Source organism: Arsenicicoccus bolidensis DSM 15745, from assembly GCF_000426385.1.
Classification (GTDB): domain Bacteria; phylum Actinomycetota; class Actinomycetes; order Actinomycetales; family Dermatophilaceae; genus Arsenicicoccus; species Arsenicicoccus bolidensis.
On sequence record NZ_AUFG01000021.1, the window covers coordinates 1 to 56,381 of the forward strand.

A 56,381-nucleotide genomic window follows, 5' to 3' on the forward strand; every position below is an offset into this window, starting at 1 on the left:
GGTGCCGTCACCAAGCCGGTCAAGCTCGTGGTGGTGCTCGACGCGTCCGGTGCGCCCACGTCGGTGACGGCGACCATCCCCACCAAGAAGTCCGACCTCGTGGACCGCACGGAGTACTCCCGCTGGGGCGCGCCGGTGTCGATCGAGGCGCCGGCTGCCGACGACGTGGCTCCGGCGCCGGGTTCCCAGCGCACGGCGGCGACATCCTCGCCCAGCGCCAGCGCCAGCGCCAGCGCCAGCGCCAGCGGCAGCGCCAGCGCCAGCGCCAGCGCCAGCGCCAGCGCCAGCGCCAGCGCAGCGCGCTGACCAGCCGATTTGGTGGTGGGCCGGGCGCCCCGTACGCTTGGCGAGACCAATGACCGCCGGTCTGCCGTGATCACCCCGAGTCCTGCTCGGGTCCGATAGCGGCACGAAGGTCCCGTGACGGGGCGTCCAGCGCAGGCTACGACGATCGTGCTCGCCCCTGGCGAGACCTCGAGCTCCGTGCGCCTGCGCCGGGGCTCTTTTTCATGTGGCCACCGGCTTCACGCTACGGAAGGAGGCCACATGGCAACCGCTGAGAAGCACGCTGCCATCGCCGAGATCGCGGACAAGTTCCGCAACTCGGGTGCGGCCGTGCTGACGGAGTACCGCGGTCTGACCGTGAAGCAGCTCTCGGAGCTGCGCGGCTCGATCCGTGAGCACGCAACCTACGCCGTGGTCAAGAACACGCTGACCCAGCGTGCCGCCGAGGAGGCCGGTATCACGGCCTTCGACGGGCACCTGAGTGGTCCGAGCGCCATCGTCTTCATCACCGGTGACGCGGTGGAGACGGCCAAGGGCCTGCGTGACTTCGCCAAGGCCAACCCGGCCCTTGTGATCAAGGCCGGTGTGCTCGACGGCAAGCCGTTGAGCCCCGAGGACATTACCAAGCTCGCGGACCTCGAGTCCCGCGAGGTGCTCCTCTCCAAGCTGGCGGGCGCCATGAACGCCTCGCTCAGCAAGGCTGTTTACCTCTTCGCCGCTCCTCTGTCGCAGACGGCCCGCGTGGTCGACGCCCTGCGCGCAAAGGTCGAGGCGGAGGGCCCCGTCGAGGCTGCTCCGGCTGCCGACGACACCGCCGAGGCCACGGCCGAGGCTACCGACGACGTCGCCGCGGGTGGCGACGAGAGCTGATCCGTTCGGATCCGCTCGTACCCAGCACGCGCCACTCACGGCACAGACAGGAAGGAAGCCACCATGGCTAAGCTCAGCAACGACGAGCTCCTTGAGGCCTTCAAGGAGATGACCCTGATCGAGCTCTCCGAGTTCGTCAAGCAGTTCGAGGACACCTTCGGTGTCACCGCTGCCGCCCCGGTTGCCGTCGCGGCCGCCGGCGCCCCCGCCGGCGGTGCCGGCGACGCCGCCGCTGCGGAGGAGAAGGACGAGTTCGACGTCATCCTCACCGCCGCCGGTGACAAGAAGATCCAGGTCATCAAGGAGGTGCGCGCGCTCACGTCCCTCGGTCTCAAGGAGGCCAAGGACCTGGTCGACGGCGCCCCGAAGCCGGTCGTCGAGGGTGTCAACAAGGAGACCGCGGAGAAGGCCAAGGCTGCCCTCGAGGGCGCCGGCGCTTCCGTCGAGCTCAAGTGATCTCGGGCCGGATGACGTCCGGCCACTGATCCACCTCACGAGGCGGGTCGCATCCCCCGGGATGCGACCCGCCTCGTCGTGGTGCGCGCGCGGTGGCGGTGCTGCCGCTGCTCACGGCGGCCACGCACGCGGGCGGTCCGCCATCCCCACGGGGTGTGCCAGCCTGCGGCGATCGGGGTAACGATCGGCGCGTCGCGGGGCGTTGCCCTTGACGCCGTCCCAGGCCACGCCCATAGTGATGGGGCATCCGCCTCCCCGGCGGTGAGGCCCGTGTCCCCGGCGGTGAGGTCCGTGGTCCTGGGCCCGGGGGAGTCGGGCTGGACGCAGGGTGGCGTCTTGTACTATGCTGTCGCTTTGCGCTGCCTCATAGCCCCGCGTCCTGGTGGACGTGCGGCACGTGCTCGCTTCGACTCCATAGCTCCAGGCCCGTGGAAGGACCATCCTTGGCTGCCTCGCGACCCGCGACCCAGACTGTGTCCACTGCTCAGACGGCTTCCGGTCGTCTGTCCTTCGCAAAGATCAAGGAGCCGCTGGAGGTCCCGGACCTCCTGGCGCTCCAGACGGAGAGCTTCGACTGGCTGCTCGGCAACGAGCGCTGGCAGGCCCGTGTGGCCGCCGCGAAGGACGCCGGTCGCAACGACGTCCCCAACCGTTCCGGTCTGGAGGAGATCTTCGAGGAGATCTCTCCGATCGAGGACTTCTCCGGCTCCATGTCCCTCTCGTTCCGCAACCACCGGTTCGAGGAGGAGAAGCACTCGATCGAGGAGTGCAAGGAGCGGGACATGACCTACTCCGCCCCGTTGTTCGTGACGGCGGAGTTCATGAACACCAACACCGGTGAGATCAAGTCCCAGACGGTGTTCATGGGTGACTTCCCGCTCATGACCGAGCGCGGCACGTTCATCATCAACGGCACCGAGCGTGTCGTGGTGTCCCAGCTGGTGCGTTCCCCGGGCGTCTACTTCGAGCGGACCCCGGACAAGACCTCCGACAAGGACATCTACTCCGCCAAGGTCATCCCGAGCCGTGGCGCGTGGCTGGAGTTCGAGATCGACAAGCGCGACATGGTGGGCGTGCGCGTCGACCGCAAGCGCAAGCAGTCGGTCACGGTGCTGCTCAAGGCGCTGGGCTGGACCGAGGCGCAGATCCTCGAGGAGTTCGGCGAGTACGAGTCGATGCGCCAGACCCTGGAGAAGGACCACACGGCCGGCCAGGACGACGCGCTGCTGGACATCTACCGCAAGCTGCGCCCGGGCGAGCCGCCGACCAAGGAGGCCGCCCAGGCTCTCTTGGACAACCTTTACTTCAACCCCAAGCGCTACGACCTGGCCAAGGTCGGTCGCTACAAGATCGACAAGAAGCTCGGCATCGAGGCGGGTCTGGACGAGTCCGTCCTGCGCATCGATGACGTCGTCGCGACGATCAAGTACCTCGTGGCCCTGCACAACGGTGACGCGACCCTGCCGGGCTCGCGTGGTGGCGAGGCCGTGGACGTGCGCGTCGAGGTCGACGACATCGACCACTTCGGCAACCGCCGTCTGCGCAACGTCGGCGAGCTCATCCAGAACCAGGTCCGCACCGGCCTGTCCCGCATGGAGCGCGTCGTCCGCGAGCGCATGACCACGCAGGACGTCGAAGCGATCACCCCGCAGACCCTGATCAACATCCGCCCCGTGGTGGCCTCGATCAAGGAGTTCTTCGGCACCTCGCAGCTGTCGCAGTTCATGGACCAGAACAACCCCCTGTCCGGCCTGACGCACAAGCGTCGTCTGTCCGCGCTGGGCCCGGGTGGTCTGTCCCGTGACCGTGCCGGCATGGAGGTTCGTGACGTCCACCCGTCGCACTACGGCCGCATGTGCCCGATCGAGACCCCTGAGGGTCCCAACATCGGTCTGATCGGCTCGCTGGCGTCCTACGGGCGGATCAACCCGTTCGGCTTCGTGGAGTCCCCCTACCGCAAGGTCAACGAGGGCGTCGTGTCCGACGAGGTGCACTACCTGTCGGCCGACGAGGAGGACGAGCTCGTCATCGCGCAGGCCAACGCCCCGATGGAGGCGGACGGTCGCTTCTCCGAGGAGCGCGTCCTGGTCCGCACCAAGGGCGGCGAGGTCGACTTCGTGCCGGCCGCGGACGTCGACTACATGGACGTGTCCCCGCGCCAGATGGTGTCGGCCGCCACGGCGCTGATCCCGTTCCTGGAGCACGACGACGCCAACCGCGCGCTCATGGGCTCCAACATGATGCGTCAGGCCGTGCCGCTGGTGCGCTCGGAGTCCCCACTGGTCGGGACCGGCATGGAGCACCGCACGGCGCTCGACTCCGGCGACGTGGTCCTGGCGACCAAGCCCGGCGTGGTCCAGGAGGTCTCGGCCGACCTGGTCAGCGTCGCCAACGACGACGGGTCCTACCAGACCTACCGGATCATGAAGTTCTCCCGGTCCAACCAGGGCAACTGCTACAACCAGCGCGTCATCGTCAGCGCCGGCGACCGGCTCGAGGTCGGCTCGGTGATCGCCGACGGTCCCGCGACCGACGGCGGCGAGATGGCCCTGGGCAAGAACCTCCTCGTGGCGTTCATGCCGTGGGAGGGCCACAACTATGAGGACGCGATCATCCTCTCCCAGCGCCTGGTGCAGGACGACACCCTGTCCTCGATCCACATCGAGGAGCACGAGGTCGACGCCCGCGACACCAAGCTGGGCGCCGAGGAGATCACGCGGGACATCCCCAACGTCTCCGAGGAGGTCCTGGCGGACCTGGACGAGCGCGGGATCATCCGCATCGGTGCCGAGGTCCGCGACGGCGACCTGCTGGTCGGCAAGGTCACGCCCAAGGGTGAGACCGAGCTGACCCCGGAGGAGCGGCTGCTGCGCGCGATCTTCGGCGAGAAGGCCCGCGAGGTCCGCGACACGTCGCTGAAGGTCCCGCACGGCGAGACCGGCACGGTCATCGGCGTCAAGGTCTTCGACCGCGAGGAGGGCGACGAGCTTCCCCCGGGCGTCAACCAGCTGGTGCGCGTCTACGTCGCCAACAAGCGCAAGATCACCGACGGCGACAAGCTCGCCGGTCGTCACGGCAACAAGGGCGTCATCTCCAAGATCTTGCCGATCGAGGACATGCCCTTCCTGGAGGACGGCACGCCGGTCGACGTCGTGCTCAACCCCCTGGGTGTGCCGGGCCGCATGAACGTCGGTCAGATCCTGGAGATCCACCTCGGGTGGGCGGCCAGCCGCGGCTGGAACGTCCCCGAGGGCGCCGAGTGGGCCGTCCGCATCCCGGCCGACGCCCACGAGGCCCCCGCCGGGTCCCGCGTGGCCACGCCGGTGTTCGACGGCGCCAAGGAGGAGGAGATCAAGGGTCTGCTCGAGTCGACCAACGTGACCCGCGACGGGCAGCGCCTGGTCGGCGAGTCCGGCAAGTCCCGCATGTTCGACGGCCGCTCCGGCGAGCCGTTCCCCGAGCCGGTCTCGGTGGGCTACATGTACATCCTCAAGCTCCACCACCTGGTCGACGACAAGATCCACGCCCGCTCGACCGGCCCGTACTCGATGATCACCCAGCAGCCGCTCGGTGGTAAGGCCCAGTTCGGTGGCCAGCGCTTCGGCGAGATGGAGGTGTGGGCCCTGGAGGCCTACGGCGCCGCCTACACGCTGCAGGAGCTGCTCACCATCAAGTCCGACGACGTCCCCGGCCGCGTCAAGGTCTACGAGGCGATCGTCAAGGGCGAGAACATCCCCGACTCGGGCATCCCGGAGTCGTTCAAGGTCCTCCTCAAGGAGATGCAGTCCCTGTGTCTCAACGTCGAGGTCCTGTCCAGCGACGGCAACACCATCGAGATGCGCGACGCCGACGAGGAGGTCTTCCGCGCGGCGGAGGAGCTCGGCATCGACCTGAGCCGGCGCGAGCCGAGCAGCGTCGAGGAGGTCTGACGGTTTCGTGACGTATGACGAGGCGCGGCTGCCCAGCCGCACGGCCGAGCAGCCGCGCCCGCCATACGGCCGAGACCCGCACGACATCGATCGCCGCCCCGACCCGGGGTCGGCCACGAACACCGTTCAGACCCACAGACTTTGAATCAGTCGCAAGACGAGAGAAGGACACACGTGCTCGACGTCAACTTCTTTGACGAGCTGCGTATCGGCCTCGCCACGGCGGACTCCATCCGCCAGTGGTCCCACGGCGAGGTCAAGAAGCCCGAGACCATCAACTACCGCACCCTGAAGCCGGAGAAGGACGGGCTCTTCTGCGAGAAGATCTTCGGCCCCACCCGTGACTGGGAGTGCTACTGCGGCAAGTACAAGCGCGTGCGCTTCAAGGGCATCATCTGCGAGCGCTGCGGCGTCGAGGTGACCCGCGCCAAGGTGCGCCGCGAGCGGATGGGCCACATCGAGCTCGCCGCCCCGGTCACCCACATCTGGTACTTCAAGGGCGTGCCGAGCCGCCTGGGCTACCTGCTCGACCTGGCTCCGAAGGACCTCGAGAAGGTCATCTACTTCGCGGCCTACATGATCACCTCCGTCGACGAGGAGTCGCGTCACCGCGACCTGCCGTCGCTCGAGGCGCAGATCGAGGTCGAGAAGAAGGAGCACGTCAACCGTCGTGACGCCGACGTGGAGACCCGCGCCAAGAAGCTCGAGACCGACCTCGCGGCCCTGGAGGCCGAGGGTGCCAAGTCCGACGTCAAGCGCAAGCTCAAGGACTCCGCCGAGCGCGAGATGAACGCCATCCGCAAGCGTGCGGACGTGCAGATCGAGCGCCTCGAGCAGGTCTGGGACCGCTTCAAGAACCTCAAGGTCCAGGACCTCGAGGGCGACGAGATGCTCTACCGCGAGATGCGTGACCGCTTCGGTCTGTACTTCGAGGGTGGCATGGGCGCCGCGGCGATCCAGAAGCGCCTGGAGACCTTCGACCTGGACGCCGAGTCCGAGTTGCTGCGCGAGATCATCGCCACCGGCAAGGGGCAGAAGAAGACCCGCGCCCTCAAGCGCCTCAAGGTCGTCACGGCCTTCCAGACGACCAGCAACAGCCCCACGGGCATGGTGCTGGACTGCGTCCCGGTCATCCCGCCGGACCTGCGCCCGATGGTGCAGCTCGACGGTGGCCGCTTCGCGACGTCGGACCTCAACGACCTCTACCGCCGCGTCATCAACCGCAACAACCGCCTGAAGCGCCTCCTCGACCTCGGTGCGCCCGAGATCATCGTCAACAACGAGAAGCGCATGCTCCAGGAGGCCGTGGACGCGCTGTTCGACAACGGTCGCCGTGGTCGCCCGGTCACGGGTCCTGGCAACCGTCCGCTGAAGTCGCTGTCCGACATGCTCAAGGGCAAGCAGGGCCGCTTCCGTCAGAACCTCCTCGGCAAGCGCGTCGACTACTCCGGCCGTTCGGTCATCGTCGTCGGCCCGCAGCTCAAGCTGCACCAGTGCGGTCTGCCCAAGCAGATGGCGCTCGAGCTGTTCAAGCCGTTCGTGATGAAGCGTCTGGTCGACCTCGACCACGCGCAGAACATCAAGTCGGCCAAGCGCATGGTCGAGCGCGCCCGCCCGGTCGTGTGGGACGTCCTCGAAGAGGTCATCACCGAGCACCCCGTGCTGCTCAACCGTGCGCCCACGCTGCACCGCCTCGGCATCCAGGCCTTCGAGCCGCAGCTCGTCGAGGGCAAGGCCATCCAGCTGCACCCGCTCGTCTGCGGCGCGTTCAACGCCGACTTCGACGGTGACCAGATGGCCGTGCACGTGCCGCTGTCGGCCGAGGCCCAGGCCGAGGCCCGCATCCTGATGCTGTCCTCCAACAACATCCTGAAGCCGGCCGACGGCCGTCCCGTGACCATGCCCACCCAGGACATGATCATCGGGCTGTTCCACCTCACCTCCGAGGTCGAGAACGGCAAGGGTGCCGGTCGTGCCTTCCGCACGGCGGACGAGGCCCGCATGGCCTTCGACGCCGGCGAGATCGAGCTGGGCTCGCCCATCAAGGTCCGGCTGCAGGACACCGTCCCGCCGATGGGCCAGGAGCTGCCGGAGGGCGTGGAGCTCGGCGCCGAGGGTCGCGGGGACTTCGTCCTCGACACGACCCTGGGTCGCGCGATCTTCAACCTGACGCTGCCCGTGGACTACCCCTTCGTCAACGAGCCGGTCGACAAGAAGCGCCTGTCCGCGATCGTCAACGACCTCGCGGAGCGCTACCCCAAGGTGCTCGTCGCCAACTCGCTGGACGCGCTCAAGGAGACCGGCTTCCACTGGGCCACGCGCTCGGGCACCACGGTCGCCATCTCCGACGTGGTCACCCCCTCCAACAAGGAGGCGATCCTCGAGGGCTACGAGGCCAAGGCCGCCAAGGTCCAGGTCCAGTTCGAGCGCGGTCTGACGACCGACGACGAGCGCCGCCAGGAGCTCATCGAGATCTGGCAGCAGGCGACCAACGAGGTCTCCAAGGAGATGGAGGCCAACTTCCCGCGGGACAACCCGATCTTCCGCATGGTCAACTCGGGTGCTCGTGGCAACTGGTTCCAGCTCCGCCAGATCGCCGGCATGCGTGGCCTGATGGCCAACCCCAAGGGCGAGATCATCCCGCGGCCGATCAAGTCGAACTTCCGCGAGGGTCTGTCCGTGCTGGAGTTCTTCATCTCCACCCACGGTGCCCGCAAGGGTCTGGCCGACACCGCTCTGCGTACCGCCGACTCGGGCTACCTCACCCGTCGTCTGGTCGACGTGTCGCAGGACGTCATCATCCGTGAGGACGACTGCGGCACCGACCGCGGGCTGATGATGCCGATCGCCGTCCGTGGCGCCGACGGCTCGCTGCGCGAGCACGAGGACGTCGAGTCCAGCGTCTACGCCCGCACCCTGGCCGAGGACGTCGTCCACGAGGGCGAGACGCTGGCCGAGGCCGGCATCGACCTCGGTGACGTGGTCATCGACGCGCTCGTCGCGGCCGGCGTGGAGGAGGTCCGGGTCCGCTCGGTCCTCACCTGCGAGTCCCGCGTCGGCACCTGCGCCAAGTGCTACGGCCGTTCGCTGGCCACGGGCAAGCTCGTCGACATCGGCGAGGCCGTCGGCATCATCGCGGCCCAGTCGATCGGTGAGCCCGGCACGCAGCTGACGATGCGTACCTTCCACACCGGTGGTGTGGCCGGTGACGACATCACCCAGGGTCTGCCCCGTGTGGTCGAGCTCTTCGAGGCTCGCACCCCGCGCGGTGTCGCCCCGATCGCCGAGGCCACCGGCCGCGTGCAGATCGAGGACACCGACAAGGCCCGTCGCGTGGTGCTCGTGCCCGACGACGGCACCGACGAGCACGCCTACCCGGTCAGCAAGCGCTCGCGCCTGCTCGTCGGCGACGGCGACCACGTGGCCGTCGGCACCCAGCTCGTCCAGGGCGCCATCGACCCCAAGCAGGTGCTGCGCATCCTCGGGCCCCGCGCGGTGCAGATGCACCTCGTGGACCAGGTCCAGGCGGTCTACCGCCAGCAGGGTGTGTCGATCCACGACAAGCACATCGAGGTCATCGTGCGGCAGATGCTGCGCCGCGTGACGATCATCGAGGCCGGCGACGCCGACCTGCTGCCGGGCGAGCTCGCCGAGCGTGGCCGGTTCGAGTCCGAGAACCGTCGCGTCGTGTCCGAGGGCGGCAAGCCCGCCTCCGGTCGTCCCGAGCTCATGGGCATCACCAAGGCCTCGCTGGCCACGGAGTCCTGGCTCTCGGCGGCGTCCTTCCAGGAGACGACGCGCGTCCTCACCGAGGCCGCGATGCACGCCAAGAGCGACCCGCTGCTGGGCCTCAAGGAGAACGTCATCCTCGGCAAGCTCATCCCCGCCGGGACGGGCCTGCCGCGGTACCGCAACGTCAAGGTCAACCCCACCGAGGAGGCCAAGGCAGCGATGTACTCCATGCCGGGCTACGACCAGTTCGACTACACGGCCTTCGGGCCGGGGTCGGGCGAGGCGATCCGTCTCGACGACATCACGCTGGGCTTCGACACCCACTGATCGTCGCTGACGTCCACGGCGCGGGCCGGTTCCCTCTGGGAGCCGGCCCGCGCCGCTGCGTCCCCACCCCGCCCTGTCCACCCCGTCCCCGCCCCGCGCGAGGGCGAGGCCTACGGCCATGTCCTCCTCCAGGGCGGGCGCGGGGGTGGCTCCGCAGGAGCGTGAGCAGGTCGTCGCCGAGGTGGAGTCGCGCGTCACCGACACGGGGGAGGGGCCGGTGGATGCCTTCGGGCCGCCCGGGGTCTACGCCGCGCAGTCTGGCGAGGGGCCCGCCTGCCTCGACGGAAACGCCACACGCCCCGGCGACGGCATCCCGGGCTGGCTCACGGTGGTGATCCTCCTGCTGGCCGTCATGTTCGCGCCGTACGCCTTCGTCCTCGTCCTGGCCCCGTTCGTCGTCGCAGCCGGCGGAGCAGCCTACGCGGGGGCCGGAGGCTCGTCGTGCCGATCCTGCTGTCGCTGGCGGTGGCGGGTCTGACCTGGTGGGCGGCTCGGTCCTATCGCCTCCGCGCGGGCGCGTCCACCCTGGGGGCGTGGGTGGTCGAGGCCGGGGTGCTCATGCTCGCAGGCATGGCCGTCATCGCGGCGAGCGGCTTCGCGGTCTTCCAGACGACGGCGAGCCAGCAGTGCATGTTCGTGGACGGCGAGAGCAGTGCACGAGCAGCAGCGGCTCGTCACCGATGGCCGTGAGCCTGCCCGAGCTGCTCCTCCTCGGGGGTCTAATCCTGCTGGTGGCCGTCCTGGCGGCCGTCGTCCTGCGGGCCCGGCGCCGCTCACCTGCACCACGTCCGCCATGGGCGCTCCGCCATACGGCACTCGCTCGCCGGCTGCTGATGACCCCTCCACCTCGTCGCCACCCTCGTCGTGCCCCACCTCGTCGTGCCCCCACCTCGTCGTGCCCCCAGCGATCGTGAGTGTTTCGTCCAAGGATCCTGGGCGAAACACTCACGATCTCGGGGGCGAGCGAGGCGTGAGCGGGGGTCGGGCGGGGAGCGCCGGTCGGTGATTTGGAGCGCTCCGTGATATCGCGGTAATCTTGTCCACTGTGTCGTGCTTGACACGGACACTGCGTGCCCTCTCCACCGAGCGGGCCACGGGGGCTGATGGCCCCCGGGGCGGCTCGGGGGATGACCACACACCCTCTGCCTGGCGCCCACGACCTCTGGTCGGGGGAGTGCGGGGAGGGGCACCGCTCGACACGCCCGACCTCGGGTCACGGCGAGCGGCATGACAAGGAGTCCGGCCGGGAGACCGGTGGGGCTGACCATCAGATACGTACGGAGACTACGTGCCAACCATCAACCAGCTCGTCCGCAAGGGGCGGCAGGACAAGGTCGACAAGAGCAAGACCCCTGCCCTCAAGGGCAGCCCGCAGCGCCGCGGCGTCTGCACCCGCGTGTACACCACCACCCCCAAGAAGCCGAACTCCGCGCTGCGCAAGGTCGCTCGCGTGAAGCTGACCTCGGGCATCGAGGTCACGGCCTACATCCCGGGTGTCGGTCACAACCTGCAGGAGCACTCGATCGTGCTCGTGCGTGGTGGCCGTGTGAAGGACCTTCCCGGCGTCCGCTACAAGATCATCCGCGGCTCGCTCGACACCCAGGGTGTCAAGAACCGCAAGCAGGCTCGCAGCCGCTACGGCGCCAAGAAGGAGAAGAAGTAATGCCTCGTAAGGGCCCCGCTCCGAAGCGCCCCCTCGTCGTCGACCCGGTCTACGGCTCGCCGCTCGTGACCCAGCTGGTCAACAAGATCCTGCTGGACGGCAAGAAGTCCATCGCCGAGAACATCGTCTACGGCGCCCTCGAGGGCTGCCGCGACAAGACCGGCTCGGACCCCGTGCTGATCCTCAAGCGCGCCCTGGACAACGTCAAGCCGGCCCTCGAGGTCAAGAGCCGCCGTGTCGGTGGCGCGACCTACCAGGTCCCGGTCGAGGTCAAGCCCGGCCGTTCCACCACGCTGGCCCTGCGCTGGCTCGTGGGCTACTCGCGCCAGCGTCGCGAGAAGACCATGACCGAGCGTCTGATGAACGAGATCCTCGACGCCAGCAACGGCCTCGGCGCCGCTGTCAAGCGTCGCGAGGACACCCACAAGATGGCCGAGTCCAACAAGGCCTTCGCGCACTACCGCTGGTAAGACCTGCACGCCGGCGACCCGGGCACCACCTGGGTCGCCGGCACCACCGGGCCTCCCGATCGCGGAGCCACCCGGCCTGCTTCATCACCGACTCGAAGAGATGAGAAAACAGACGTGGCACTCGACGTCCTGACGGACCTGAAGAAGGTCCGCAACATCGGCATCATGGCCCACATCGATGCCGGCAAGACGACGGCGACCGAGCGGATCCTGTTCTACACCGGCATCAACTACAAGATCGGTGAGACGCACGACGGCTCGGCGACGATGGACTGGATGGAGCAGGAGCAGGAGCGCGGCATCACCATCACGTCCGCCGCGACGACGTGCTTCTGGGAGGGCCACCAGATCAACATCATCGACACCCCCGGGCACGTCGACTTCACTGTTGAGGTGGAGCGCTCGCTGCGCGTCCTCGACGGTGCGGTCGCGGTGTTCGACGGCAAGGAGGGTGTCGAGCCCCAGTCCGAGACCGTGTGGCGCCAGGCCGACAAGTACCAGGTCCCCCGCATGTGCTTCGTCAACAAGATGGACAAGCTCGGCGCGGACTTCTACTACACCGTGCAGACCATCGTGGACCGCCTCGGCGCGGAGCCCCTGGTCCTGCAGATCCCGATCGGCTCCGAGAGCGACTTCGTCGGTGTCATCGACCTCGTCTACAACCGTGCGCTCGTGTGGCACGGCGACGTCAAGATCGGCCAGGACTACGAGATCGAGGAGATCCCGGCCGAGCTCGCCGACAAGGCCGAGGAGTGGCGCAGCAAGCTCGTCGAGCGCGTCGCCGAGTCCGACGAGGAGCTGCTGGAGAAGTACCTCGGTGGCGAGGAGCTGACGCCCGAGGAGATCAAGGCGGCCGTCCGCAAGATCACCCTCGCGGGCGAGGTCAACCCCGTCCTGTGCGGCACCGCGTTCAAGAACAAGGGCGTGCAGCCCCTGCTCGACGCGATCGTCGACTACCTCCCCTCGCCGCTGGACGTGCCGGCCATCCAGGCCCACGACCCCAAGGACGAGGAGAAGATCATCGAGCGTCACTCCGACGCGTCGGAGCCCTTCTCGGCGCTGGCCTTCAAGGTCGTGTCGCACCCGTTCTTCGGCCGCCTCACCTACGTCCGCGTCTACTCCGGCGAGGTCAAGCAGGGCGACATGATGCTCAACGCGACCAAGGGCAAGAAGGAGCGCGTCGGCAAGCTCTTCCAGATGCACGCCAACAAGGAGAACCCCGTCGACCACGCGACCGCGGGCCACATCTACGCGATGATCGGTCTGAAGGACACGACGACGGGCGACACCCTGGCAGCCCAGGACCAGCCGGTCCTGCTGGAGTCCATGACCTTCCCCGAGCCGGTCATCAACGTGGCCATCGAGCCCAAGACCAAGGGTGACCAGGAGAAGCTCTCCACGGCCATCCAGAAGCTCGCCGAGGAGGACCCGACCTTCCGCGTCGAGCTCGACGAGGAGACCGGCCAGACCATCATCAAGGGCATGGGCGAGCTCCACCTCGACATCCTCGTCGACCGCATGCGTCGCGAGTTCAAGGTCGAGGCCAACGTCGGCAAGCCGCAGGTCGCCTACCGCGAGACCATCCGCCGCGCCGTCGAGAAGTACGACTACACCCACAAGAAGCAGACGGGTGGTTCGGGCCAGTACGCCAAGGTCCAGCTGACCTTCGCGCCCATGGACACGTCCGAGGGCAAGATGTACGAGTTCGAGAACAAGGTCACCGGTGGCCGCGTCCCGCGCGAGTACATCCCGTCGGTCGGCGCTGGCATCGAGGAGGCCATGAACCAGGGCGTCCTCGCCGGCTACCCGATGGTGGGCGTCAAGGCCACCCTGCTCGACGGCGCCTACCACGACGTCGACTCCTCGGAGATGGCGTTCAAGATCGCCGGCTCGATGGCGTTCAAGGAGGCTTCCCGCAAGGCCGACCCGGCCCTGCTCGAGCCCATGATGGCCGTCGAGGTGCGTACGCCCGAGGACTACATGGGCGACGTGATCGGCGACCTCAACTCCCGCCGTGGCCAGATCCAGGCCATGGAGGACATCAGCGGCGCCAAGATCGTTCGCGCTCTCGTCCCGCTGTCCGAGATGTTCGGTTACGTTGGCGACCTGCGTTCCAAGACCCAGGGCCGCGCCAACTACACGATGCAGTTCGACTCCTACGCCGAGGTTCCCAAGAACGTCGCGGAGGAGATCATCAAGAAGACCCGAGGCGAGTAACCGATTCGGAGGTCTGGCGGCTTGCCCGCTAGACTTCCGGATTGCGTCTCAAACAAGCACCATCCCTGACAGACGACGCCACGTCCTGCTTGGTCGTACGGCGTAACACCAAAGAAGTCCTGAGGAGGACCCCCAGTGGCGAAGGCTAAGTTCGAGCGGACCAAGCCGCACGTCAACATCGGCACCATTGGTCACATCGACCACGGTAAGACGACGCTGACGGCTGCGATCTCGAAGGTTCTGCACGACGCGTACCCGGACCTGAACCCCCAGTTCGCGTTCGAGGACATCGACAAGGCTCCCGAGGAGCGTCAGCGCGGCATCACGATCTCGATCGCTCACATCGAGTACCAGACCGAGGGTCGTCACTACGCGCACGTCGACTGCCCTGGTCACGCCGACTACGTCAAGAACATGATCACCGGTGCTGCTCAGATGGACGGTGCGATCCTGGTCGTCGCCGCCACCGACGGCCCCATGCCGCAGACGAAGGAGCACGTCCTCCTGGCCCGCCAGGTCGGCGTCCCCTACATCGTCGTGGCGCTCAACAAGACCGACATGGTCGACGACGAGGAGATCCTCGAGCTCGTCGAGATGGAGGTCCGTGAGCTCCTGTCCGAGTACGAGTTCCCGGGCGACGACCTGCCGGTCGTGCGCATCTCCGCGCTCAAGGCGCTTGAGGGCGACCCCGAGTGGGGCAAGTCCGTGCTCGAGCTCATGAACACCGTGGACGAGTACATCCCGGAGCCGGCTCGCGACACCGACAAGCCGTTCATGATGCCGATCGAGGACGTCTTCACGATCACCGGTCGTGGCACCGTCGTCACCGGTCGTATCGAGCGCGGCATCCTCAAGGTCAACGAGGAGGTCGAGATCGTCGGCATCCAGGAGCGCACGCAGAAGACCACGGTCACCGGCATCGAGATGTTCCGCAAGCTCCTCGACGAGGGTCGTGCGGGCGAGAACGTCGGTCTGCTGCTCCGCGGCACCAAGCGCGAGGACGTCGAGCGCGGGCAGGTCGTCTGTAAGCCCGGCTCGATCACCCCGCACACCGAGTTCGAGGCCAGCGTCTACATCCTGTCCAAGGACGAGGGTGGCCGTCACACGCCGTTCTACGACAACTACCGTCCCCAGTTCTACTTCCGTACCACTGACGTGACGGGCGTCGTCCACCTCCCCGAGGGCACCGAGATGATCATGCCCGGCGACAACACTGAGATGAAGGTCGACCTCATCCAGCCCATCGCCATGGAGGAGGGCCTGAAGTTCAACATCCGTGAGGGTGGCCGCACCGTCGGTGCGGGTCAGGTCACCAAGATCCTGAAGTGATCTGAGCTCCTGCGGGAGCGATCTCGAGGCGGGGTCCGGACATCATGTCCGGGCCCCGCCTTCGTCATACCCGCCACCATGCGGCAGGCTGGGCTCCGGCATCCCGCGCACCCCCACCACTGGAGGAAGTCCCATGGACCTCGGCACCTTCGAGACCCTGCTGGTCGAGCAGGACGGCGACGCGCTCGTCGTCACCGTCAACCGCCCATCGGCGATGAACGCCCTGGCCGGACAGGTCATCGCCGACCTGGAGACCCTCACCCTGGCGGTCGAGTCCCAGGTGGGCTCCGACGGCCGCTGGCCCGTTAAGGGCATCATCGTCACGGGGGCGGGGGACAAGGCCTTCGTGGCGGGGGCGGACATCGTCGAGATGCAGAGCATGAGCCCGGACGAGGGGGAGGCCTACTCGCGCCGGATGCAGGGAGTCACCGAACGGCTCGAGGCCCTGCCGCTGCCGGTCATCGCCGCCGTCAACGGCTTCGCCCTCGGTGGTGGGTGCGAGCTCGCCATGGCCTGCGACTGGATCTATGCCTCCGATAACGCCAGGTTCGGCCAGCCTGAGGTCAGCCTCGGCCTGGTGCCCGGCTTCGGGGGATCGGTCCGTATGGCGCGGCGCGTCGGCGCGGCCATGGCTCGCGAGCTGATCTTCACGGGGCGCATGGTCAAGGCCGACGAGGCCCTGCGCATCGGCCTGGTCAATCGCGTGTATGCCGACCCGGCCGCCCTGCTCGAGGGCGCCAAGGCCACCGTCGCCGAGCTGGCGACAAAGAGCCCTGTGGCGGTCGCCGCCTGCAAGGCACTGATGTCCGAGGTGGCTCCGCTCCCGGTGCCGGAGGGTCTGGATCGTGAGGCCCAGGCCTTCCGCCGGGCCTTCGAGACCGAGGACAAGGTCGAGGGCGTGCGGGCCTTCGTGGCCAAGGAGAAGCCGGCCTTCCCCGGACGATGAGGGGGATGTCGACCGGGCGACGGACTCAGCGTCCGTCGGGATCGACCAGGTCGCCCGGGTTGCAGCCCGCGGCGACGGTCGCCGGATAGCCGACGTCGGGCCTGCCTGGCTCGAGGTTCCACCGGTCCTTGCTCGCGGCGAAGGCCACGTGGCAGCGCAGCTGGTCAGCCATCCCCGGGCGCGTCATCTCCGGGTAGGCGGAGCGCAGCCGGGTGACGAGGGCCTCCGTGGCGCCCGGCCACGAGCGCGCCACCCATGACGGCGTCACCCGCAGCGACCGTACGGTGCCCCGTCGCACCCAGCGGGCCTGGTCCACGAGGGTGGAGGTCGTGCGCACCACGCGGGTGCCTGCCAGGTCGGAGCAGGCACGACCGTCCTGGACCGAGAGCCGAGCGTCCTCCGGGGCGACCTGCCACCCGGACACCATGTCGCCGTCGGCGATCACGACCCAGGTGCCTGACAGGCCCTCGACGAGGTCCTGCCCGGGCGTGAGGCGCGCAGCGGACGGCACGGCGTGGCGACAGGTCGCGGCGGGGGAGCCCCCGCTGCTCGAGACCAGGCCCGGCCCGGCGGGTGCCCGGCCCCCGGTCGAGGGGGACGCCAGGGTGGCCGGCGCGGACGCGACCGGACCTGCTGGCTGCTGACCGCCCTGGCACCCCCCGATCGAGAGGGCTGCCGCCAGGACGACGGCTCGCGTCAGCCCTGCGGTGCGAGCCACGGCTCGCGTCAGCCCTGCGGTGCGAGCCACGGCTCGACGGCCTCGAGCAGGGACCTGATGTGCTGCTGCACCCGTCCCGCGTGCTTGACGGAGCGAGGACGCTCGGCGGGGACCCGGCCGTCCACGAGGACGTAGAGGCTGCGCAGCGTGCGACAGGTGTTGATGGTGTGCGCCGGTATCGGCACGGTGGGGTCGCCCACCCTGGGCGTCAGCTCCTTGATCCACCGGGTCGCGACCTTCTCGGTCAGGTCGTCCTGCAGCAGCACCTGCGCGATCGCCAGCGCCAGACGGTCCTCCTCCTGGTCGCGCCACACGGTGGCCGCCGGGTGGAGAAGCCTGCGGGACACCGCGGCGAGCAGCTGCGCCGCCGGCACGGTCCCCGTCTCGCCGAGCACCCCCACCACGTCGGCGCCGTGCGCCACGGCGTGCACCCAGCCGAGCTGGGCGTCGTACCCACGCTGGTCCGGCTCCTCCGCCCACCAGGTCAGGAAGGGCTCGGTCCACGCCCGCCGCCAGGCGTGCGCGTGAGCGAGGTAGGCCAGCGGCACCGCCGCGAAGGACCGGGTGTGGGCGTCGGGGGCCTGCAACAGCTCCACGAGCTGGTTGCCGAGCGCCTGGCGCTCCTTGCGTCCCATCGCTCCGGCCTCGCGCAGCAGATCGGCGACCGCCTGCTCCCGCGCGGTGGCGTCACGGGCCGTCAGCCCGGTGAGGGCCGTCGCCGGCGCTGGGCGCAGCGCCGAGGAGGACGAAGCGGGGTCGGTTCCGGGCATGGCCCCCATGCTCCCAGACGGACGAGAGAGGACGGTGACGGCGTGTCGGCTGGCGCCGGTGCTGGGACCCGCTCCGCCGGGCGTCCCAGGATTTGGATCCTGCTCGTCGATCTGTCAGACTAGACAGGTTGCTTGACGCGTGGTCGACGCCTGTCCTCACGGACATGTCGGCGCCACCGTCCCTCGCGAGAGGTTACTAGCACCACCGGACGGTCCTCGGACTGGCTGATGGCCTGTGACTTCCCTGCGGGGGAGCTCGAGCCCCGGCCCAGACGGACCGGCCCCATCACGGGTTAGCCCGCAGATCCTGCGTGCGCTCGTGCCGCGAAGCGGGTGCGACACGCCCGACCGCGGGGGCCGGAGGACGACTGGATCGGCCACAGACCAGCAGGACAGACGAGAGAGAGTCAACGAAGCGATGGCGGGACAGAAGATCCGCATCCGGCTTAAGTCGTACGACCACGAGGTCATCGACAGCTCGGCGCGCAAGATCGTGGACACCGTGACCCGTGCGGGCGCGACGGTGGTGGGCCCCGTGCCCCTCCCGACGGAGAAGAACGTGTTCTGCGTCATCCGTTCGCCCCACAAGTACAAGGACAGCCGCGAGCACTTCGAGATGCGGACGCACAAGCGTCTCATCGACATCATCGACCCGACGCCCAAGGCCGTCGACTCGCTGATGCGTCTCGACCTGCCGGCGGACGTCAACATCGAGATCAAGCTCTGAGGAACCCGACATGACTAACGCTGCTATCGAGCGCAACGTCAAGGGCGTCCTTGGCGAGAAGCTCGGCATGACCCAGGTCTGGGACGCGGACAACCGCCTCATCCCCGTCACGGTCATCAAGGCGGGCCCCTGCGTCGTCACGCAGGTCCGCGACGCCGAGAAGGACGGCTACCAGGCCGTCCAGATCGCCTTCGGCGCGATCGACCCGCGCAAGGTCAACAAGCCCATGACCGGCCACTTCGAGAAGGCCGGTGTGTCGCCGCGCCGCCACCTGGTCGAGCTCCGCACCTCCGACTCCGCGGACTACTCCGTCGGCCAAGAGATCACGGCGGAGGCCTTCGAGGTCGGCTCGGACGTCGACGTCACGGGCACCACCAAGGGCAAGGGATTCGCGGGCGTCATGAAGCGCCACGGGTTCAAGGGCGTCTCGTCCTCCCACGGTGCGCACCGCAACCACCGCAAGCCGGGCTCGATCGGTGGCTGCTCCACCCCGGGTCGCGTCTTCAAGGGCATGCGCATGGCCGGCCGCATGGGCGGCGTGCGCCAGACCACCCAGAACCTCACGATCCACGCCGTGGACGCCGACAAGGGCCTGCTGATCATCAAGGGTGCCGTCCCCGGTCCCCGCGGTGGCGTGGTCCTCGTGCGCACGGCCGCCAAGGGGGCCTGATCCACATGACGACCATCGACATCCTGGACGCCAAGGGCGCCAAGGCCGGCTCCGTCGAGCTGCCGGCCGAGGTCTTCGACGTCCAGACCAACATCCCGCTGATCCACCAGGTCGTGGTGGCCCAGCTCGCCGCCGCTCGTCAGGGCACGCACAAGGCCAAGACGCGCGCCGAGGTGCGCGGCGGTGGCGCCAAGCCGTACCGCCAGAAGGGCACCGGTCGCGCCCGTCAGGGTTCGACGCGTGCGCCGCAGTTCGCCGGCGGTGGCGTCGTCCACGGGCCCGTGCCGCGTGACTACTCGCAGCGCACCCCCAAGAAGATGAAGGCCGCCGCCCTGCGTGGCGCCCTCTCGGACCGCGCTCGTCACGGTCGCGTCCACGTCCTGTCCTCCCTCGTCGAGGGTGACGCGCCGTCCACCAAGGTGGCCGCGAACGTCCTCGGTGGCATCAGCGGGCGCAAGAACCTGCTCGTCGTCATCGAGCGCGAGGACACGCTGGGCATGGCGTCCGTCCGCAACATCGCCAACGTGCACATCCTGGTCGCCGACCAGCTCAACACGTACGACGTGCTCTGCGCGGACGACGTGGTCTTCACCCAGGGCGCTCTCGAGGCCTTCCTGGCCAAGGGCACCCCGGCGGCCGCCAAGGCTGAGGAGGACACCAAGTGAGCACCATCAAGGACCCCCGCGACATCCTGCTCGCGCCGGTCGTCTCCGAGAAGTCGTACGGACTGATGGGCCAGGGCAAGTACACCTTCGTGGTGGACCCCCGGGCCAACAAGACCGAGATCAAGATCGCCATCGAGCAGATCTTCAAGGTCAAGGTGGACTCCGTGCACACGCTCAACCGCCCGGGCAAGACCCGCCGCACGCGGTTCGGCCTCGGCAAGCGCAAGGACACGAAGCGCGCGATCGTCACCCTCAAGGAAGGGTCGATCGACATCTTCGGAGGCGCTGGCGTCTGACGCCGGCGACCGAGGATCGACTAGGACACTGAGGGATCAGACATGGCTATCCGTAAGTACAAGCCCACGACGCCGGGTCGTCGTGGCTCGAGCGTCGCGGACTTCGTAGAGGTCACGCGCAGCACACCTGAGAAGTCGCTGGTGCGCCCGCTGCCCAAGAGCGGTGGACGCAACTCGAGCGGCCGCATCACCACCCGCCACATCGGCGGTGGCCACAAGCGCGCCTACCGCGTGATCGACTTCCGTCGTCACGACAAGGACGGCGTGCCCGCCAAGGTCGCTCACATCGAGTACGACCCCAACCGCACCGCCCGCATCGCGCTGCTGCACTACGCGGACGGCGAGAAGCGCTACATCCTCGCGCCGAACCGCCTGTCCCAGGGCGACATGGTCGAGAACGGCCCGGGCGCCGACATCAAGCCCGGCAACGCGCTGCCGCTCAAGAACATCCCCGTGGGTACGGTCATCCACGCCATCGAGCTGAAGCCCGGTGGCGGGGCCAAGATCGCCCGCTCGGCCGGTGCTCGCGTGCAGCTCGTCGCCAAGGACGGCCCCTACGCCCAGCTGCGTATGCCGTCCGGCGAGATCCGCAACGTCGACCTGCGCTGCCGCGCCACGGTCGGCGAGGTGGGCAACGCCGAGCAGAGCAACATCAACTGGGGCAAGGCCGGCCGCATGCGGTGGAAGGGCAAGCGCCCGACCGTCCGTGGTGTCGCCATGAACCCGATCGACCACCCGCACGGTGGTGGTGAGGGCAAGACCTCCGGTGGTCGCCACCCGGTGAGCCCCTGGGGCCAGCCCGAGGGTCGCACCCGCAAGCCGGGCAAGCCGAGCGACAAGCTCATCGTCCGTCGTCGTCGTACTGGCAAGAAGCGCTGATAGGAGCCTTTGGACATGCCTCGTAGCCTGAAGAAGGGCCCCTTCATCGACGACCACCTTCAGAAGAAGGTGGACGCCCAGAACGAAGCCGGCACCAAGAACGTCATCAAGACCTGGTCGCGCCGTTCGGTGGTCTCGCCGGACATGCTCGGTCACACCCTCGCCGTCCACGACGGCCGCAAGCACGTCCCGGTGTTCGTCACCGAGTCGATGGTCGGCCACAAGCTCGGCGAGTTCGCCCCCACCCGTACCTTCAAGGGTCACGAGAAGGACGACAAGAAGGGGCGTCGTCGCTGATGGCCAACAACGACAAGGAATTCCAGATGGAAGCCAAGGCCGTTGCGCGCCACGTGCGCGTCACGCCCATGAAGGCTCGCCGCGTCGTCGACCTGATCCGCGGCAAGCAGGCCGGCGAGGCTATCGCCACGCTGCAGTTCGCCCCGCAGTCGGCGAGCGACCCGGTGCTCAAGGTTCTCCAGAGCGCCATCGCCAACGCCCGCGTCAAGGCCGACCAGGCCTCGCAGGCCTTCGACGAGCGCAACCTCGTCATCACCAAGGCGTACGTGGACGAGGGCCAGACCATGAAGCGGTTCCAGCCGCGGGCCCAGGGTCGCGCCTTCCGCATCCGCAAGCGCACGAGCCACATCACCGTCTTCGTGGCCCAGCCGGAGGCCGCTAGCAAGGGAGGCACCCGCTAATGGGTCAGAAGGTCAACCCGCACGGTTTCCGCCTCGGTATCACCACCGACCACCGCAGCCGGTGGTTCGCCGACAGCACCAAGGCCGGTCAGCGGTACCGCGACTACGTGAAGGAAGACGTCGCCATCCGTCGTCTCCTGTCCAACGGCATGGAGCGCGCCGGCATCTCCCGCGTGGAGATCGAGCGCACCCGTGACCGCGTCCGCGTGGACATCCACACGGCGCGCCCAGGCATCGTCATCGGTCGCCGTGGCGCCGAGGCCGACCGCATCCGCGGCGAGCTCGAGAAGCTCACGGGCAAGCAGGTCCAGCTGAACATCCTCGAGGTCAAGAACCCCGAGGTCGACGCCCAGCTGGTCGCCCAGGGCATCGCCGAGCAGCTCTCGGCCCGCGTCTCGTTCCGTCGCGCCATGCGCAAGGGCATGCAGTCCGCCCAGCGCGCCGGCGCCCAGGGCATCCGGGTCATGTGCGCCGGCCGTCTCGGCGGCGCCGAGATGTCCCGCTCGGAGTTCTACCGCGAGGGCCGTGTCCCGCTGCACACGCTGCGCGCCAACATCGACTACGGCTTCTACGAGGCTCGTACGACGTTCGGTCGCATCGGCGTCAAGGTGTGGATCTACAAGGGCGACGTGACGGCCAAGGAGCTGGCTGCCCAGCAGGCCGCCGCCCCGCGTCCGTCCCGCGGCCCGCGCCGCGACGGCGCCGACCGCCCCGGCCGTGGTGGCCGTGGCCCCCGTCGTGACAGCAACCGCGACGCCGCCCCGGCCGAGGCCGGCGCTGCGTCCGACACCGCGCAGGCCCAGCCTGCGGAGCAGGGAGCTGAGTCCTGATGCTGATTCCCCGTCGTGTGAAGCACCGCAAGCAGCACCACCCCGGTCGCAGCGGCGCAGCCAAGGGCGGCACCACGGTCGCGTTCGGTGACTACGGGATCCAGGCGCTCGAGCCGGCCTACGTCACCAACCGTCAGATCGAGTCCGCTCGTATCGCCATGACGCGTTACATGAAGCGTGGTGGAAAGGTCTGGATCAACATCTACCCGGACCGCCCGCTGACCAAGAAGCCCGCCGAGACCCGCATGGGTTCCGGAAAGGGCTCGCCCGAGTGGTGGGTCGCCAACGTCAAGCCCGGCCGCGTGATGTTCGAGCTGGCCGGCGTCCCGGAGCCCGTCGCCCGTGAGGCCATGCGCCTCGCGATGCACAAGCTCCCGATGAAGTGCCGTTTCGTGGCGCGTGAAGGTGGTGACATCTGATGGCAGTCGGATCCAAGGACCTGACCTCCGAGCAGCTGCGTGGCCTCGGCGACGACCGTCTGGTCGACGAGCTGAAGAAGGCCAAGGAGGAGCTGTTCAACCTCCGCTTCCAGTCGGCCACGGGCCAGCTGGAGAACCACGGCCGTCTGCGCGCTGTCCGCAAGGACATCGCTCGCATCTACACCGAGATGCGCGAGCGCGAGCTCGGCATCGGCGCCGCCCCCGCGAAGGGTGGCCAGGCATGAGCGACAACCAGAAGGAAGCTGCCAACACCGTGAGCGAGACCACCCTCGAGCGCAACGACCGCAAGACCCGTCAGGGCTACGTGGTGAGCGACAAGATGGACAAGACCGTCGTGGTCGAGGTCGAGGACCGCGTCAAGCACGCGCTCTACGGCAAGGTCCTGCGGCGCAGCAGCAAGGTCAAGGCGCACGACGAGGAGAACTCGGCGGGCATCGGCGACCGTGTCCTGATCATGGAGACCCGTCCGCTGTCCGCCACCAAGCGGTGGCGCGTGGTCGAGATCCTCGAGCGCGCCAAGTAGTTCGGCCGCTCACCCGCAAGCATCGGCCCCAGGATCACCTGAGGCCAGCCCGACCAACAGTTCGGCCAGGCTCAACCGGAGGGATCCGGTGAGAACCAGCTCGACGACAGGAGTTCGACAGTGATCCAGCAGGAGTCGCGACTGCGCGTCGCCGACAACACCGGTGCCAAGGAGATCCTTTGCATCCGCGTGCTCGGCGGTTCGGGTCGTCGGTATGCCGGCATCGGCGACGTCATCGTCGCCACCGTCAAGGACGCGATCCCCGGTGGCAACGTGAAGAAGGGCGACGTGGTCAAGGCCGTCATCGTCCGCACGACCAAGGAGCGTCGTCGTATCGACGGTTCCTACATCAAGTTCGACGAGAACGCGGCCGTCATCCTCAAGAACGACGGTGACCCGCGTGGCACGCGCATCTTCGGCCCGGTGGGCCGCGAGCTGCGTGACAAGAAGTTCATGAAGATCATCTCTTTGGCGCCGGAGGTGCTGTAACCCATGGCGAAGATGAAGATCAAGAAGGGTGACCTGGTCCAGGTCATCACCGGCCCCGACAAGGGCAAGACGGGCAAGGTCATCTCGGTGAGCACCGAGACCGGGCGCGTCCTGGTCGAGGGCATCAACCGGGTGACCAAGCACACCAAGGCCGGCCAGGGTGCCAACCGCACCGGTGGCATCGTCCACACCGAGGCGCCGATCCACGTGTCCAACGTGCAGGTCGTCGACCCGGAGACCAAGAAGCCGACCCGTACCAAGACGCGCGTCGAGACCGTCGAGCGTGACGGCCGGTCCAAGACCGTCCGCACGCGCGTGTCCGTCCGCTCGGGCAAGGACCTGTGACATGACTGCTACCACCTCTGAGAAGACGCAGCCTCGCCTCAAGGCGCGCTACGCCGCGGAGATCAAGCCCGCCCTGCGGGAGGAGTTCTCCTTCGCCAACGTCATGCAGGTTCCCGGCGTCGTCAAGGTCATCGTGAACATGGGTGTCGGCGAGGCCGCTCGCGACTCGAAGCTGATCGAGGGCGCGGTGCGCGACCTGACCGCCATCACCGGTCAGAAGCCCACCGTGACCAAGGCTCGCAAGTCGATCGCTCAGTTCAAGCTGCGCGAGGGCATGCCGATCGGCGCGCACGTCACCCTCCGCGGTGACCGCATGTGGGAGTTCCTCGACCGTCTGCTGTCGGTCGCCCTCCCGCGCATCCGCGACTTCCGGGGTCTCTCCGGCAAGCAGTTCGACGGTCGCGGCAACTACACCTTCGGTCTCAACGAGCAGTCGATGTTCCACGAGATCGACCAGGACAAGATCGACCGGGTTCGCGGCATGGACATCACCATCGTCACCACCGCCACGAACGACGACGAGGGGCGCGCCCTGCTCAAGCAGCTCGGCTTCCCGTTCAAGGAGAACTGACCGTGGCCAAGACCGCTCTGATCAACAAGGCGAACGCCAAGCCGAAGTTCAAGGTGCGCGCCTACACGCGTTGCCAGCGCTGTGGCCGTCCGCACTCGGTGTACCGCAAGTTCGGCCTGTGCCGGATCTGCCTGCGCGAGATGGCGCACGCGGGAGAGCTCCCCGGCGTCACCAAGAGCAGCTGGTAAACCCAAACCTCGAATTTCCACTCCGCTCTACATCGCAGGTCGGCACGACGGCCGGACACCGAGATTCCTCGGCGCCAGGCCCCGTCACTGAAACCGCGGTGAGGAAGGGCAAGCAGCCCAATGACCATGACTGACCCGATTGCGGACATGCTGACCCGCGTCCGGAACGCCAACTCGGCGCACCACGACGTCGTCTCCATGCCGTTCTCGAAGCTGAAGAAGAACATCGCGGACATCCTCGAGGCCGAGGGCTACATCGCCGGCTCGAAGATCGAAGAGGCCGAGGTGGGTCAGACGCTGACCATCAACCTCAAGTACGGCCCCAACCGCGAGCGGTCCATCGCAGGCGTGCGCCGGGTGTCCAAGCCCGGTCTGCGCGTCTACGCGAAGTCCACCAACCTGCCCAAGGTCCTCGGCGGCCTCGGCGTGGCGATCATCTCCACGTCGACCGGCCTCCTGACCGACAAGCAGGCTGCCCAGAAGGGCGTAGGTGGGGAAGTCCTCGCCTACGTCTGGTAACCCACGGCGCGAAAGGAGAATCTCATGTCCCGAATTGGACGACTCCCGGTCTCCGTGCCTATGGGTGTGGAGGTCAACATCGACGGTCAGACCGTCACCGTCAAGAAGAACAACGCCGAGCTGAGCCACGTCGTGGCCGAGCCGATCACGGTCGAGAAGACCGAGGACGGCACGATCGAGGTCAAGCGTCCCAACGACGAGCGCCAGTCCCGTGCCCTGCACGGCCTGACCCGTTCGCTCATCGCCAACATGGTCGAGGGCGTGACCAACGGCTACGAGAAGAAGCTCGAGATCTTCGGCACGGGTTACCGCGTGATGGCCCGGGGCAGCAACCTCGAGTTCGCCCTCGGCTACTCGCACCCGATCGTCGTCGAGCCGCCGGAGGGCATCACCTTCCAGGTCGAGGCCCCGACGAAGTTCTCGGTCAAGGGCATCGACAAGCAGCTCGTCGGCGAGGTCGCTGCCAACATCCGCAAGCTCCGCAAGCCCGACCCCTACAAGGGCAAGGGCGTCCGCTACGCGGGCGAGCAGATCCGCCGCAAGGTCGGAAAGGCTGGTAAGTAAGCCATGGCACGACTCATCGTCAAGCGCGGCAAGGGCAAGAGCGCCGCTCGCGGCCGCCGCCACCTGCGTCTGCGCAAGCGCATCGCCGGCACCACGACGCGTCCTCGTCTCGTGGTCAACCGGTCCGCGCGCCACATGTTCGTCCAGGTCGTCGACGACTCCGTCGGCAAGACCCTGGCGAGCGCGTCCACGATGGAGGCCGACCTGCGCTCCTTCGAGGGCGACAAGACGGCCAAGGCCAAGCGCGTCGGCGAGCTCGTGGCCGAGCGCGCCAAGGCGGCCGGGGTGTCCGCGGTCGTGTTCGACCGTGGCGGCAACCAGTACCACGGCCGCATCGCCGCGATCGCCGACGGCGCCCGCGAGGGTGGTCTGGACCTGTGACCGCTCACCAGACGTACGTTTCAGGAAAGAGGAACATCTGATGCCAGGACCTCAGCGCCGCGGAACCGGCGCCGGCACCGGCCAGAACGGTGGCGAGCGCACCAACGACCGCCGTGACCGTCGCGAGCGCAACGACCGTCGCGACTCCGCCGAGAAGAGCCAGTACATCGAGCGCGTGGTGACCATCAACCGCGTCGCCAAGGTCGTCAAGGGTGGCCGCCGCTTCAGCTTCACCGCGCTCGTCGTGGTGGGCGACGGTGACGGCACCGTGGGCGTGGGCTACGGCAAGGCCAAGGAGGTGCCCGCCGCGATCGCGAAGGGCGTCGAGGAGGCCAAGAAGGCGTTCTTCCGCGTCCCCCGCATCCAGGGCACCATCCCGCACCCCGTCCAGGGTGAGAAGGCCGCGGGCGTCGTGCTCCTGCGTCCGGCGGCTCCCGGTACCGGTGTCATCGCCGGTGGTCCGGTGCGCGCCGTGCTCGAGTGCGCCGGCATCCACGACGTGCTGTCCAAGTCGCTCGGCTCGGACAACTCGATCAACATCGTCCACGCGACGGTCGAGGCCCTCAAGGGTCTCGAGCGCCCCGAGGCCGTTGCCGCCCGCCGCGGCAAGTCCCTCGAGGACGTCGCACCCGCCGCTCTGCTGCGCGCCCGTGCCGCTGGGGCTGGTGCCTGATGTCTCGACTCAAGGTGACCCAGACCCGCGGCCACGTCGGCTGCAAGCAGAACCAGCGCGAGACCCTGCGCACGCTCGGTCTCAAGCGCATCGGTGACGTCGTCGTCAAGGAGGACCGCCCGGAGATCCGGGGCATGGTCCGCACCGTGGCGCACCTCGTGACCGTCGAGGAGGTTGACTGATGGCTACCGCCAAGAAGTCCGGCGAGCAGGAGCTCCCTGCCGACGGCACCACGCACGCCCTGAAGGTTCACCACCTTCGTCCCGCCCCCGGCGCCAAGACCCCCAAGACCCGCGTGGGTCGCGGTGAGGGCTCCAAGGGCAAGACGGCCGGTCGTGGCACCAAGGGCACGAAGGCCCGTTACCAGGTGCCCGAGGGCTTCGAGGGTGGTCAGACGCCGCTGCACATGCGTCTGCCCAAGCTGCGCGGCTTCAAGAACCCGTTCAAGACCGAGTACCAGGTCGTGAACCTCGACAAGATCTCGGCGCTGTACCCCGAGGGTGGCGACGTCACCGTGGAGGGTCTCGTGGAGAAGGGCGCGGTCCGCAAGGGCTCGCTCGTCAAGGTGCTCGGCCAGGGCGAGATCACCGTCAAGGTCAACGTGACCGCTGACAAGTTCTCCGGCTCTGCCAAGGACAAGATCGAGGCCGCGGGCGGTTCCACCACCCAGGCCTGATCGCCGGGGGAGGCCGGCGCCGCCGGTCCCGCCCGACATCACCCGCACCAAGGCCCCGGAAGCGTCGCTTCCGGGGCCTTGGGCGTGGGGGGCACCAGGGGTGCGGATGCTACCCTGCGTAAGTTGTCGTGGTCGCCGAGGAGGACCTGTGCTGTCGGCCTTTACCCGTGCGTTCAAGACGCCGGACCTTCGCAAGAAGATCTTGTTCACCCTGTTCGTGATGGCGCTGTTCCGCGTCGGGTCGATCGTGCCCACGCCCGGTGTCAGCTACACGGACGTCCAGGCCTGCCTGCAGGGTGCCGAGACCAACACCGGCGCCCTCGGCATCCTCAACCTGTTCAGCGGCGGCGCCCTGCTGCAGCTGTCGATCTTCGCGCTGGGCATCATGCCCTACATCACCGCGAGCATCATCGTGCAGCTGCTGACCGTGGTCATCCCGCGGTTCGAGGCACTCAAGCAGGAGGGCCAGTCGGGGCAGACCAAGCTGACGCAGTACACGCGCTACCTCACGATCGGGCTGGCGATCCTGCAGTCCGCCACGTACGTGACCTACGCCCGCAACCCCGACCAGCTGTTCGGCGGCCAGTGCACCTCGATCATGCCCGACGAGTCGCTGCCGGCCTTGCTGATCATGGTCGTCACCATGACCGCCGGCACGGGCCTGGTCATGTGGATGGGCGAGCTCATCACCGACCGGGGCGTCGGCAACGGCATGTCGCTGCTGATCTTCACCTCCATCGTCTCCAGCTTCCCCGGCACCCTGTGGGGCTCGGTCGCGGCGAACGGCCGCCAGCTGGGACGCTTCTTCCTCGTGATGCTCGTCGGCCTGGTCATCGTCGCCATCGTCGTCTTCGTCGAGCAGTGCCAGCGTCGCGTGCCCGTGCAGTACGCCAAGCGCATGGTCGGCAGCCAGGTGTACGGCGGCACCAGCACCTACATCCCGATGAAGATCAACATGGCCAATGTCATCCCGATCATCTTCGCGTCGTCGCTGCTGCAGCTGCCCACCATGGTGGCGACCTTCCAGCGCAACAACGCCAACCCGCCCGCCTGGGCCGAGTGGATCCAGACCCACCTCGGGATGGGTAGCGGGCCGTGGTACTCCCTGATCTTCTTCACGCTGATCGTGTTCTTCACGTTCTTCTACGTGTCGATCACCTTCAACCCTGAGGAGGTCGCCGACAACATGAAGAAGTACGGCGGCTTCATCCCCGGCATCAGAGCCGGCCGTCCCACCGCGCAGTACCTCGACTACATCCTGACCAGGCTGACGTCGGTGGGCGCGCTCTACCTCGGGCTGCTGTCGCTGATCCCCGTCATCGCGTTCACGACGATGAACGTGCAGAGCGACTTCCCGTTCGGCGGCGCCTCCCTGCTGATCATGGTGGGTGTGGGCCTGGAGACGGTGAAGCAGATCGAGTCCCAGCTCCAGCAACGCCACTACGAAGGGTTCCTGCGCTAATGCAGCTGATCATCATGGGTCCGCCCGGTGCCGGCAAGGGCACCCAGGCCGCACGACTCGTCGCGGACCTCGGGATCCCCGCGATCTCGACGGGCGACATCTTCCGCGCCAACATCAAGAACGAGACCGAGCTCGGTCTCAAGGTCAAGGAGATCATCGCCGGCGGCGGCTACGTCCCCGACGAGATCACGGACGCGATCGTGGCCGACCGGCTCTCCGAGCCGGACTGCGAGCCGGGCTTCCTGCTCGACGGCTACCCGCGAACCGTGGGGCAGGTCGAGGCCCTCGACGGGATGCTGGACCGCATGGGCCGCGCTCTGGACGCGGTGCTCGTCCTCACGGTCGACACCGACGCCGTGGTGCAGCGACTGCTCAAGCGGGCCGAGGTCGAGGGGCGCGTGGACGACACCGAGGAGGTCATCCGCGAGCGCATGGCGATCTACACCCGCGAGACGCAGCCCCTCATCGATCTCTACCGCGAGCGCGGCCTGATCCGCGAGGTCGACGGCATGGGCGACGTCGACGACGTGACCGCGCGGCTCCTGCAGACCGTGCGGGGCTGAGCCGCCCACGTGTTCGGACGTTCCAGGATCCAGACCAAGACCGCCGACCAGATCCGCGCGATGCGTCGCGCCGGGCTGGTCGTCGGCCGCACCTTGCAGATGCTCTCCGAGGAGCTGCGGGACGGCATGACCACCGGTCGTCTCGACGAGCTGGCCGAGACCTTCATCCGCGACCACGGCATGTTCCCCAACTTCGCCGAGGTGCCGGGCTACCGCCACACCCTGTGCGTCTCCGTCGGCGAGCAGATCGTCCACGGCATCCCCGGGGACCGCGTGCTGCGCGACGGTGACCTGGTGTCGGTCGACTGCGGCTGCTACGTCGTCGAGGACGGCACCCAGTGGCACGGCGACGCGGCCCGCACGTTCTTCGTGGGGGGGCGCGAGGCGGCCAGGCCCGCCGAGCTCGCCCTGTCCGACGCCACCGAGGCCTCCCTGTGGGCCGGCATCGCCGCCCTGCGCGTCGGTGGCCGCCTGCACGACGTGGGGGCCGCGGTGGAGGACTCCATCGAGGCCGCCGGGCAGCGCGACGGGGTCGACTACGGGATCGTCGAGGACTACGTCGGGCACGGGATCGGCACGGCGATGCACATGGACCCGCAGGTCTACAACTACCGGGTCCGCGACCGGGGGCCGGCGGTGCGCAGCGGGGTGACCCTGGCGATCGAGCCCATGATCACCCTGGGGTCGGCGGACAACCACGTGCTCGCCGACGAGTGGACGGTCGTCACCGACGACGGGTCGGCCGCGAGCCACTGGGAGAACTCCGTGGCGGTCACCGACGCGGGTCTGTGGGTCCTCACGGAGGTCGACGGGGGAGCCGAGCGCCTGAGGGCGGCCGGCGCGGCATACGGCCCGCTCGACCAGCCCTGATGCCCCGCAGGCACCCCCATCCAGTGCCCCCATCCAGCGCCCCCATTCAGCGCGCCTGCACCGATTTCCCTGCGTGCGGGGGTATGGCGTAGGCTGGTGCGTCGGCTCACGAGCACTCAGACCCACCTGTCCCGGCGGCTGGTCATGGCAGGTCCAGGTCTCGTCACCACGTGCGCCGGTAGTACCCGATCAGACAGTGCCACGGCGTTCTCCGTCCTGCTCCCGGCAGGCGGCGCACGCCCCGACGGAATGTGGAGGACATGGCCAAGAAGGACGGTGTCATCGAGATCGAGGGCACGATCGTGGAGGCTCTCCCGAACGCGATGTTCCGGGTGGAGCTCACCAACGGTCACAAGGTGCTCGCTCACATCTCCGGCAAGATGCGTCAGCACTACATCCGCATCCTCCCCGAGGACCGGGTCGTCGTTGAGCTCAGCCCGTATGACCTGACCCGAGGGCGCATCGTCTTCCGCTACCGCTGACCGGCTCGTCCGGTCCGGTGGTCGGTAGGCACCACCCGATCCACCCCTGCCCGGTGCACGTCCGTGCCCCGGGCCCGATCTGAAGACAGTAGGCAGATGAAGGTTCAGCCGAGCGTCAAGAAGATCTGCGACAAGTGCAAGGTGATCCGCCGCAACGGCCGGGTCATGGTGATCTGCGAGAACGCTCGCCACAAGCAGCGTCAGGGCTGATCCACCGGTCAGCGCGGCATCCGCCGGGCCGACCCGCACGCGCAGGCTTCCGCCGAACGCGCACGAAGCATTGCCAGCAGCACCCGGCCTCAGGCCTCGACCCGTCGAGTCCTGGACGTCACCCCCGGCACGGAGGCCGGGGACCGAGACCTCGTCCGAGCGAGGCGCCCGACCTAGAGGGTGCCGAGCGACGACGGCGAGGTATGTCGGAACGGTGCTGCGCCAGACCTCCGTTCGTACCAGGAGAATGAACCACATGGCTCGTCTCGTTGGAGTCGACCTGCCGCGCGACAAGCGCGTCGAGGTCGCACTGACGTACATCTTCGGCGTGGGTCGCACCCGCGCCGAGCAGACCATCGCGGCCACGGGCGTCAACCCGGACACGCGTGTCAAGAACCTCACCGAGGAGGAGCTGGTCAAGCTCCGCGACCACCTCGAGGAGAGCTACCAGATCGAGGGTGACCTCCGTCGCGAGATCGCGTCCGACATCCGCCGCAAGGTGGAGATCGGGTCCTACGAGGGGCTGCGCCACCGTCGTGGCCTGCCCGTCCGCGGTCAGCGCACCAAGACCAACGCTCGCACCCGCAAGGGCCCGAAGCGCACGGTCGCCGGCAAGAAGAAGGCCGGAAAGAAGTAACCAACCGATGTGAACCGGACGCCCAGCCGGGGGATTGGAACCCTTGCGGCGCGGCACATCAGTCGGTCCACTTCACGCACAGTCTTCACTTACCGAGTTACAGGAGAAACCAGCCACATGCCTCCCAAGGGCCGTCAGGCTGCGGCGAAGAAGGTCCGCCGCAAGGAGAAGAAGAACGTCGCCCACGGGCACGCTCACATCAAGAGCACGTTCAACAACACGATCGTCTCGATCACCGACCCGACCGGAGCGGTGATCTCGTGGGCGTCCGCCGGCCAGGTCGGCTTCAAGGGCTCCCGCAAGTCCACCCCGTTCGCCGCGCAGATGGCCGCCGAGGCCGCTGCCCGTCGGGCGATGGACCACGGCATGCGCAAGGTCGACGTCTTCGTCAAGGGCCCGGGCTCGGGCCGCGAGACGGCGATCCGCTCGCTGACCGCCACCGGCCTCGAGGTCGGCGCCATCAGCGACGTCACGCCCACCCCCCACAACGGCGTGCGCCCGCCCAAGCGCCGTCGCGTCTGAGACACGGAAGGAGATAGCTGACTTATGGCTCGTTACACCGGACCCATGAGCAAGAAGTCCCGTCGTCTCAAGACCGACCTGGTCGGTGGCGACAAGAACTTCGAGAACCGCCCCTACCCGCCCGGCATGCACGGCCGCGGTCGCGTGCAGGAGAAGGAGTACCTCCTCCAGCTGCGCGAGAAGCAGAAGGCCCGTTACATGTACGGCGTCCTGGAGAAGCAGTTCCGCAACTACTACGAGACGGCCTCGCGTCGCCCCGGCAAGACCGGCGAGAACCTCCTCCAGATCCTCGAGTCCCGCCTGGACAACGTGGTCTACCGCGCCGGCCTGGCCCGCACCCGTCGTGCGGCTCGTCAGCTCGTCGCCCACGGCCACTTCACGGTCAACGGCGTCCGCGTGGACATCCCGTCCTACCAGGTGACGCAGTACGACATCATCGACATCCGCCCCAAGTCGGTCAACACGTTCCCGTTCGACCTGGCTCGCCAGACGTTCGGCGACGGGCCGATCCCGGCGTGGATGCAGGTCGTCCCGGGCTCCCTGCGGATCCTGATCCACCAGCTGCCCGTGCGCGAGCAGATCGACGTCCCCGTCGAGGAGCAGCTGATCGTGGAGCTCTACTCGAAGTAATCGGCATCACGACGCATGGCGGTGGGCCGGGTTGCGGCCCGGCTCGCCGCCATACGTCTGAGACCACGGTCCGTCCCGCGGACGGACCGGCCGGCCGGCTCACGGACAGAGGTGAGCGGCCGCCCCGCCAGGGGATTCATGAGACGTCATATAGCGGGCGTCCATGGGAAGGAAGAAAACCGTGCTGATCGCACAGCGTCCGGTGCTCTCGGAGGAGATGCTCTCCGAGGCCCGTTCCCGCTTCACCATCGAGCCCCTCGAGCCGGGCTTCGGCTACACCCTCGGCAACTCGCTGCGGCGCACGCTGCTGTCGAGCATCCCGGGTGCCGCCGTCACCAGCCTGCGCATCGACGGCGTCCTCCACGAGTTCTCCACCGTCCCCGGTGTCAAGGAGGACGTGACGGAGTTCATCCTCAACATCAAGGGTCTGGTCGTCTCCTCGGAGCACGACGAGCCGGTCGTGATGTACCTCCGCAAGCAGGGTCCCGGCGCCGTCACCGCCGCCGACATCACCCCGCCCGCGGGCGTCGAGGTGCACAACCCCGACCTGCACATCGCGACGCTCAACGAGAACGGCAAGCTCGAGATGGAGCTGACCGTCGAGCGTGGGCGTGGCTACGTCTCGTCGCAGCAGAACAAGTCCGGCGAGCAGGAGATCGGTCGCATCCCGGTCGACTCCATCTACTCCCCGGTGCTGGCCGTGACCTACAAGGTCGAGGCGACGCGTGTCGAGCAGCGCACGGACTTCGACCGCCTGGTGGTCGACGTCGAGACCAAGAACTCCATGGCTCCGCGCGACGCGATGGCCTCCGCCGGCAAGACGCTGGTGGAGCTCTTCGGGCTCGCCCGCGAGCTCAACGTCGAGGCCGAGGGCATCGACATGGGCCCGTCCCCGACGGACGCCGCGCTCGCCGCCGACCTGGCCCTGCCGATCGAGGACCTCGACCTGACCGTCCGGTCCTACAACTGCCTCAAGCGCGAGGGCATCCACACGGTGGGCGAGCTCGTGGGTCGCAGCGAGGCCGACCTGCTCGACATCCGCAACTTCGGTGCGAAGTCGATCGACGAGGTCAAGGCCAAGCTCGTGGGCATGGGCCTGCAGCTCAAGGACAGCCCGCCCGGGTTCGACCCGTCGGCGATCGCCGAGGCGTACGACAGCTACGAGGACGACATCGCCCTCGAGGACGAGCAGTACTGAACTACTGACCGAAAGCAGGACTGACCTCACGGCGCCACGGTCGGCGCCCCCTGCGGTCGGTCGGACTATCTAGGAGAAACCATGCCTACCCCCACCAAGGGTCCTCGTCTCGGCGGCGGTCCGGCCCACGAGCGCCTGATGCTGGCCAATCTGGCCACGTCGCTCTTCGAGCACGACAAGATCACGACCACCGAGGCCAAGGCCAAGCGCCTGCGCCCCCTGGCCGAGCGCATGATCACCTTCGCCAAGCGCGGCGACCTGCACGCTCGTCGTCGGGTGCTCACGGTCGTCCGTGACAAGGGTGTCGTGCACCGTCTGTTCGTGGAGATCGCGCCCGACATGGCCGAGCGCCAGGGCGGCTACACCCGCATCACCAAGATCGGTGCCCGCAAGGGTGACAACGCCCCCATGGCCGTGATCGAGCTCGTCCGCGAGCCCGTCGCCAAGAAGGCCACCGTCAAGGAGGCCGAGGCGGCGACCAAGCGCGCGTCCAAGGACTCCGCCAAGGCCGCCCCGGTCGAGACCGCCGAGCCGGTCGAGACCGAGACGGTCGAGCCGGCCGCCACCACGGAGGCCACCGAGGCCCCCGAGGCGCCGGTCGAGGACCAGCCCACCACCGAGGCGGCCGACGCCGCCACGGACAGCAAGACCGAGACCAAGGGCGACGCCTGACCGCTTCGCCTGACGCCTGCAGGGCCCGTCACCCCCACCCGGGGCGACGGGCCCTTCGGCATACGGCTGTCGCGAGGTGCGGTCGTCCGGGGGACGGCCCGGCTCGCTGGTCTGCCGCACGCCCGCGGCGATGGTCCGGAGCAGAGTCCCAGCCTGGCTAGGATCGACGGTCATGGACGCTCCCCTCGTGCCGACGGCCCCGGTCCGCCTGCGGGTCGACTTCGCGTATGACGGGACCGACTTCAGCGGCTGGGCGGCGCAACCGGGCCGGAGGACCGTCGAGGACACCCTGGCCACGGCGTGGCGCACGATCCTGCGCAGTGACCTGGCGCCGCGGCTCACGGTGGCCGGGCGCACGGACGCCGGGGTCCACGCGCGGGGCGCCGTCTGCCACCTGGACGTGGTGGAGGACGATCTGGCCCGGCTGCCGGGGCGGTCGGACCGTGCGCCCGTGCAGGCGGCCGTGAGCCGGCTCAACGGGGTGCTGCCCGACGACCTGGTGGTCCGCTTCGTCCGGGTGGCCCCGGACGGGTTCGACGCTCGGTTCTCGGCGCTCGAGCGACGCTATCGCTACCGGCTGCTGGACGACCCGGCCCGGCTGGACCCGCTGCGTCGGCGCGACACCACGGTGGTGCGGCGGCCGCTGGACCTGGAGCGGATGCAAGAGGCGTGCGCAGGACTGGTCGGGTTGCACGACTTCGCGGCGTTCTGCAAGCAGCGGGAGGGCGCGACGACGATCCGGACCCTGCTGGAGTACTCCTGGGTGCGGGACGAGGAAGGCGTGCTCGTGGCCACGGTGCGGGCCGATGCCTTCTGCCACTCCATGGTGCGAGCCCTGATCGGCGGCGCCGTGCCGGTGGGGGAGGGCCGACGGGACGGTGCCTGGCTGCGCGACGTGCTCGTGGGCGCGCGCCGGGACCCGGGCGTCGCCGTGATGCCGCCGCACGGGCTAAGCCTTGACGAGGTCCGCTACCCACCGGACGAGGAGCTCGCCGGACGGGCGCGGGCGGCCAGGACCCTCAGATCCCTGCCGGGTGACTGAGCGCCGGCAGGCAGCACGGTGACGCGGTTGCTGCAAGATGTGCAAGTTCTTGCAGGGGTCGAGGGGCGGTATGTCGGTGGCGGGCGCCATACTGGCGACTGGACCACGACGACGTGGCCCGTCAGGTGCTCGCGGCCCCCACTGCGTGCATGAATTCCCAGGAGACATCGTGCCTCTCACGATTCGCCGCAGTGCCCGCCCGGCACTGGCCACCCTCGCCGCCCTGGCCCTCGCCGCGATCGGCCTGCCGCAGGCCCCCATCGCCGCGGCCGCCGCGGCCGCCCAGACGCGCACGGTCACCCTCGTCGGATCGCTGCAGTCCGAGCTGGGCTGCTCGGACGACTGGCAGCCCGCCTGCGAGCAGACCCGTCTCGTGGCGGAGCCGGGCACCTCGACCTACCAGCGCACCTTCGACGTGCCGGCCGGGTCCTACGAGGTCAAGACGGCGATCAACGGCACGTGGGAGGAGTCCTACGCGCTGGACGGCACCAAGGGAGGCGACAACGCCCCGCTCGTGCTCAAGGGCCCGGCGCGCCTGCAGGTGACCTACGACGACACCACGCACCGCACCGGGATCGCCCCGCTCGGCCTCGCCGGGGGCGCGACCACCGCCGACAAGGCCCTGGCCCAGGACAGCCTGCGCCCGCCGACGACGCGCGAGCGCTTCTACTTCGTCATGGCCGACCGGTTCGCCAACGGTGATCGCGGCAACGACCAGGGAGGGCTCACCGGGGGGCGGCTCGAGACCGGGCTCGACCCGTCGGACAAGGGCTTCTACCACGGCGGCGACCTGGCCGGTCTGCAGCAGCGGCTGGACTACGTCAAGGGCCTCGGGACGACCGCGATCTGGCTCACGCCGTCGTTCAAGAACCGCCCGGTCCAGGGGACCGGCGCGGACGCCAGCGCCGGCTACCACGGCTACTGGGTCACCGACTTCACCCAGATCGATCCGCACCTCGGCACCAACGCCGAGATGAAGGCCCTCGTCGCCGCAGCGCACGCCAAGGGGATGAAGGTCTACTTCGACATCATCACCAACCACACGGCCGACGTCCTGGACTACGCCCAGAAGCAGTACTCCTACGTGCCGAAGTCGGCGGTCCCCTACAGGACGGCCGCGGGCCAGGCGTTCGACGACCGGGACTACGTCAACAAGCAGTTCCCGCCCCTGTCGGCGCAGTCGTCCTTCCCCTACACCCCGACCTACCGCACCGAGGCGGACAAGACGGTGCGGGTGCCCTCCTGGCTCAACGACCCGACGATGTACCACAACCGCGGGGACTCGACCTGGGCGGGCGAGTCGACGACCTACGGCGACTTCGTGGGTCTGGACGACCTGTTCACCGAGCGGCCCGAGGTGGTCGACGGGATGGGCGACGTCTACGCCGCGTGGGTCGACCTCGGCATCGACGGCTTCCGCATCGACACGGTCAAGCACGTCAATCTCGAGTTCTGGCAGCGGTTCTCACCACGGGTCCTGGACCACGCGCGGTCGATCGGCCGCAAGGACTTCTTCATGTTCGGCGAGGTCTACGACGGCGACCCCAAGGTGACGTCCACCTACACCACGGCCGGCAAGCTCCCCGCCACGCTGGACTTCGGCTTCCAGGGCGCAGCCGTGGCTGCCGCCCAGGGCAAGGCCACGACCGGCCTGCGCGACCTGTTCGCCGGGGACGACTACTACACCGACGCCGACTCGAACGCCTACCAGCTGCCGACCTTCCTCGGCAACCACGACATGGGACGCGTCGGCATGATGCTCGCCAAGGCGGGCTACACCGGCGGCGAGCTGCTGCAGCGCACGCGGCTGGCCAACGAGATCATGTACCTCACCCGGGGACAGCCCGTCACCTACTACGGCGACGAGCAGGGCTTCGCGGGGGCCGGGGGCGACAAGGACTCGCGCCAGGACATGTTCGCCACCAAGGTCCAGCAGTATGCCGAGGAGCCCGTCATCGGCGGAGCCCCCGGGTCGCGGGATCGCTACGACAGGTCCGCACCGCTCTATCGGACGATCTCCGAGCTGTCTGCGCTGCGGCAGGCCAACCCCGCGCTCGCGGACGGTGCCCAGATCCACCGCTACGCCTCGGACGCGGCCGGCATCTACGCCTTCTCGCGCATCGACCGGGCCACCGGTCGTGAGTACGTCGTCGCCGTCAACAACAGCACCAAGGCCGCGTCCGCCTCCTTCTCGACCTACGTCAGGCAGCGGCCCTTCCTGCCCGTGCACGGCACGAGGTCGACCCTCAAGTCCGACAAGGACGGGCGGGTCACCGCGACCGTGCCCCCGCTGTCGGTGAGCGTCTGGTCCTCGACCGGGTCCATGACCCACCGGCCGGCCGCGCCCGCGGTCTACCTCACCTCTCCTGGCGCCGGCGCCACCGTCGGCGGTCGCGCGGAGATCTCGGCGGCCATCCCGGAGAACACCTTCGCCCAGGTCACCTTCGCCTACCGCCCGGTGGGGACGTCCTCGTGGACGACCCTCGGCACCGACGACAACGCCCCCTACCGGGTCTTCCACGACGTGAGCGGCCTGGCCAAGGGGACCCTGCTGGAGTACCGCGCGGTGGCCAAGGACGGCACCGGCAACGTGTCGGCGTCCTCGTCCTACGGGATCGTCGGCGAGCCGGGCACCGCCCCCACGCCGGGCGGCGGGGTCGGCCCGGTGACCCAGCCCCAGGCGGTCTCGGTCCCCGGCACGCACAACACCGAGATGGGCTGCAGCGAGGACTGGGCGCCGGCCTGCGACCAGGCGCAGCTCGCGCTGGACGCCAAGGACCAGGTCTGGAAGCGCACGTTCACCACGATCCCGGCGGGCCAGCACTCCTACAAGGCGGCGATCAACCGCGCGTGGGACGAGAACTACGGCGCCGGCGGCGTCCGGGGCGGGACCAACATCGACTACACCGCACCAGGCGGCAACGTCACCTTCTACTACGACCACGCCACGCACCACGCCACCAGTGATGCCCAGGGCCCGATCATCACGGCCCCGGGCTCCTACCAGGCCAAGCTGGGCTGCGGCGGTGACTGGGCCCCCGACTGCATGCGGCCGTGGCTCCAGGACCCCGACGGTGACGGCACCTACACCTGGTCCAGCGACCAGATACCGGCAGGTACCTACGAGTTCAAGGTGGCGCACGGGCTGTCGTGGACCGAGAGCTATGGTGCGGGCGGCGCTGCCGGAGGGTCCAACATGCCGCTCACCGTGCCGTCGGACGGCACGGTGGTCACCATCTCCTACACGATCGGCACCCACATGACGACGGTGAAGACGTCCCGGGCCGGCTCGGCCCCCGACCTCGGCACCCAGCGGGCCGTCTGGGTCGCTCCGGACCTGATGGCGTGGCCCGCCGCGGCGGTGCCACAGGGCACCGACCCCGCGCTCCTGCGGTGGCGCCTGCACTGGTCCCCGAGCGCGCGACTGGCGATGGACGCGGAGACGATCACCTCGCCCGACGGCGGCCAGGCCTCGCTCACGCGGGACCCGGCCGGGCTGCCGGCGGCCGTGCTGGCCGCCCACCCCGAGCTCGAGGGCTACCACGCCCTGCGGCTCGACCGGGCGGCGTCCCGCCAGGCCCCCGAGATCCTGCGCGGGCAGGTCGCGGTGGGCATGTACGACCACCTCGGCCGGCTCCAGGACGCCACGGGCGTGCAGATCGCACCGGTGATCGACGCGCTGTACGCGCCGCGCGCCACGGCCCGTTCCTACGGCGTGAGCTTCCGCGGCGCCACCCCCTCGTTCGCGGTGTGGGCGCCCACGGCGCAGCAGGTCACCCTCCTGTCGTGGCCCCGTGGCGCGGCGGCGGAGGCCCCCGTCAGCGCGGCGACGCGGACCCGGATGGATCGTGGGCAGGACGGAGCCTGGACGGCCACCCGGCCCGGGCTCAAGGACGCCCGCTACGCCTACGAGGTCGTCGTCTACGCGCCGACCACGCGCACGATCAAGACCAATGTCGTCACCGACCCCTACTCGGTGGCACTCACCCCCGGCTCGGCGCGGTCCGTGGCGGTGGACCTCGCCGACCCCGCCCTTGCTCCCCGGTTGTGGCGGGACACCAGGGCGCCGGCCCTGAAGCAGTCCGTCGACTCGACGATCTACGAGCTGCACGTGCGTGACTTCTCGATCGGTGACGCCTCCGTGCCGGCCGCCCACCGGGGTTCCTACCTCGCGTTCGCCGACGAGGGCGACGGCACCAAGCACCTCCGCTCGCTGGCCAAGGCGGGTCTCAACACCGTGCACCTGCTCCCGACCTTCGACATCGCGTCCATCCCCGAGGGGCGCGCCGACCAGCAGGCACCGGGATGCGACCTGGCGTCCATGGGGCCCGCGAGCGAGGGCCAGCAGGCCTGCATCACCAAGGTCGCCGACAAGGACGGCTACAACTGGGGCTACGACCCCCTGCACTGGATGGCGCCCGAGGGGTCCTACGCGTCCAGCGACGCGAGCGCCGACGGCGGCGCCCGGGTGGCGGAGTTCCGCACGATGGTCGGGGGGCTGCACCGCTCAGGCCTGCGGGTGGTCCTGGACCAGGTGTTCAACCACACCCCGGCCTCGGGGCAGGACCCCAAGTCCGTCCTTGACCGCATCGTCCCCGGCTACTACCACCGCCTCGACGCCAAGGGCGCGGTCTACACCTCCACGTGCTGCCAGAACATCGCGACCGAGCACGCCATGGCAGAGAAGGCCATGGTCGACGCCGTCGTCCTGTGGGCCCGGCACTACAAGGTCGACGGCTTCCGCTTCGACCTCATGGGTCACCACAGCCGCGAGTCGATGGTCAAGGTGCGGTCCGCGCTCGACGCCCTGACGCCGGCCCGGGACGGTGTCGACGGCCGGAGCGTCTACGTCTACGGCGAGGGCTGGAACTTCGGCGAGGTCGCCGACGACGCGCTCTTCCGCCAGGCCACGCAGGGGCAGCTCGGTGGGACGGGGATCGGGGCGTTCAACGACCGGCTCCGCGACGCCGTGCGCGGTGGCGGCCCGTTCGACGACGACCCCCGCGCCCAGGGCTTCGGCTCCGGAGTCGCGACCGACCCCAACGGGACCCCCGTCGCCGGCGGGGCCGCCGACCTGGCCAACGACACCGACCTCCTCCAGCTGGGCCTCGCCGGTCAGCTGCGGTCGTTCAGCTTCCGCTCCACGCGGGGGACGACGGTCACTGGTGAGCAGGTTGACTACAACGGTGCCAAGGCCGGCTATGCGGACCAGCCGGCCGAGTCGATCAGCTATGTCGACGCCCACGACAACGAGACGCTGTGGGACGCACTGACCATGAAGCTGCCCCGCTCGACGAGCATGGCCGACCGGGTCCGGATGAACACCCTGTCCCTGTCGACGACGGCTCTCGGTCAGTCGCCCAGCTTCTGGCACGCCGGCGCCGACCTGCTCCGCAGCAAGAGCTTCGACCGGGACAGCTACAACAGCGGCGACTGGTTCAACACCCTCTCCTGGACGGGGGCGGACAACGGCTTCGGCCACGGCCTGCCTCCCGCAGGCCCCAACAAGGCCAAGTGGGAGTTCATGCGCCCCTTGCTGGCCGACGCCTCGCTCAAGCCGTCCGCAGCGGACGTGCGGACCGCGACGACGCAGGCCCAGGACCTGCTGCGCCTGCGCTTCTCCACCCCGCTGTTCCGCCTGGGCACAGCCGACCAGATCAAGGCCAAGCTGAGCTATCCGGTCAGCGGCACCACCGACGCCCGGCCGGGCGTCGTCGTGATGCGGATCGACGACACCCGCGGCACGGCCGTCGACCCGGCCCTGGACGGCGTGGTCGTGGTGTTCAACGCCACCCCCGAGGCGGTCAGCCAGCCGCTGCCGGGCCTCAAGCGCGCGACCATGACGCTGTCGCCCGTCCAGCAGCAGGGCGCCGACGCGGTCGTCCGGCAGTCCCGCTGGGACGCCGCGACGGGCGTCGCGACCGTTCCGGCGCGCACCGTGGCGGTGTTCGTCCAGCCGGCACGCTGACCCGGCCGGGGGTCCGATCCCGTCCCTCGCGTCGGATCGGTCCACCGCGCGTGGTCGGTCCACCGCGCGTGGTCGGTCCACCGCGCGTGGTCGGTCCACCGCTCCGGGTCGGGCCCGCGGTCCGGCAGCCCGTGCACCGGGCTGCCAGACCGGCGAGACTGAGCTCATGAACGAGCTGGTCTACGGATGCATGGGTCTGGGTGGCGACTGGGACGGCGAGGAGGTCACCCCCGAGGCGGTCGACGCGGCGGAGCGGGCCGTGCTGGCCGCGCTGGACGCGGGTATGACGACCTTCGACCACGCCGACATCTATCGGCGCGGCAAGGCCGAGCGGGCGTTCGGGCTGGTGCTGCGCCGACACCCCGGGCTGCGGGATCGGATCCGCCTGCAGACCAAGGTGGGGATCACGTTGCCGTCGGACGACGTGGTCGGGCACTACGACCTGTCCGCCCAGGCCATCCGCACCCGGACCCTCGCGTGCCTCGAGCGACTGGGCGTGGACCACGTCGACACCCTGCTGCTCCACCGGCCGGACCCGCTGATGGTGCCGCAGGAGGCAGCCGACGCGTTGCACGGGCTCGTCGCCGACGGCCTGGTGGGCGCCGTCGGCGTCTCCAACTTCTCGGCGGCCCAGATGCGCTCCCTGCAGCGGCACCTGGACCTGCCCATCGCCGTCAACCAGCTCGAGCTGTCCCTGCACCACCGGGGATTCGTGGAGGAGGGGATCTGCGTCAACACGGGGTCGTCCACCTCAGCGCCCTTCCCCGAGGGCACGCTCGAGCACTGCCAGGAGCACGGCGTGCAGGTCCAGGCGTGGGGGAGCCTGGCGCAGGGCCGCTACTCGGGTCGTCTGCCCGAGGACTCCGACGGCGGCGACCGGCGCACCGCCCGGCTCGTGCAGAGGCTGGCGGACGAGCTCCAGGCAACCCGGGAGGAGATCGTGCTCGGCTGGCTCATGAAGCACCCCGCCCGCATCGCGCCCGTGGTGGGCAGCACCGACCCGGGCCGCATCGCCGCCTGCGCGGGCGCCCGACGCGTGGCCGAGGAGCTGAGCCGGCAGCAGTGGTACGCCCTGCTTACCTCTGCGCGCGGGGTGGCCGTGCCCTGACGGGGTGGGTCCGTCGTCCCTCCTTCCTCGCCGCAGGGAGGTAGCCGAGCAGGCCGAGGACCGAGACGAGGCCACCGACGACCATGGCGGTCGCGATGCTCGTCCGGCCGGCCACGAGGCCCAGCACCGGTGACCAGGCAGCGGCCGCCGCGAAGAAGACCAGGGAGTTCAGCGACAGCACAGTCGCGCGGTTGGCGGAGGTGGCCTCGCGGTGCAGCAGCGCGTTGTGGGCGACGCCCGCGGCGCCGTGCAGGCCGTAGGTGAACAGGTAGGCCGCGACCAGGGCGACGGGTCCAGCGGCCAGCCCCATCACGAGCGCACCCAGACCGTTGAGCACCCGGGCGAGGATGGCCGTGCGCGCCACCCCTATGCGTCGGTGGAGCCGCCCGGCCAGGGACGAGCCCACGGCGAACACCGCCCAACCGGCCGCCGACACCGGTCCGATCCATCGACCCGCCGCGGCCGCCCCACCCAGCTGCTCGGACAGGCGCAGGCTGAGGAGCGTCTCGAAGACGACCAGCGCTGCGCACCAACCAATCTCGACGGCGACGATCCCGGCCAGCACCCGGTTGTGGACGACGAGCCGGACGCTGTCCGCGATCACGGCTGGGGTCTCGCGCAGCGAGGCGGCGACCTGACGCAGCGCCGCACGGTGAGGGGAGGGTGGATGGACCGAACCGACCATGCCCGCGACGCCTCGTGGCCGCTCGCGGAGCAGCGCCGCCGTCGCCACGAGGTGCGCCACGCAGAGGACGGCATAGAGGACCAGCGGGAGGAGCAGGGCGCTGTGGTCACGCCAGGGGTGCCAGGCCACCAGGGCGCCCGACAGGACGGAACCGCCGGCGATGGTGATCCCGAGGATGGTGCCCTGCGCGGCGAGGTCGCCGGCCACCTCGGCGTCGGGATCGGCCTCGTGGACGACATCGACGAACCACGCCTCGAGGGGGCCGGAGTCGAGGGCGCGATAGACCCCCATCAGGGCGGCGGCCACCGCGAAGGCCCAGAAGCTGTCCGCCAGCAGGTAGGCGACGGCCGCGATGACGTTGACGACCCCGGCGACGAGCAGGAGGGGCCGGCGGCCAAACGCATCTGCGAAGCCGGACGAGGGCAGCTCGAGCAGGATGACGGCGACGCCCTGGAAGGAGACGTAGGAGAGCGTCTCGGCGACGGTCAGGCCGCGCTCCCGGGCTACGAGCGCGAACAGGCCCACGACGAGCCCCACCGGCGCCCACCGGGTCGCGCTGAGGGTCAGGAAGACGGTGCGGGGGGAGAGGGTGGGCATGACGGCTCCTACGCCGATTGGTCAGTTCGCGACGGGCGGGGTGTCGGGACGTGACCGGTCGGCGGTGGTGGGGTGTCGGGACGTGACCGGTCGGCGGTGGCGGGGTGTCGGGACGTGACCGGTGGGGTGTCGGGACGTGACCGGTCGGCGGGTGGGGGTCAGCGGCGACGAGGGGTCTTGTCGAGGTCGATCGGGTAGGCGACGTAGTAGAAGGAGACCCGCTTGGCCTCGGGGTTGCCCTGCCCGGCCGTGCGGTAGGAGTCGGCCAGCTCTGAGACCTTGTCCCGCAGCTCGGCCAGCTGGGCGTCGGTGACGACGAGCATGGTGTCGTTCATGGAGGCGGCGTCCTGCCAGGAGGCGGGCCAGCGGTGCCGGGCGTCCAGCCACGCCCCGAACTTGTCGTGGAAGTGCTGCAGCCAGTCACGCTCCAGCCACCCGAGCGCCGTGTCGGCGTCCTCGTCGTCGAGGAACTCGCTGGGGTTGACCATGGTCAGGTCGGCGGACGCGGCCCAGAGACGGCGTCGGCCCTGCCGGTCGCCCACCTCGGTCACGAGACCGACCTCCTCGAGCTTGCGGAGGTGGTATGACGTCGCGCCGCTGTTGGTGCCCATCACCTTGGCGAGCGCCGTTGCGGTCGCAGGGCCCTCGCGTCGCAGTGCCCCCACCAGCCGCGATCGCAGCGGGTGCGCGAGGACCTTGACGGCCGTGGCGGTGAGCCGGACCGATGACAGCGGGGGAGGGGGCGGCGGGATCGTCATACGTGCACAATAACTTTGCACACTCTGTTTGCACAATAGTTTTGCACAAACACCGTGGACCCCTGTCCTCCCAGGTCAGGGGCCGTATGACGGGTCCCGCGCCACCGTTTGGGGTCGCACCGGGCAGCCGGTAGACTTGAGGACTGTTGTGCCGTGTGCCCTCTGCGGGCATGCACCCCAGCGCAGGTCGCCGGGAGCTCACGGCATACCGCCGATAGACACTCATCGAACGTAAGGCAGAAACACCGTGCGTACGTACACCCCGAAGCCGGGCGAGGTCACTCGCACCTGGCACGTGATCGACGCGACCGACGTCGTGCTTGGCCGTCTGGCCGTCCAGGCCGCCACGCTCCTGCGTGGCAAGCACAAGGCGACCTTCGCCCCCCACGTGGACATGGGCGACTTCGTCATCATCATCAACGCCGAGAAGGTCGCCCTCACCGGCGCCAAGCTCGAGAAGAAGCGGGCCTACCGCCACTCCGGCTACCCGGGTGGTCTGAAGAGCCAGAGCTACGCCGAGCTGCTCGACAAGGACCCCACCCGGGCCGTCGAGAAGGCCATCCGCGGCATGCTGCCGAAGAACTCGCTGGCCCGCCAGCAGCTGACCAAGCTCAAGGTCTACACCGGCGACAAGCACCCGCACCAGGCCCAGCAGCCTGTCCCCTTCGAGATCACCCAGGTCGCGCAGTAATCCGCCTCGCGCGACGCTGCCGTAGAGATTTAAGGAAACAACGTGGCTGACACCAGCATCGACGTCGAGAACGTTCTCGACACCGACGAGCCCGAGCTCACCGAGTACACCAGCGAGTCCTCGACCGCGGTCGAGCCCGCCCGCAAGCCCTCCGCCTCCGCCCCCGGCGCGGCGACCGGTCGTCGCAAGCAGGCCATCGCCCGCGTGCGCATCGTCCCCGGCACCGGCGAGTGGAAGATCAACGGCCGCACCCTGGAGGAGTATTTCCCCAACAAGGTGCACCAGCAGATCGTCAACGAGCCCCTCAAGGTGCTCGAGCTCGACGGCGCCTACGACGTGCTCGTGCGCGTACACGGCGGTGGCCCCTCCGGCCAGGCCGGCGCGGTCCGCCTCGGCGTGGCCCGCTCGCTCAACGGTGTCGACGAGGAGCTGAACCGTCCGACCCTCAAGAAGGCCGGCTTCCTCACCCGCGACGCCCGCGTGCCCGAGCGCAAGAAGGCCGGTCTCAAGAAGGCCCGCAAGGCTCCGCAGTACTCCAAGCGCTGATCTGATTCCGCGCCGCACCGGCCCTGCGCCATCGAACGGCGGTCGCCCCTCTCGGGGCGGCCGCCGTTCGGCGTGCCGGGGGCGATGCGGACGCCGTCGACCCCTCGCGTAGTACGGTCGAGGGCAGACCACTCTCAGCTGACCGGGTCCGCCCTCGCGCGGCCCGACGACGAAAGGCCTCCTGTGGCTCGACTTTTCGGCACGGACGGCGTCCGCGGCCTCGCCAACCGGGACATCACCGCGGACCTGGCCCTGCACCTGTCGGTGGCGGCCGCGAGGACGCTCGGCGACAAGGGGGCCTTCGGTGGCCAGCGGTCCGTGGCGGTCGTCGGCCGCGACCCCCGCGCCTCGGGCGAGTTCCTGGGTGCGGCGGTCTGCGCGGGCCTCGCGTCGGCGGGCGTCGATGTCCTCGACGCGGGCGTGCTGCCCACCCCGGCCATCGCCTATCTCACGGCCCGCATGAACGCCTCGATCGGCGCCGTGCTGTCGGCCTCGCACAACGCGATGCCCGACAACGGCATCAAGTTCCTCGCCAAGGGCGGGCACAAGCTCTCGGACGCGCAGGAGGACGAGATCCTCGAGCGCCTGGACGCCGAGCAGCAGTCCGCGGGTGAGCGTCCGACCGGTGCCGCGGTCGGACGCATCCGGCCGTTCCCGCAGGGCGCCGATTTCTACATGGAGCACCTGCTCGAGGCGGTCCCGACCCGTCTGGACGGCCTGCACCTCGTGGTCGACGCGGCGCACGGCGCGGCCAGCCAGGTCGGTCCCGAGGTGTTCGAGCGGGCCGGTGCCACGGTCGACGTGATCGGCGCCTCCCCGGACGGCCTCAACATCAACGACGGCTACGGCTCCACCCACCTCGACCGCCTTTCCGAGGCGGTCGTCGCTCGCGGCGCCGACCTCGGCTTCGCCTGGGACGGCGACGCTGACCGGTGCCTCGCGGTCGACGCGCAGGGCACGGTCGTCGACGGCGACCAGATCATGTCGATCCTCGCGCTGGCCCTCAAGGAGCAGGGACGCCTGGCGGGCGACACCCTCGTCGTGACGGTGATGAGCAACCTCGGCCTGCTGCAGGCGATGGAGCGCCAGGGCGTGGCCATCCGCCAGACCGGCGTCGGCGACCGCTACGTCCTGGAGGACATGCGGGCCAACGGCCTGTCGCTCGGCGGCGAGCAGTCGGGTCACGTGATCATGCTCGACCACGGCACCACGGGTGACGGGGTCCTGACCGCCCTCATGCTGGCGGCGCGGGTCGTCGAGTCGGGGCGCTCGCTGGCCGAGCTCGCCTCCGTCATGACCCGCCTGCCGCAGACCCTCGTCAACGTCAAGGGCGTCGACAAGGACGCCGTGGACCGCAACGACGCCGTCAAGATCGCCGTCGCCGAGGTCGAGAACGAGCTGCAGGGCTCGGGCCGGGTGCTGCTGCGCAAGTCGGGGACCGAGCCCCTCGTGCGCGTGATGGTGGAGGCGCAGACCGAGGAGCACGCCAGGCAGGCCGCGGAGCGCCTCGCCAAGGTCGTCAAGGACAACCTCTCGCTGTGACCGGGCCTGAGCGGCCCCGCCCGGCCATGGCTGTGTCGATGGCCCCGGCCGGCAGGATCCGCCTGGGTTCGACACATCGGCCTGCGGTGCCAACCCAGGCGGACGTGACTACCTGAGGTAGGTCAGGGGAAGGACGGGACCTCGCCGCGCGACTCGGCAAAGATCAGCAGGGTCCGCGTGCTGGTCACCCCGGGGATGGTCTGGATGCGGTCGAAGACCACCGACCGCAGCGCCGCGTTGTCCTGCGCCCGCACGAGCACGATGACGTCGTACTCCGCAGCCACGAGCGCCACGTGCTCGACGCACGGCACCTGGACGAGCGCGTCGCGGACCTCCCGCCAGGAGTTCTGCTCGACCGACACCAGGACGTACGCCGACGTGCCCAGCCCGGCCGCCTCGGGGTTGACGCGCACGGTGAAGCCGTCGACCACGCCCTGCTCGACCAGCCGGTCCAGCCGGGCATAGGCGGTGGCGCGCGACACGTGCAGCCGCTCGGCGATGGTGCGCAGCGACTGCCGCCCGTCGTCCACCAGGGCGCCCAGCAGCGCGCGGTCGACCTCGTCGAGCGGTGCGTTCGTCCGCGTCTCGTCAGACATGTGGCCCCCATCCGGTCGGTTGGAGAGCCGATCGTCCGGTTCTCCGCCGCCTCATTGAACCATCGGGCCGGCGGGGCGCACCATGGCGTCACCCCGCTCCACGACATACCGGAGGCTGTCGATGACGACACCCGACCACGTCGCGGGCCGCGCAGCCGCGCAGGCCGTCGACCATCCCGACCACCCGCACCGGCACGAGCCGTTCCAGGCCGGGCTGATCCCCGCTCCGGAGCCGGTGCGCTTCCTGGACGGGGAGGGCAACCGGGTGGAGCCGGTGACCGACGACTACGTCGAGCCGGACGCCGACCAGCTCGTCGAGTGCTACCGCCGGATGGTGGTCGGGCGGCGCTTCGACATCCAGGCGACGGCGCTCACCAAGCAGGGGCGCCTGGCCGTCTATCCCAGCTCGCGCGGCCAGGAGGCCTGCCAGGTCGGCTCGGTCCTCGCGCTGGGCGAGCAGGACTGGGTCTTCCCGACCTACCGCGACAGCGTCGCCCTGGTCAGCCGCGGGGTCGACCCGGTCGAGGTGCTCACCCTGCTCCGCGGTGACCAGCACTGCGGGTATGACGTCGCGCAGACCCACGTCGCGGCCCAGTGCACGCCGCTGTCGACGCAGCTGCTGCACGCGGCCGGGCTGGCGCACGGCGAGCAGCGACGGGGCCGCGACACGGTCGTGATGGCGTTCATCGGGGACGGGGCCACGAGCGAGGGCGACTTCCACGAGGGGCTCAACTTCGCCGCCGTCTTCAAGGTCCCCGCGGTCTTCGTGGTGCAGAACAACGGGTGGGCGATCTCGGTGCCGCTCAGCAAGCAGACCGCGGCACCGTCGTTGGCCTACAAGGGGATCGGCTACGGCGTGGTGTGCGAGCAGGTGGACGGCAACGACGCCGTGGCCGTGCTCGCCGTCATGAACAAGGCCGTCGCCTGGGCGCGCGCGGGCAAGGGTCCGGTGCTGCTCGAGCTGCACACCACGCGGCTCGAGGCGCACACCAACGCCGACGACCACCTGCGGTACCGCTCCAAGGAGGAGCTGGCGGCCATCGCCCATGAGGACGCCGTGGCCCGCCTCGAGAAGTACCTGCGCCACCAGGGTCTGGTCGACGACGCGTTCGTCGCGGAGGCCAAGGCCGAGGGCGAGCGGCTCGCCGCGGACCTGCGCGAGCGCATGAACCTCGACCCCGAGACGCACCCCGACGACCTGTTCCGGCACGTCTACGCGACCCTCACGCCGCAGCTGCGCGAGCAGCGGGCGATGCTGCACGCCGAGCTCGACGCCGACGCCGACGCCGACGCCGACGCCGACGCCGCGTCCGAGTCCGACTCGCAGGCAGCCCACGACCCGTCGACGGAGGACGTCCGATGAGCACCGTCACCTTTGCCTCCGCGCTCAACCGGGCGCTCGCGGACGCCATCGCCACCGACCCGGACGTGCTCGTCTTCGGCGAGGACGTGGGGGTGGCCGGCGGCGTCTTCCGGATCACCGACGGCCTCGCGGCGACCTATGGCGACGACCGCTGCTTCGACACCCCCCTCGCGGAGTCGGGGATCATCGGCTTCGGCGTGGGGCTGTGCATGGCGGGCTTCCGGCCCGTCGCCGAGATGCAGTTCGACGCGTTCGCCTACCCGGCGTTCGAGCAGATCACCTCGCACGTCGCCAAGATGCGCAACCGCACCCGCGGCTCCGTGACCATCCCGATGACGATCCGCATCCCGTTCGCCGGGGGCATCGGCGGGGTCGAGCACCACTGCGACTCCTCGGAGGCCTACTACGCCGCCACGCCGGGGCTCAAGGTCGTGACGCCGGCGACGGTCGAGGACGCCTACCTGCTGCTGCGGGCGGCGATCGACGACCCCGACCCCGTGGTGTTCATGGAGCCCAAGCGCCTCTACTGGTCCAAGGGCGACGTCGACCTGGACGACCTGTCGGCGCGCTGGGGGAGCGGGTCGCTGACCCACGACCAGGTCCTTGGTCGGGCCGCGGTGCGACGGTCGGCCTCCGACGTCTCGCGCGCGGCGACGATCGTGGCCTACGGCCCCACCCTGTCGGTGGCGCTGGAGTCCGCCGAGGCCGCGCGCGAGGAGGGCTGGGACGTCGAGGTCGTCGACGTGCGGTCGCTCGTGCCCTTCGACGACGAGACGGTCGTGGCCTCGGTGCGCCGCACGGGCCGTTGCCTGGTGCTGCAGGAGGCCCAGGGCTTCGCGGGCGTCGGGGCGGAGATCGCCGCCCGCGTCCAGGAGCGGGCCTTCCACTCCCTGGCCGCGCCGGTGCTGCGCGTCACGGGCTTCGACATCCCCTATCCCGCACCGAAGCTCGAGCACCTGCACCTCCCCTCGGTGGACCGCGTGCTCGACGCCCTGGCGCGGCTGCAGTGGGACGACGAGCCGGACACGCGCCACCTCGAGCCGGCTGCGACTGCGCCGGCAGCGTCCACAGCGTCCTCAGCGGCGCAGGCGGGGGCGGGTACCCGATGAGCCACAAGGTCTTTCACCTGCCGGACCTCGGCGAGGGCCTGACCGAGGCCGAGGTCGTCAGCTGGCTCGTCGGCCCCGGCGACACCGTCGTCGTCGACCAGCCCATCGCGGTCGTCGAGACCGCCAAGGCCCAGGTCGAGCTGCCCTGCCCGTATGCCGGCAGCGTGGTCACCCTGCACGGCGAGGCCGGGCACGTGGTCGACGTGGGTGCGCCGTTCATCACGGTGGACGTCGACGTGCCTGCGGACGGGATCACCGGCGGTGGGGCGAGCGAGGCGTCCGACGTCGCCGTCGACACCTATCGCGAGGAGGAGCGCGCCGGCTCGGGCGCCGTCCTGATCGGCTACGGCACGAGCGAGGGCTCCCGTCGGCGGCGTCGCCGCGTGGGGGCGGGTGGCCCGACGGCCCCCGCCGCCGGGTCGTCGCTGCCGTCGGCCGCGCCCGTCATGGGCGACACGGCGGGACCGGTCGTCGACGAGCACGTGCCGCCCGAGGTGTCCAGCAAGCCCGGCGCCGCCGTCCGCGTGATCTCCCCGCTGGTGCGTCAGCTCGCCGACGAGCACGGCATCGACCTGCGGACCGTCACCCCGACGGCGCCGGGTGGCATCATCCGCCGGTGCGACGTCATGGCGGTCGTCACGGCCCGCGGTGAGGGTGGCGCGCCGGGATCCCTTGCGCCGCAGTCGGAGTCGCGCGTGACGTCGACCGCGGGGTCCCCGACCCCGGATCGCCGGATCCCGCTGACCGGCATACGAGGCACGATCGCCAGCCGGCTCGCCACCTCGCGCCGCGAGATCCCCGACGCGACCACCTGGGTCGACGTGGACGCGACCGACTTCCTCGCGGTCCGCCGCCAGCTCGCCGACGCGCGGCCCGAGGCACGCATCGGCGTGCTGGCCCTGCTGGGGCGCGTCATGGTCGCCGGCCTCCGGCGCTATCCCGAGCTCAACTCGACCGTCGACACGGCGGCCAACGAGGTCGTGGTGCGCGGGGCGATCAACCTGGGCTTCGCCGCGCAGTCGCCGCGTGGGCTCGTCGTGCCCGTCGTCCACGGCGCGGACGAGATGACCCTCGCCGAGCTGTCCACGGCGTTGCGCGAGCTCACCACCAAGGCCATGGACGGCACGCTGTCCCCGGCCGAGATGACCGGCGGGACGTTCACGCTCAACAACTACGGGGGGTATGGCGTCGACGGCTCCACCCCGATCATCAACCACCCCGAGGCGGCCATGGTCGGCGTGGGACGGATGATCGACAAGCCGTGGGTCGTGGACGGGGCGCTCGCCGTGCGCAAGGTCGGCACGATCGGCCTCACCTTCGACCACCGGGTGTGCGACGGCGGGACCGCGGGCGGCTTCATCCGCTACGTCGCCGACTGCATCGAGCGCCCGACCACCCTGCTCCTCGACCTCTGACCGAGCCGCCCAGTCACCCCACTCACCCCGCCTGCCCCATCCCCTGCCAGGATCGTGAGTGTTCTCTCCAAGAATCTTGGACAAAACACTCACGATCTTCGGGGGTCGAGAGGCGGGGCCGAATGGCGCGGGTCTTGGTGTCTTACGGAGGTAATACTCACGTATGACGACTGTGACCTTCCGCGCGGACGAGCAGCTGCAACGGCTGCTCGTCGAGCTGGCACGACCGGGCGAGACCCGCACCGACACTATCCGGCGAGCGCTGCAGGAAGCGTCGTCGTTCGAGCGACGAGAGCGGATGCGTCTCGAGGCCCTGGCGCTGTCCTGCGACGAGGTGGATCGCGCCGAGTCCCGCGCCGTCCTCGATGACGTGGAGGGCGCGCGTGCGTGGTGACGTCCACGAGCTGCCTGCGCCTAGAGGGGCGCCTGGGCACGAGCAGCGGGGTCGCCGCTACGCCGTCGTCGTGCAGTCGGACGACCTGCTGCTGTCCACCGTCCTGATAGCACCGACCACGACGTCGGCCCGCGCCACCTCGTTCCGCCCCGCCATCGAGCTCATGGGACGAGACATGCTGGTGCTGGTGGAGCAGACCGCCGCCGTCGACCCCGCTCGGCTGGGGCCGTGGGTGGGGCGGCTGAGTCATCATGAGCTCGTCGACGTCGACGACGCCTTGCGTCTGGTGCTGCAGCTCGACCTCTGAGTGCCCCTCAGCCCCAGGATCGTGAGTGTTTGGTCCAACTTTCTTGGACCAAACACTCACGATCTGGGGAGTGGGGATCCGGGGGAGGGGTCAGCGGATCCAGGAGCCGTCGGGGGCGCGGCGCCAGCCTCCGGCGCCAGGAGCTGGAGCCGCCTGGGGCGCCGCAGGGGCGGCAGTGGCGGCCGGTGCCGTGGGGGACGCAGCGGATGCCGCACCTGCCCCGACCGTGGTCGAGCCGGGGGTCGGAGCGACGGGCAGGCCGGCGAGCCGGGCCGCCCGCAGCCGGGCGAAGTAGTCCGCCCACTGCGCGCACGACGGGCGGTGCCCGGGCGTCTCGGACAGGGACGCGGCGAGCAGGTGCTGCCCCTCCGGGTCGAGGACGTCGGCGACCCGGCGGGTGTCGCGGGCCGTCGAGGCGTTGGTGCCGGGGGACAGGCAGCGCAGGACGAACAGCGCGTACTTGTAGACGTCGGTGTAGCTCGTCAGCTGGGTCTGCTCGGCGGCCGGCGGCTCCCAGTCGGGGGTGTTGAGCTGTGGGACGGCCGACATGGTCCCGCGCACGCGCACGGCGTCGCAGTCGACGAGCATGATCCCGGCGTCCGCGCGTCCCGGCCCGACGGAGAACAACGCGTTCTTGGCGTTGAAGTCGCCGAACACGACGTTGTTGGCGTGCAGCAGGGCGAAGACGCGGGCCAGCTCCTCGCACAGGTGCAGCCGCTGGTGCAGGTTGACCAGCGGGAAGCCGAGCTTGGCGCACCGGTTGGCCGCGAGGAAGAGGAACTGGATCTCGCGTTCCTTGCGCATGGCGGATCCGGTGATGGACCGCCCCACCTGGACGAACGAGTCCGGGATGAGCGGCATCAGCAGGCCGACGACGCGACCCTGGTCGCGCACCAACCGGATCGGCCACGCGGCGTGCGAGTCCAGCAGGTCCCGGTCGGGGGCGCTCATGCGCGAGCGCACGCCGACGATGGCCTCGAGGCCGCCGCTGGCGAGCTGGCCCGCCTTGAACTCCTTGTAGGCGAGGCGGTGGTGCACGTCGGGCAGCTGGAGCGTCAGGCACCGGTAGACCCGGCCCTGACCGCCCTCGGCGATGTACTCCAGCTGCCCGAGCTGCGACCGCTCGATGAGCTCGCCGGCCGACAGGCTCACTCGGGCACCACCAGCCAGACGCCGATCGCGCCGCGGTCGTCGTCGAAGGTCTTTCGCCCGAACGCCACCTGCGCCGCGAACTCGAGCGGGTGCGGCGGCCGCGCCCACAGCCGTGCGAGCTCGCGACCGACCTCGCCCCCGCCGGATCCCAGCGGGTCGCCGACCCCGTCGGTCATCAGCACGAGTGCCGCACCCTCGCCGAGCGTCGTCTGCACCGGCACCGGGTCGGCCTCCGGCACCAGCGGGAGGCAGGCGGTGGCGGACTCGGCGATGACGTTGCCGGCGTTCTTGACCTCGCCGAGCGCGATCCAGCCGCGCTCGTCGTCGACGATCCAGGCGCTCGTGTCACCGAGGCGCACGACCGTGACGGCGTGGGTGCCGTCGTCGCTCGGCCGGGTGGCCACGATGCCGATGACCAGCGTGGTCGCCATCCGCTTGGCGACGTCCCGCTGCGTGAGGTCCACCGTCGGCTCGGAGTCCGGCAGCGTCGCGCACACGTCGGCGAGCAGGTCCGCGAGCCGGGTGTAGATCTCGCGGTAGGGGATCTCGGCCGGCTCGTGCGTCTCGAGCATCGTGATGACCTGCGCCGCGCCCTCCTCGGTCGCCATCTTGGCGGCGAGGTGCGACCACTCCCCGGCGGAGACGCCGTCGGCCACGAGGCAGACGAGCCACTCGCCGTCGCGCGAGAGCACCGTGCAGTGGTCGTCCTGGCGGGGGTCGGCATACTGCTGGTGCGCCAGCCCCCGCGAGCTGGCCCCGCGCAGGATCAGCCGCGGTGTGCCCTCGGGGTCCGGGATGGTGGCCGCGTCGATGACGATGTCGTGCGCGTCCCGGTGCTTGAGCTCCGTCAGCGAGACCGCATGGGAGAAGGCCCGACCCGGGTCGCCGATCGTGTAGGCCTCGAACGCGCCCGTCCGCCGGATAGGCTCCGCGGCCGGCGCGGGGACTGCCGCAGCCGGCTCGGGCTCGGCGGAAGCGCCCGCCTCAGCAGGAGCCTTCGGCATGGCGGGAGCCTCGAGGGATGTGTCCGGCTCGGCGGGAGCCTGGTCGGACGTCTCCGGCTGCGGGGGCGCTGCCGGCTGGTACGGGCTGGCCGGCGGGGCGCTCGCGGATCCCGCCGGAGCGCCCTCGCCTGCGTGGCCGGTCGGCTCAGAGGAAGACATCGTCGTCCGCGGCGTAGGACTTGACGCCGTCCTCGGCCTTGGGCAGCACGATCCCGTTGCTGCCCTGGGCGAGACCCGTCGAGGACTGGATGACCGAGGTCACGAGCAGCTTGGCCATCTTGGTGACGGCGGACGCCGCGGTCTGGTCCTGGTCGGCCATGAAGAGGCGCATCGCGCGCTCCGGCGGGTTCTTGGGGTGGATGACCTCCTGCAGGATGCGGGGGTCGGCGCCCTGGAGGCCGAACGGGATGATGTTGGGGTACATCCGGTTGCCCGTGCCGGACGCCTTGTCGTACTGCGTCAGCGCGGCGAAGGCGGCCTTCCAGTCCGGCTCGGCGTCCGTCGGCGCGCCGTCGGAGAGGAAGAACACGGCCGGGCGGTGCACGGCGAAGCCGTCCGCCTTGAGCTGGTTGACGTCCCGCTCGATCTGGGTGCGCAGCAGGTCGAAGGCCGCCTTGTATGACGTCCGCCCCCGCCCCTCGAGCTGCGGCAGGGTCGTCTGCTCGAGCAGGTCGCACAGCGGCAGCACCATGCGGGCGTCGTCGCTGAAGTCCATGACCCCGAAGCGCACCTTGTCGCAGATGATCGGGTCCTTCTCGAGCGCCTGGACGAGGCTCGGGAGGATGTTGTTGGCCTCGGTGAGGGCGCCGCTCTCGACCATGGAGTGGGAGACGTCGCAGACGAGGTAGAACGGCAGGAGCTTGGCCTTGTCGTCCTGCGGCGCGGGGGTGTCGATCGAGCTCGGTACGGGCTGCGCGGGGGCGGCGGGCACGGGCGGAGCAACCGGGGCCGCGGGCGCGGGCGTGGCCGCCGGGGTCGGCGAGGGGGCGGGCGGCTCGACCGGGGCCGGGGG

At 69.6% G+C, this 56,381-nt stretch carries 61 protein-coding genes and 1 pseudogene (1 of these 62 running past the window's edge); 54 read left to right on the forward strand and 8 right to left on the reverse strand.

Annotated elements, in window-relative coordinates:
• From K313_RS23955 to K313_RS0112025, 12 genes and pseudogenes are all read left to right on the forward strand, one after another.
• Positions 1–306, forward strand: a pseudogene (locus tag K313_RS23955) (hypothetical protein); the annotation flags it as partial.
• 240 nt (positions 307–546) lie between these two features.
• Entirely contained in the window at positions 547–1,155 is a 609-nt protein-coding gene (gene rplJ, locus K313_RS0111975) for a 50S ribosomal protein L10 (protein WP_019286366.1), read from the forward strand.
• Between the two features lie 63 nt (positions 1,156–1,218).
• Positions 1,219–1,611: a 50S ribosomal protein L7/L12 gene (gene rplL / locus K313_RS0111980; protein ID WP_019286365.1), complete on the forward strand. Its 393-nt coding sequence runs from the start codon at positions 1,219–1,221 to the stop codon at positions 1,609–1,611.
• 443 nt (positions 1,612–2,054) lie between these two features.
• Positions 2,055–5,540 carry a DNA-directed RNA polymerase subunit beta gene (rpoB, locus tag K313_RS0111985; protein WP_019286364.1) on the forward strand — a complete coding sequence of 1,162 codons (3,486 nt, stop codon included), beginning with the start codon at positions 2,055–2,057 and terminating at the stop codon, positions 5,538–5,540.
• Positions 5,541–5,714: 174 nt separating this feature from the next.
• Positions 5,715–9,599: a DNA-directed RNA polymerase subunit beta' gene (locus tag K313_RS0111990; protein ID WP_029211819.1), complete on the forward strand. Its 3,885-nt coding sequence runs from the start codon at positions 5,715–5,717 to the stop codon at positions 9,597–9,599.
• Positions 9,600–9,717: 118 nt separating this feature from the next.
• Positions 9,718–10,077 (forward strand): hypothetical protein, encoded by a 360-nt coding sequence (locus K313_RS0111995; RefSeq protein ID WP_156911376.1) that lies wholly within the window; start codon positions 9,718–9,720, stop codon positions 10,075–10,077.
• The gene (locus tag K313_RS0112000; protein WP_029211821.1) at positions 10,041–10,289 is read left to right on the forward strand and encodes a hypothetical protein; all 249 of its coding nucleotides are present in this window, start codon (positions 10,041–10,043) and stop codon (positions 10,287–10,289) included. Before K313_RS0111995 ends, K313_RS0112000 begins: the two co-directional genes overlap by 37 nt.
• Before the next feature lie 598 nt (positions 10,290–10,887).
• On the forward strand, positions 10,888–11,262 hold the full coding sequence (gene rpsL, locus K313_RS0112005; RefSeq protein ID WP_019286362.1) for a 30S ribosomal protein S12: 375 nt from the start codon (positions 10,888–10,890) through the stop codon (positions 11,260–11,262).
• Positions 11,262–11,732 carry a 30S ribosomal protein S7 gene (gene rpsG / locus K313_RS0112010; protein ID WP_019286361.1) on the forward strand — a complete coding sequence of 157 codons (471 nt, stop codon included), beginning with the start codon at positions 11,262–11,264 and terminating at the stop codon, positions 11,730–11,732. Before rpsL ends, rpsG begins: the two co-directional genes overlap by 1 nt.
• Before the next feature lie 114 nt (positions 11,733–11,846).
• Positions 11,847–13,949 (forward strand): elongation factor G, encoded by a 2,103-nt coding sequence (fusA, locus tag K313_RS0112015; protein ID WP_029211822.1) that lies wholly within the window; start codon positions 11,847–11,849, stop codon positions 13,947–13,949.
• Between the two features lie 135 nt (positions 13,950–14,084).
• Positions 14,085–15,278, forward strand: a complete 1,194-nt coding sequence (gene tuf / locus K313_RS0112020) for an elongation factor Tu (protein ID WP_029211823.1) — start codon at positions 14,085–14,087, stop codon at positions 15,276–15,278.
• 133 nt (positions 15,279–15,411) lie between these two features.
• Positions 15,412–16,224 carry an enoyl-CoA hydratase-related protein gene (locus K313_RS0112025; protein WP_029211824.1) on the forward strand — a complete coding sequence of 271 codons (813 nt, stop codon included), beginning with the start codon at positions 15,412–15,414 and terminating at the stop codon, positions 16,222–16,224.
• Positions 16,225–16,249: 25 nt separating this feature from the next.
• Here the strand turns inward: K313_RS0112025 and K313_RS22460 are convergent, their stop codons facing one another.
• Both K313_RS22460 and K313_RS21000 read right to left on the reverse strand, forming a co-directional pair.
• Complete coding sequence (locus tag K313_RS22460; protein ID WP_029211825.1) at positions 16,250–16,972, reverse strand: DUF2599 domain-containing protein; 723 nt, start codon at positions 16,970–16,972, stop codon at positions 16,250–16,252.
• The gene (locus K313_RS21000) at positions 16,951–17,712 is read right to left on the reverse strand and encodes a DUF2785 domain-containing protein (RefSeq protein WP_169516839.1); all 762 of its coding nucleotides are present in this window, start codon (positions 17,710–17,712) and stop codon (positions 16,951–16,953) included. Before K313_RS21000 ends, K313_RS22460 begins: the two co-directional genes overlap by 22 nt.
• Positions 17,713–18,130: 418 nt before the next feature.
• On the opposite strand from K313_RS21000, the gene rpsJ reads away from it, so the two are divergent.
• The 34 genes from rpsJ (at position 18,131) to K313_RS0112205 (ending at position 43,210) form a co-directional block, all read left to right on the forward strand.
• A complete protein-coding gene (rpsJ, locus tag K313_RS0112040; RefSeq protein WP_012867945.1) occupies positions 18,131–18,439 on the forward strand; it encodes a 30S ribosomal protein S10 in 309 nt (102 codons plus the stop codon).
• 10 nt (positions 18,440–18,449) lie between these two features.
• Entirely contained in the window at positions 18,450–19,109 is a 660-nt protein-coding gene (gene rplC, locus K313_RS0112045) for a 50S ribosomal protein L3 (RefSeq protein WP_051274124.1), read from the forward strand.
• 5 nt (positions 19,110–19,114) lie between these two features.
• On the forward strand, positions 19,115–19,774 hold the full coding sequence (rplD, locus tag K313_RS0112050) for a 50S ribosomal protein L4 (protein WP_029211828.1): 660 nt from the start codon (positions 19,115–19,117) through the stop codon (positions 19,772–19,774).
• The gene (gene rplW, locus K313_RS0112055; protein ID WP_029211829.1) at positions 19,771–20,070 is read left to right on the forward strand and encodes a 50S ribosomal protein L23; all 300 of its coding nucleotides are present in this window, start codon (positions 19,771–19,773) and stop codon (positions 20,068–20,070) included. Before rplD ends, rplW begins: the two co-directional genes overlap by 4 nt.
• A 42-nt stretch (positions 20,071–20,112) precedes the next feature.
• Entirely contained in the window at positions 20,113–20,949 is an 837-nt protein-coding gene (gene rplB / locus K313_RS0112060) for a 50S ribosomal protein L2 (RefSeq protein ID WP_029211830.1), read from the forward strand.
• 15 nt (positions 20,950–20,964) lie between these two features.
• Positions 20,965–21,246, forward strand: a complete 282-nt coding sequence (gene rpsS, locus K313_RS0112065) for a 30S ribosomal protein S19 (RefSeq protein WP_019286351.1) — start codon at positions 20,965–20,967, stop codon at positions 21,244–21,246.
• 26 nt (positions 21,247–21,272) lie between these two features.
• Entirely contained in the window at positions 21,273–21,647 is a 375-nt protein-coding gene (gene rplV, locus K313_RS0112070; RefSeq protein ID WP_029211831.1) for a 50S ribosomal protein L22, read from the forward strand.
• Positions 21,647–22,477: a 30S ribosomal protein S3 gene (gene rpsC, locus K313_RS0112075; RefSeq protein ID WP_019286349.1), complete on the forward strand. Its 831-nt coding sequence runs from the start codon at positions 21,647–21,649 to the stop codon at positions 22,475–22,477. Before rplV ends, rpsC begins: the two co-directional genes overlap by 1 nt.
• On the forward strand, positions 22,477–22,896 hold the full coding sequence (rplP, locus tag K313_RS0112080) for a 50S ribosomal protein L16 (RefSeq protein WP_019286348.1): 420 nt from the start codon (positions 22,477–22,479) through the stop codon (positions 22,894–22,896). Before rpsC ends, rplP begins: the two co-directional genes overlap by 1 nt.
• Positions 22,896–23,141, forward strand: coding sequence for a 50S ribosomal protein L29 (rpmC, locus tag K313_RS0112085; protein WP_019286347.1), 246 nt, complete (start codon positions 22,896–22,898; stop codon positions 23,139–23,141). The genes rplP and rpmC overlap by 1 nt, the downstream gene beginning before the upstream one ends.
• Complete coding sequence (gene rpsQ, locus K313_RS0112090) at positions 23,138–23,440, forward strand: 30S ribosomal protein S17 (protein ID WP_019286346.1); 303 nt, start codon at positions 23,138–23,140, stop codon at positions 23,438–23,440. The genes rpmC and rpsQ overlap by 4 nt, the downstream gene beginning before the upstream one ends.
• 120 nt (positions 23,441–23,560) lie before the next feature.
• The gene (gene rplN, locus K313_RS0112095; protein ID WP_029211833.1) at positions 23,561–23,929 is read left to right on the forward strand and encodes a 50S ribosomal protein L14; all 369 of its coding nucleotides are present in this window, start codon (positions 23,561–23,563) and stop codon (positions 23,927–23,929) included.
• A 3-nt stretch (positions 23,930–23,932) separates the two neighbouring features.
• The gene (rplX, locus tag K313_RS0112100; protein ID WP_019286344.1) at positions 23,933–24,274 is read left to right on the forward strand and encodes a 50S ribosomal protein L24; all 342 of its coding nucleotides are present in this window, start codon (positions 23,933–23,935) and stop codon (positions 24,272–24,274) included.
• A 1-nt stretch (position 24,275) separates the two neighbouring features.
• Complete coding sequence (gene rplE / locus K313_RS0112105; protein ID WP_029211834.1) at positions 24,276–24,845, forward strand: 50S ribosomal protein L5; 570 nt, start codon at positions 24,276–24,278, stop codon at positions 24,843–24,845.
• Positions 24,846–24,847: 2 nt separating this feature from the next.
• A complete protein-coding gene (locus K313_RS0112110; protein WP_019286342.1) occupies positions 24,848–25,033 on the forward strand; it encodes a type Z 30S ribosomal protein S14 in 186 nt (61 codons plus the stop codon).
• Between the two features lie 120 nt (positions 25,034–25,153).
• Positions 25,154–25,552 (forward strand): 30S ribosomal protein S8, encoded by a 399-nt coding sequence (gene rpsH, locus K313_RS0112115; protein WP_019286341.1) that lies wholly within the window; start codon positions 25,154–25,156, stop codon positions 25,550–25,552.
• Positions 25,553–25,576: 24 nt separating this feature from the next.
• Positions 25,577–26,116 (forward strand): 50S ribosomal protein L6, encoded by a 540-nt coding sequence (gene rplF, locus K313_RS0112120; protein ID WP_029211835.1) that lies wholly within the window; start codon positions 25,577–25,579, stop codon positions 26,114–26,116.
• A 3-nt stretch (positions 26,117–26,119) separates the two neighbouring features.
• On the forward strand, positions 26,120–26,497 hold the full coding sequence (gene rplR, locus K313_RS0112125) for a 50S ribosomal protein L18 (protein WP_019286339.1): 378 nt from the start codon (positions 26,120–26,122) through the stop codon (positions 26,495–26,497).
• Positions 26,498–26,537: 40 nt separating this feature from the next.
• Positions 26,538–27,170, forward strand: a complete 633-nt coding sequence (gene rpsE, locus K313_RS0112130; protein WP_029211836.1) for a 30S ribosomal protein S5 — start codon at positions 26,538–26,540, stop codon at positions 27,168–27,170.
• Positions 27,170–27,352, forward strand: coding sequence for a 50S ribosomal protein L30 (gene rpmD / locus K313_RS0112135; protein ID WP_019286337.1), 183 nt, complete (start codon positions 27,170–27,172; stop codon positions 27,350–27,352). Before rpsE ends, rpmD begins: the two co-directional genes overlap by 1 nt.
• Entirely contained in the window at positions 27,352–27,846 is a 495-nt protein-coding gene (gene rplO / locus K313_RS0112140; protein ID WP_051274125.1) for a 50S ribosomal protein L15, read from the forward strand. The genes rpmD and rplO overlap by 1 nt, the downstream gene beginning before the upstream one ends.
• Before the next feature lie 148 nt (positions 27,847–27,994).
• Entirely contained in the window at positions 27,995–29,308 is a 1,314-nt protein-coding gene (gene secY / locus K313_RS0112145; protein ID WP_029211838.1) for a preprotein translocase subunit SecY, read from the forward strand.
• The gene (locus K313_RS0112150) at positions 29,308–29,871 is read left to right on the forward strand and encodes an adenylate kinase (protein ID WP_029211839.1); all 564 of its coding nucleotides are present in this window, start codon (positions 29,308–29,310) and stop codon (positions 29,869–29,871) included. The genes secY and K313_RS0112150 overlap by 1 nt, the downstream gene beginning before the upstream one ends.
• Positions 29,872–29,880: 9 nt before the next feature.
• Complete coding sequence (map, locus tag K313_RS0112155) at positions 29,881–30,741, forward strand: type I methionyl aminopeptidase (RefSeq protein ID WP_019286333.1); 861 nt, start codon at positions 29,881–29,883, stop codon at positions 30,739–30,741.
• Between the two features lie 260 nt (positions 30,742–31,001).
• Positions 31,002–31,223, forward strand: coding sequence for a translation initiation factor IF-1 (infA, locus tag K313_RS0112160; RefSeq protein ID WP_006946284.1), 222 nt, complete (start codon positions 31,002–31,004; stop codon positions 31,221–31,223).
• 96 nt (positions 31,224–31,319) lie between these two features.
• On the forward strand, positions 31,320–31,433 hold the full coding sequence (gene rpmJ / locus K313_RS0112165; protein WP_019286332.1) for a 50S ribosomal protein L36: 114 nt from the start codon (positions 31,320–31,322) through the stop codon (positions 31,431–31,433).
• Between the two features lie 256 nt (positions 31,434–31,689).
• The gene (gene rpsM / locus K313_RS0112170; RefSeq protein WP_029211840.1) at positions 31,690–32,070 is read left to right on the forward strand and encodes a 30S ribosomal protein S13; all 381 of its coding nucleotides are present in this window, start codon (positions 31,690–31,692) and stop codon (positions 32,068–32,070) included.
• A 117-nt stretch (positions 32,071–32,187) separates the two neighbouring features.
• Positions 32,188–32,592: a 30S ribosomal protein S11 gene (rpsK, locus tag K313_RS0112175; RefSeq protein WP_019286330.1), complete on the forward strand. Its 405-nt coding sequence runs from the start codon at positions 32,188–32,190 to the stop codon at positions 32,590–32,592.
• A 24-nt stretch (positions 32,593–32,616) separates the two neighbouring features.
• Positions 32,617–33,222, forward strand: coding sequence for a 30S ribosomal protein S4 (gene rpsD, locus K313_RS0112180; RefSeq protein ID WP_029211841.1), 606 nt, complete (start codon positions 32,617–32,619; stop codon positions 33,220–33,222).
• Positions 33,223–33,403: 181 nt separating this feature from the next.
• The gene (locus tag K313_RS0112185; RefSeq protein ID WP_029211842.1) at positions 33,404–34,420 is read left to right on the forward strand and encodes a DNA-directed RNA polymerase subunit alpha; all 1,017 of its coding nucleotides are present in this window, start codon (positions 33,404–33,406) and stop codon (positions 34,418–34,420) included.
• A gap of 81 nt (positions 34,421–34,501) precedes the next feature.
• Complete coding sequence (gene rplQ / locus K313_RS0112190; RefSeq protein WP_029211843.1) at positions 34,502–35,092, forward strand: 50S ribosomal protein L17; 591 nt, start codon at positions 34,502–34,504, stop codon at positions 35,090–35,092.
• A gap of 172 nt (positions 35,093–35,264) precedes the next feature.
• Positions 35,265–36,134, forward strand: coding sequence for a tRNA pseudouridine synthase A (locus K313_RS0112195; protein ID WP_029211844.1), 870 nt, complete (start codon positions 35,265–35,267; stop codon positions 36,132–36,134).
• 169 nt (positions 36,135–36,303) lie between these two features.
• Positions 36,304–42,102, forward strand: a complete 5,799-nt coding sequence (gene pulA / locus K313_RS0112200; RefSeq protein WP_240483978.1) for a pullulanase-type alpha-1,6-glucosidase — start codon at positions 36,304–36,306, stop codon at positions 42,100–42,102.
• 166 nt (positions 42,103–42,268) lie between these two features.
• Entirely contained in the window at positions 42,269–43,210 is a 942-nt protein-coding gene (locus K313_RS0112205) for an aldo/keto reductase (protein ID WP_029211846.1), read from the forward strand.
• On the opposite strand, the gene K313_RS0112210 is transcribed toward K313_RS0112205, so the two are convergent.
• Both K313_RS0112210 and K313_RS0112215 read right to left on the reverse strand, forming a co-directional pair.
• A complete protein-coding gene (locus K313_RS0112210) occupies positions 43,179–44,492 on the reverse strand; it encodes an MFS transporter (protein WP_029211847.1) in 1,314 nt (437 codons plus the stop codon). The genes K313_RS0112205 and K313_RS0112210 overlap by 32 nt on opposite strands.
• Positions 44,493–44,650: 158 nt before the next feature.
• Positions 44,651–45,250 carry a winged helix-turn-helix domain-containing protein gene (locus tag K313_RS0112215; protein ID WP_019286319.1) on the reverse strand — a complete coding sequence of 200 codons (600 nt, stop codon included), beginning with the start codon at positions 45,248–45,250 and terminating at the stop codon, positions 44,651–44,653.
• 247 nt (positions 45,251–45,497) lie between these two features.
• On the opposite strand from K313_RS0112215, the gene rplM reads away from it, so the two are divergent.
• The 3 genes from rplM to glmM all read left to right on the forward strand — a co-directional run bounded on the left by rplM (position 45,498) and on the right by glmM (position 48,029).
• Entirely contained in the window at positions 45,498–45,941 is a 444-nt protein-coding gene (gene rplM / locus K313_RS0112220; protein WP_019286318.1) for a 50S ribosomal protein L13, read from the forward strand.
• A 42-nt stretch (positions 45,942–45,983) separates the two neighbouring features.
• Positions 45,984–46,487, forward strand: a complete 504-nt coding sequence (gene rpsI / locus K313_RS0112225) for a 30S ribosomal protein S9 (RefSeq protein WP_019286317.1) — start codon at positions 45,984–45,986, stop codon at positions 46,485–46,487.
• A 183-nt stretch (positions 46,488–46,670) separates the two neighbouring features.
• Entirely contained in the window at positions 46,671–48,029 is a 1,359-nt protein-coding gene (glmM, locus tag K313_RS0112230; protein ID WP_019286316.1) for a phosphoglucosamine mutase, read from the forward strand.
• Between the two features lie 122 nt (positions 48,030–48,151).
• Here glmM and K313_RS0112235 read toward each other — a convergent pair whose 3' ends face one another.
• Entirely contained in the window at positions 48,152–48,625 is a 474-nt protein-coding gene (locus K313_RS0112235; RefSeq protein ID WP_019286315.1) for an Lrp/AsnC family transcriptional regulator, read from the reverse strand.
• 121 nt (positions 48,626–48,746) lie between these two features.
• Between K313_RS0112235 and pdhA the strand changes: the two genes are divergently transcribed.
• The 5 genes from pdhA (at position 48,747) to K313_RS0112260 (ending at position 53,213) form a co-directional block, all read left to right on the forward strand.
• Positions 48,747–49,988, forward strand: coding sequence for a pyruvate dehydrogenase (acetyl-transferring) E1 component subunit alpha (gene pdhA, locus K313_RS0112240; protein WP_029211848.1), 1,242 nt, complete (start codon positions 48,747–48,749; stop codon positions 49,986–49,988).
• The gene (locus K313_RS0112245; RefSeq protein WP_019286312.1) at positions 49,985–51,097 is read left to right on the forward strand and encodes an alpha-ketoacid dehydrogenase subunit beta; all 1,113 of its coding nucleotides are present in this window, start codon (positions 49,985–49,987) and stop codon (positions 51,095–51,097) included. The genes pdhA and K313_RS0112245 overlap by 4 nt, the downstream gene beginning before the upstream one ends.
• Positions 51,094–52,512 (forward strand): dihydrolipoamide acetyltransferase family protein, encoded by a 1,419-nt coding sequence (locus K313_RS0112250; RefSeq protein ID WP_029211849.1) that lies wholly within the window; start codon positions 51,094–51,096, stop codon positions 52,510–52,512. The genes K313_RS0112245 and K313_RS0112250 overlap by 4 nt, the downstream gene beginning before the upstream one ends.
• Before the next feature lie 163 nt (positions 52,513–52,675).
• A complete protein-coding gene (locus K313_RS0112255) occupies positions 52,676–52,906 on the forward strand; it encodes a hypothetical protein (protein ID WP_029211850.1) in 231 nt (76 codons plus the stop codon).
• A complete protein-coding gene (locus K313_RS0112260) occupies positions 52,896–53,213 on the forward strand; it encodes a type II toxin-antitoxin system PemK/MazF family toxin (RefSeq protein ID WP_029211851.1) in 318 nt (105 codons plus the stop codon). Before K313_RS0112255 ends, K313_RS0112260 begins: the two co-directional genes overlap by 11 nt.
• A gap of 90 nt (positions 53,214–53,303) precedes the next feature.
• Here K313_RS0112260 and K313_RS0112265 read toward each other — a convergent pair whose 3' ends face one another.
• The 3 genes from K313_RS0112265 to K313_RS24260 form a co-directional block, all read right to left on the reverse strand.
• Complete coding sequence (locus K313_RS0112265; protein ID WP_029211852.1) at positions 53,304–54,365, reverse strand: hypothetical protein; 1,062 nt, start codon at positions 54,363–54,365, stop codon at positions 53,304–53,306.
• A complete protein-coding gene (locus tag K313_RS0112270) occupies positions 54,362–55,369 on the reverse strand; it encodes a protein phosphatase 2C domain-containing protein (RefSeq protein ID WP_029211853.1) in 1,008 nt (335 codons plus the stop codon). Before K313_RS0112270 ends, K313_RS0112265 begins: the two co-directional genes overlap by 4 nt.
• A 145-nt stretch (positions 55,370–55,514) precedes the next feature.
• Positions 55,515–56,381: the 3' portion of a vWA domain-containing protein gene (locus K313_RS24260; RefSeq protein WP_029211854.1), read on the reverse strand. The gene runs 279 nt beyond the window's last position; only the last 867 of its 1,146 coding nucleotides appear in the window; the start codon falls outside the window, past its right edge; the stop codon is at positions 55,515–55,517.

Bases quoted from the DNA above. Each gene is read 5' to 3' on its own strand.
- rpsC (WP_019286349.1), top strand. From the start codon at position 21,647: ATGGGTCAGAAGGTCAACCCGCACGGTTTCCGCCTCGGTATCACCACC.
- rplE (WP_029211834.1), top strand. From the start codon at position 24,276: ATGACTGCTACCACCTCTGAGAAGACGCAGCCTCGCCTCAAGGCGCGC.
- rpmD (WP_019286337.1), top strand. From the start codon at position 27,170: ATGTCTCGACTCAAGGTGACCCAGACCCGCGGCCACGTCGGCTGCAAG.
- K313_RS21000 (WP_169516839.1), bottom strand. From the start codon at position 17,712: ATGCCCGGAACCGACCCCGCTTCGTCCTCCTCGGCGCTGCGCCCAGCG.
- rpsM (WP_029211840.1), top strand. From the start codon at position 31,690: ATGGCTCGTCTCGTTGGAGTCGACCTGCCGCGCGACAAGCGCGTCGAG.
- rplC (WP_051274124.1), top strand. From the start codon at position 18,450: ATGACTAACGCTGCTATCGAGCGCAACGTCAAGGGCGTCCTTGGCGAG.
- K313_RS0112215 (WP_019286319.1), bottom strand. From the start codon at position 45,250: ATGACGATCCCGCCGCCCCCTCCCCCGCTGTCATCGGTCCGGCTCACC.
- rpsQ (WP_019286346.1), top strand. From the start codon at position 23,138: ATGAGCGACAACCAGAAGGAAGCTGCCAACACCGTGAGCGAGACCACC.
- K313_RS0112235 (WP_019286315.1), bottom strand. From the start codon at position 48,625: ATGTCTGACGAGACGCGGACGAACGCACCGCTCGACGAGGTCGACCGC.
- rplP (WP_019286348.1), top strand. From the start codon at position 22,477: ATGCTGATTCCCCGTCGTGTGAAGCACCGCAAGCAGCACCACCCCGGT.
- rpsH (WP_019286341.1), top strand. From the start codon at position 25,154: ATGACCATGACTGACCCGATTGCGGACATGCTGACCCGCGTCCGGAAC.
- rplV (WP_029211831.1), top strand. From the start codon at position 21,273: ATGGAAGCCAAGGCCGTTGCGCGCCACGTGCGCGTCACGCCCATGAAG.
- rpsE (WP_029211836.1), top strand. From the start codon at position 26,538: ATGCCAGGACCTCAGCGCCGCGGAACCGGCGCCGGCACCGGCCAGAAC.
- rplO (WP_051274125.1), top strand. From the start codon at position 27,352: ATGGCTACCGCCAAGAAGTCCGGCGAGCAGGAGCTCCCTGCCGACGGC.
- pdhA (WP_029211848.1), top strand. From the start codon at position 48,747: ATGACGACACCCGACCACGTCGCGGGCCGCGCAGCCGCGCAGGCCGTC.
- K313_RS0111995 (WP_156911376.1), top strand. From the start codon at position 9,718: ATGTCCTCCTCCAGGGCGGGCGCGGGGGTGGCTCCGCAGGAGCGTGAG.
- K313_RS0112250 (WP_029211849.1), top strand. From the start codon at position 51,094: ATGAGCCACAAGGTCTTTCACCTGCCGGACCTCGGCGAGGGCCTGACC.
- rplX (WP_019286344.1), top strand. From the start codon at position 23,933: ATGGCGAAGATGAAGATCAAGAAGGGTGACCTGGTCCAGGTCATCACC.
- rplD (WP_029211828.1), top strand. From the start codon at position 19,115: ATGACGACCATCGACATCCTGGACGCCAAGGGCGCCAAGGCCGGCTCC.
- rplF (WP_029211835.1), top strand. From the start codon at position 25,577: ATGTCCCGAATTGGACGACTCCCGGTCTCCGTGCCTATGGGTGTGGAG.
- K313_RS0112270 (WP_029211853.1), bottom strand. From the start codon at position 55,369: ATGCCGAAGGCTCCTGCTGAGGCGGGCGCTTCCGCCGAGCCCGAGCCG.
- rpsS (WP_019286351.1), top strand. From the start codon at position 20,965: ATGCCTCGTAGCCTGAAGAAGGGCCCCTTCATCGACGACCACCTTCAG.
- rpsJ (WP_012867945.1), top strand. From the start codon at position 18,131: ATGGCGGGACAGAAGATCCGCATCCGGCTTAAGTCGTACGACCACGAG.
- rplQ (WP_029211843.1), top strand. From the start codon at position 34,502: ATGCCTACCCCCACCAAGGGTCCTCGTCTCGGCGGCGGTCCGGCCCAC.
- rpsD (WP_029211841.1), top strand. From the start codon at position 32,617: ATGGCTCGTTACACCGGACCCATGAGCAAGAAGTCCCGTCGTCTCAAG.
- K313_RS0112245 (WP_019286312.1), top strand. From the start codon at position 49,985: ATGAGCACCGTCACCTTTGCCTCCGCGCTCAACCGGGCGCTCGCGGAC.
- rplB (WP_029211830.1), top strand. From the start codon at position 20,113: ATGGCTATCCGTAAGTACAAGCCCACGACGCCGGGTCGTCGTGGCTCG.
- rpsG (WP_019286361.1), top strand. From the start codon at position 11,262: ATGCCTCGTAAGGGCCCCGCTCCGAAGCGCCCCCTCGTCGTCGACCCG.
- K313_RS0112195 (WP_029211844.1), top strand. From the start codon at position 35,265: ATGGACGCTCCCCTCGTGCCGACGGCCCCGGTCCGCCTGCGGGTCGAC.
- rpmJ (WP_019286332.1), top strand. From the start codon at position 31,320: ATGAAGGTTCAGCCGAGCGTCAAGAAGATCTGCGACAAGTGCAAGGTG.
- K313_RS0112205 (WP_029211846.1), top strand. From the start codon at position 42,269: ATGAACGAGCTGGTCTACGGATGCATGGGTCTGGGTGGCGACTGGGAC.
- rplL (WP_019286365.1), top strand. From the start codon at position 1,219: ATGGCTAAGCTCAGCAACGACGAGCTCCTTGAGGCCTTCAAGGAGATG.
- K313_RS0112210 (WP_029211847.1), bottom strand. From the start codon at position 44,492: ATGCCCACCCTCTCCCCCCGCACCGTCTTCCTGACCCTCAGCGCGACC.
- K313_RS0112255 (WP_029211850.1), top strand. From the start codon at position 52,676: ATGACGACTGTGACCTTCCGCGCGGACGAGCAGCTGCAACGGCTGCTC.
- K313_RS0112025 (WP_029211824.1), top strand. From the start codon at position 15,412: ATGGACCTCGGCACCTTCGAGACCCTGCTGGTCGAGCAGGACGGCGAC.
- K313_RS0112150 (WP_029211839.1), top strand. From the start codon at position 29,308: ATGCAGCTGATCATCATGGGTCCGCCCGGTGCCGGCAAGGGCACCCAG.
- rplR (WP_019286339.1), top strand. From the start codon at position 26,120: ATGGCACGACTCATCGTCAAGCGCGGCAAGGGCAAGAGCGCCGCTCGC.
- infA (WP_006946284.1), top strand. From the start codon at position 31,002: ATGGCCAAGAAGGACGGTGTCATCGAGATCGAGGGCACGATCGTGGAG.
- rplJ (WP_019286366.1), top strand. From the start codon at position 547: ATGGCAACCGCTGAGAAGCACGCTGCCATCGCCGAGATCGCGGACAAG.
- rpsK (WP_019286330.1), top strand. From the start codon at position 32,188: ATGCCTCCCAAGGGCCGTCAGGCTGCGGCGAAGAAGGTCCGCCGCAAG.
- rpmC (WP_019286347.1), top strand. From the start codon at position 22,896: ATGGCAGTCGGATCCAAGGACCTGACCTCCGAGCAGCTGCGTGGCCTC.